58 protein-coding genes (2 of these 58 running past the window's edge) are annotated in these 55,223 nt (G+C 69.5%); 31 read left to right on the top strand and 27 right to left on the bottom strand.

Going from position 1 to position 55,223, the window contains the following annotated elements:
• Nucleotides 1-571, bottom strand: the 5' portion of a protein-coding gene (locus tag BMY74_RS27890) for a pirin family protein (RefSeq protein WP_089921335.1). The gene continues 371 nt to the left of window position 1, outside the view; only the first 571 of its 942 coding nucleotides appear in the window; it begins with the start codon at nucleotides 569-571; the stop codon falls past the left edge of the window.
• A gap of 33 nt (nucleotides 572-604) precedes the next feature.
• Between BMY74_RS27890 and zapE the strand changes: the two genes are divergently transcribed.
• A complete protein-coding gene (gene zapE / locus BMY74_RS27885) occupies nucleotides 605-1,543 on the top strand; it encodes a cell division protein ZapE (RefSeq protein ID WP_177229954.1) in 939 nt (312 codons plus the stop codon).
• A 64-nt stretch (nucleotides 1,544-1,607) separates the two neighbouring features.
• A complete protein-coding gene (locus BMY74_RS27880; RefSeq protein ID WP_089921498.1) occupies nucleotides 1,608-2,381 on the top strand; it encodes an ion transporter in 774 nt (257 codons plus the stop codon).
• Between the two features lie 67 nt (nucleotides 2,382-2,448).
• Here the strand turns inward: BMY74_RS27880 and BMY74_RS27875 are convergent, their stop codons facing one another.
• Nucleotides 2,449-4,272, bottom strand: a complete 1,824-nt coding sequence (locus BMY74_RS27875) for a hypothetical protein (protein ID WP_245786396.1) — start codon at nucleotides 4,270-4,272, stop codon at nucleotides 2,449-2,451.
• A 517-nt stretch (nucleotides 4,273-4,789) separates the two neighbouring features.
• Between BMY74_RS27875 and BMY74_RS27870 the strand changes: the two genes are divergently transcribed.
• Both BMY74_RS27870 and BMY74_RS27865 read left to right on the top strand, forming a co-directional pair.
• The gene (locus tag BMY74_RS27870) at nucleotides 4,790-5,644 is read left to right on the top strand and encodes a geranyl diphosphate 2-C-methyltransferase (RefSeq protein ID WP_089921328.1); all 855 of its coding nucleotides are present in this window, start codon (nucleotides 4,790-4,792) and stop codon (nucleotides 5,642-5,644) included.
• Nucleotides 5,644-6,708: a family 2 encapsulin nanocompartment cargo protein terpene cyclase gene (locus BMY74_RS27865; RefSeq protein WP_089921325.1), complete on the top strand. Its 1,065-nt coding sequence runs from the start codon at nucleotides 5,644-5,646 to the stop codon at nucleotides 6,706-6,708. Before BMY74_RS27870 ends, BMY74_RS27865 begins: the two co-directional genes overlap by 1 nt.
• A gap of 42 nt (nucleotides 6,709-6,750) precedes the next feature.
• Here BMY74_RS27865 and BMY74_RS27860 read toward each other — a convergent pair whose 3' ends face one another.
• The 7 genes from BMY74_RS27860 to BMY74_RS27830 are packed head-to-tail and all read right to left on the bottom strand — an operon-like array spanning nucleotide 6,751 to nucleotide 15,488.
• Complete coding sequence (locus BMY74_RS27860) at nucleotides 6,751-9,045, bottom strand: ATP-binding cassette domain-containing protein (protein ID WP_089921323.1); 2,295 nt, start codon at nucleotides 9,043-9,045, stop codon at nucleotides 6,751-6,753.
• 51 nt (nucleotides 9,046-9,096) lie between these two features.
• On the bottom strand, nucleotides 9,097-9,981 hold the full coding sequence (locus BMY74_RS27855; RefSeq protein WP_089921321.1) for an alpha/beta hydrolase: 885 nt from the start codon (nucleotides 9,979-9,981) through the stop codon (nucleotides 9,097-9,099).
• Entirely contained in the window at nucleotides 9,978-10,796 is an 819-nt protein-coding gene (locus BMY74_RS27850) for a carbohydrate ABC transporter permease (RefSeq protein ID WP_089921319.1), read from the bottom strand. The genes BMY74_RS27855 and BMY74_RS27850 overlap by 4 nt, the downstream gene beginning before the upstream one ends.
• Complete coding sequence (locus tag BMY74_RS27845) at nucleotides 10,786-11,673, bottom strand: carbohydrate ABC transporter permease (RefSeq protein WP_245786395.1); 888 nt, start codon at nucleotides 11,671-11,673, stop codon at nucleotides 10,786-10,788. Before BMY74_RS27845 ends, BMY74_RS27850 begins: the two co-directional genes overlap by 11 nt.
• Nucleotides 11,670-12,863 carry an ABC transporter substrate-binding protein gene (locus BMY74_RS27840; RefSeq protein ID WP_089921315.1) on the bottom strand — a complete coding sequence of 398 codons (1,194 nt, stop codon included), beginning with the start codon at nucleotides 12,861-12,863 and terminating at the stop codon, nucleotides 11,670-11,672. The genes BMY74_RS27845 and BMY74_RS27840 overlap by 4 nt, the downstream gene beginning before the upstream one ends.
• A gap of 16 nt (nucleotides 12,864-12,879) precedes the next feature.
• A complete protein-coding gene (locus BMY74_RS27835; RefSeq protein WP_245786394.1) occupies nucleotides 12,880-14,475 on the bottom strand; it encodes an FAD-dependent oxidoreductase in 1,596 nt (531 codons plus the stop codon).
• Between the two features lie 14 nt (nucleotides 14,476-14,489).
• Nucleotides 14,490-15,488, bottom strand: a complete 999-nt coding sequence (locus tag BMY74_RS27830) for a LacI family DNA-binding transcriptional regulator (RefSeq protein ID WP_089921496.1) — start codon at nucleotides 15,486-15,488, stop codon at nucleotides 14,490-14,492.
• 135 nt (nucleotides 15,489-15,623) lie between these two features.
• On the opposite strand from BMY74_RS27830, the gene BMY74_RS27825 reads away from it, so the two are divergent.
• From BMY74_RS27825 to BMY74_RS27820, 3 genes are all read left to right on the top strand, one after another.
• Entirely contained in the window at nucleotides 15,624-17,402 is a 1,779-nt protein-coding gene (locus BMY74_RS27825) for a hypothetical protein (RefSeq protein ID WP_089921311.1), read from the top strand.
• 157 nt (nucleotides 17,403-17,559) lie between these two features.
• On the top strand, nucleotides 17,560-17,736 hold the full coding sequence (locus BMY74_RS45240) for a hypothetical protein (RefSeq protein ID WP_177229953.1): 177 nt from the start codon (nucleotides 17,560-17,562) through the stop codon (nucleotides 17,734-17,736).
• A 79-nt stretch (nucleotides 17,737-17,815) separates the two neighbouring features.
• Nucleotides 17,816-18,670 (top strand): mechanosensitive ion channel family protein, encoded by an 855-nt coding sequence (locus BMY74_RS27820; RefSeq protein ID WP_089921309.1) that lies wholly within the window; start codon nucleotides 17,816-17,818, stop codon nucleotides 18,668-18,670.
• Nucleotides 18,671-18,716: 46 nt separating this feature from the next.
• Here the strand turns inward: BMY74_RS27820 and BMY74_RS27815 are convergent, their stop codons facing one another.
• Entirely contained in the window at nucleotides 18,717-19,073 is a 357-nt protein-coding gene (locus BMY74_RS27815) for a DUF6401 family natural product biosynthesis protein (RefSeq protein ID WP_089921495.1), read from the bottom strand.
• Nucleotides 19,074-19,196: 123 nt separating this feature from the next.
• Between BMY74_RS27815 and BMY74_RS27810 the strand changes: the two genes are divergently transcribed.
• The 4 genes from BMY74_RS27810 to BMY74_RS27795 are packed head-to-tail and all read left to right on the top strand — an operon-like array spanning nucleotide 19,197 to nucleotide 20,784.
• Nucleotides 19,197-19,532 carry a hypothetical protein gene (locus BMY74_RS27810; protein ID WP_089921307.1) on the top strand — a complete coding sequence of 112 codons (336 nt, stop codon included), beginning with the start codon at nucleotides 19,197-19,199 and terminating at the stop codon, nucleotides 19,530-19,532.
• 57 nt (nucleotides 19,533-19,589) lie between these two features.
• Entirely contained in the window at nucleotides 19,590-19,778 is a 189-nt protein-coding gene (locus BMY74_RS27805; protein WP_089921306.1) for a DUF3072 domain-containing protein, read from the top strand.
• A 43-nt stretch (nucleotides 19,779-19,821) separates the two neighbouring features.
• Entirely contained in the window at nucleotides 19,822-20,280 is a 459-nt protein-coding gene (locus tag BMY74_RS27800; protein ID WP_089921305.1) for a general stress protein, read from the top strand.
• A 3-nt stretch (nucleotides 20,281-20,283) separates the two neighbouring features.
• A complete protein-coding gene (locus BMY74_RS27795; protein WP_089921304.1) occupies nucleotides 20,284-20,784 on the top strand; it encodes an MSMEG_6728 family protein in 501 nt (166 codons plus the stop codon).
• Here the strand turns inward: BMY74_RS27795 and BMY74_RS27790 are convergent.
• A complete protein-coding gene (locus BMY74_RS27790; protein WP_089921303.1) occupies nucleotides 20,718-21,635 on the bottom strand; it encodes a sensor histidine kinase in 918 nt (305 codons plus the stop codon). The two genes, BMY74_RS27795 and BMY74_RS27790, sit on opposite strands and share 67 nt — an antisense overlap.
• Nucleotides 21,636-21,803: 168 nt before the next feature.
• Between BMY74_RS27790 and BMY74_RS45235 the strand changes: the two genes are divergently transcribed.
• Nucleotides 21,804-22,166, top strand: coding sequence for an STAS domain-containing protein (locus BMY74_RS45235; protein ID WP_177229952.1), 363 nt, complete (start codon nucleotides 21,804-21,806; stop codon nucleotides 22,164-22,166).
• Nucleotides 22,167-22,264: 98 nt separating this feature from the next.
• On the opposite strand, the gene BMY74_RS27780 is transcribed toward BMY74_RS45235, so the two are convergent.
• The 5 genes from BMY74_RS27780 to BMY74_RS44345 are packed head-to-tail and all read right to left on the bottom strand — an operon-like array spanning nucleotide 22,265 to nucleotide 24,915.
• Nucleotides 22,265-22,636, bottom strand: a complete 372-nt coding sequence (locus BMY74_RS27780; RefSeq protein ID WP_089921299.1) for a VOC family protein — start codon at nucleotides 22,634-22,636, stop codon at nucleotides 22,265-22,267.
• 22 nt (nucleotides 22,637-22,658) lie between these two features.
• Nucleotides 22,659-23,054, bottom strand: a complete 396-nt coding sequence (locus BMY74_RS27775; protein ID WP_089921297.1) for a hypothetical protein — start codon at nucleotides 23,052-23,054, stop codon at nucleotides 22,659-22,661.
• An 11-nt stretch (nucleotides 23,055-23,065) separates the two neighbouring features.
• Nucleotides 23,066-23,488 (bottom strand): hypothetical protein, encoded by a 423-nt coding sequence (locus BMY74_RS27770; protein WP_089921294.1) that lies wholly within the window; start codon nucleotides 23,486-23,488, stop codon nucleotides 23,066-23,068.
• 39 nt (nucleotides 23,489-23,527) lie between these two features.
• Nucleotides 23,528-24,061 carry a DUF305 domain-containing protein gene (locus tag BMY74_RS27765; RefSeq protein WP_143091726.1) on the bottom strand — a complete coding sequence of 178 codons (534 nt, stop codon included), beginning with the start codon at nucleotides 24,059-24,061 and terminating at the stop codon, nucleotides 23,528-23,530.
• Nucleotides 24,061-24,915, bottom strand: a complete 855-nt coding sequence (locus BMY74_RS44345) for a lytic polysaccharide monooxygenase auxiliary activity family 9 protein (protein ID WP_143091725.1) — start codon at nucleotides 24,913-24,915, stop codon at nucleotides 24,061-24,063. The genes BMY74_RS27765 and BMY74_RS44345 overlap by 1 nt, the downstream gene beginning before the upstream one ends.
• Nucleotides 24,916-25,132: 217 nt before the next feature.
• Here BMY74_RS44345 and BMY74_RS27755 point away from each other — a divergent pair, with 217 nt between their 5' ends.
• Together BMY74_RS27755 and BMY74_RS27750 are read left to right on the top strand one after the other, a co-directional pair.
• Nucleotides 25,133-25,459, top strand: a complete 327-nt coding sequence (locus tag BMY74_RS27755; RefSeq protein WP_177229961.1) for a VOC family protein — start codon at nucleotides 25,133-25,135, stop codon at nucleotides 25,457-25,459.
• 24 nt (nucleotides 25,460-25,483) lie between these two features.
• Nucleotides 25,484-25,729 carry a DUF2630 family protein gene (locus tag BMY74_RS27750; RefSeq protein WP_089921290.1) on the top strand — a complete coding sequence of 82 codons (246 nt, stop codon included), beginning with the start codon at nucleotides 25,484-25,486 and terminating at the stop codon, nucleotides 25,727-25,729.
• Between the two features lies 1 nt (nucleotide 25,730).
• On the opposite strand, the gene BMY74_RS27745 is transcribed toward BMY74_RS27750, so the two are convergent.
• Together BMY74_RS27745 and BMY74_RS46315 are read right to left on the bottom strand one after the other, a co-directional pair.
• Nucleotides 25,731-26,156 carry a GtrA family protein gene (locus BMY74_RS27745; RefSeq protein ID WP_089921493.1) on the bottom strand — a complete coding sequence of 142 codons (426 nt, stop codon included), beginning with the start codon at nucleotides 26,154-26,156 and terminating at the stop codon, nucleotides 25,731-25,733.
• A gap of 141 nt (nucleotides 26,157-26,297) precedes the next feature.
• Nucleotides 26,298-27,218, bottom strand: a complete 921-nt coding sequence (locus tag BMY74_RS46315; RefSeq protein ID WP_245786392.1) for an AraC family transcriptional regulator — start codon at nucleotides 27,216-27,218, stop codon at nucleotides 26,298-26,300.
• 70 nt (nucleotides 27,219-27,288) lie between these two features.
• Here BMY74_RS46315 and BMY74_RS27735 point away from each other — a divergent pair, with 70 nt between their 5' ends.
• The 4 genes from BMY74_RS27735 to BMY74_RS27720 all read left to right on the top strand — a co-directional run bounded on the left by BMY74_RS27735 (nucleotide 27,289) and on the right by BMY74_RS27720 (nucleotide 33,762).
• The gene (locus BMY74_RS27735; protein ID WP_089921284.1) at nucleotides 27,289-27,873 is read left to right on the top strand and encodes a class I SAM-dependent methyltransferase; all 585 of its coding nucleotides are present in this window, start codon (nucleotides 27,289-27,291) and stop codon (nucleotides 27,871-27,873) included.
• A gap of 125 nt (nucleotides 27,874-27,998) precedes the next feature.
• Nucleotides 27,999-29,969 (top strand): WD40 repeat domain-containing serine/threonine protein kinase, encoded by a 1,971-nt coding sequence (locus BMY74_RS27730; RefSeq protein WP_177229951.1) that lies wholly within the window; start codon nucleotides 27,999-28,001, stop codon nucleotides 29,967-29,969.
• Nucleotides 29,970-30,399: 430 nt separating this feature from the next.
• Entirely contained in the window at nucleotides 30,400-32,013 is a 1,614-nt protein-coding gene (locus BMY74_RS27725) for a purine-cytosine permease family protein (RefSeq protein WP_089921282.1), read from the top strand.
• A 51-nt stretch (nucleotides 32,014-32,064) separates the two neighbouring features.
• Entirely contained in the window at nucleotides 32,065-33,762 is a 1,698-nt protein-coding gene (locus BMY74_RS27720; RefSeq protein ID WP_089921279.1) for a cation:proton antiporter, read from the top strand.
• On the opposite strand, the gene BMY74_RS27715 is transcribed toward BMY74_RS27720, so the two are convergent.
• On the bottom strand, nucleotides 33,763-34,524 hold the full coding sequence (locus tag BMY74_RS27715; protein ID WP_089921277.1) for a GntR family transcriptional regulator: 762 nt from the start codon (nucleotides 34,522-34,524) through the stop codon (nucleotides 33,763-33,765).
• A 199-nt stretch (nucleotides 34,525-34,723) separates the two neighbouring features.
• Here BMY74_RS27715 and BMY74_RS27710 point away from each other — a divergent pair, with 199 nt between their 5' ends.
• From BMY74_RS27710 to BMY74_RS27685, 6 genes are all read left to right on the top strand, one after another.
• Nucleotides 34,724-35,962 (top strand): extracellular solute-binding protein, encoded by a 1,239-nt coding sequence (locus BMY74_RS27710; protein ID WP_218159769.1) that lies wholly within the window; start codon nucleotides 34,724-34,726, stop codon nucleotides 35,960-35,962.
• Complete coding sequence (locus tag BMY74_RS27705; protein ID WP_089921274.1) at nucleotides 35,959-36,903, top strand: carbohydrate ABC transporter permease; 945 nt, start codon at nucleotides 35,959-35,961, stop codon at nucleotides 36,901-36,903. The genes BMY74_RS27710 and BMY74_RS27705 overlap by 4 nt, the downstream gene beginning before the upstream one ends.
• Nucleotides 36,900-37,721, top strand: coding sequence for a carbohydrate ABC transporter permease (locus BMY74_RS27700; protein WP_089921272.1), 822 nt, complete (start codon nucleotides 36,900-36,902; stop codon nucleotides 37,719-37,721). The genes BMY74_RS27705 and BMY74_RS27700 overlap by 4 nt, the downstream gene beginning before the upstream one ends.
• Complete coding sequence (locus BMY74_RS27695; protein WP_089921269.1) at nucleotides 37,718-39,121, top strand: beta-N-acetylhexosaminidase; 1,404 nt, start codon at nucleotides 37,718-37,720, stop codon at nucleotides 39,119-39,121. Before BMY74_RS27700 ends, BMY74_RS27695 begins: the two co-directional genes overlap by 4 nt.
• Nucleotides 39,106-40,473, top strand: coding sequence for a cellulose binding domain-containing protein (locus BMY74_RS27690; protein ID WP_177229950.1), 1,368 nt, complete (start codon nucleotides 39,106-39,108; stop codon nucleotides 40,471-40,473). Before BMY74_RS27695 ends, BMY74_RS27690 begins: the two co-directional genes overlap by 16 nt.
• 63 nt (nucleotides 40,474-40,536) lie before the next feature.
• Complete coding sequence (locus BMY74_RS27685; protein WP_089921265.1) at nucleotides 40,537-41,244, top strand: type 1 glutamine amidotransferase domain-containing protein; 708 nt, start codon at nucleotides 40,537-40,539, stop codon at nucleotides 41,242-41,244.
• A gap of 2 nt (nucleotides 41,245-41,246) precedes the next feature.
• Here the strand turns inward: BMY74_RS27685 and BMY74_RS27680 are convergent, their stop codons facing one another.
• The 3 genes from BMY74_RS27680 to kstR form a co-directional block, all read right to left on the bottom strand.
• A complete protein-coding gene (locus BMY74_RS27680) occupies nucleotides 41,247-41,648 on the bottom strand; it encodes a hypothetical protein (RefSeq protein WP_089921262.1) in 402 nt (133 codons plus the stop codon).
• Nucleotides 41,649-41,837: 189 nt separating this feature from the next.
• Complete coding sequence (locus BMY74_RS27675) at nucleotides 41,838-42,980, bottom strand: LLM class flavin-dependent oxidoreductase (protein ID WP_089921260.1); 1,143 nt, start codon at nucleotides 42,978-42,980, stop codon at nucleotides 41,838-41,840.
• Between the two features lie 107 nt (nucleotides 42,981-43,087).
• The gene (kstR, locus tag BMY74_RS27670; RefSeq protein ID WP_245786411.1) at nucleotides 43,088-43,663 is read right to left on the bottom strand and encodes a cholesterol catabolism transcriptional regulator KstR; all 576 of its coding nucleotides are present in this window, start codon (nucleotides 43,661-43,663) and stop codon (nucleotides 43,088-43,090) included.
• Nucleotides 43,664-43,823: 160 nt separating this feature from the next.
• Between kstR and BMY74_RS27665 the strand changes: the two genes are divergently transcribed.
• The 6 genes from BMY74_RS27665 to BMY74_RS27640 are packed head-to-tail and all read left to right on the top strand — an operon-like array spanning nucleotide 43,824 to nucleotide 50,197.
• Nucleotides 43,824-45,725, top strand: a complete 1,902-nt coding sequence (locus tag BMY74_RS27665; protein WP_089921258.1) for an acyl-CoA dehydrogenase family protein — start codon at nucleotides 43,824-43,826, stop codon at nucleotides 45,723-45,725.
• The gene (locus BMY74_RS27660) at nucleotides 45,725-46,687 is read left to right on the top strand and encodes an acyl-CoA dehydrogenase family protein (RefSeq protein ID WP_089921255.1); all 963 of its coding nucleotides are present in this window, start codon (nucleotides 45,725-45,727) and stop codon (nucleotides 46,685-46,687) included. Before BMY74_RS27665 ends, BMY74_RS27660 begins: the two co-directional genes overlap by 1 nt.
• Nucleotides 46,677-47,804 (top strand): acyl-CoA dehydrogenase family protein, encoded by a 1,128-nt coding sequence (locus BMY74_RS27655; RefSeq protein ID WP_089921253.1) that lies wholly within the window; start codon nucleotides 46,677-46,679, stop codon nucleotides 47,802-47,804. Before BMY74_RS27660 ends, BMY74_RS27655 begins: the two co-directional genes overlap by 11 nt.
• Nucleotides 47,804-48,688 (top strand): bifunctional MaoC family dehydratase N-terminal/OB-fold nucleic acid binding domain-containing protein, encoded by an 885-nt coding sequence (locus BMY74_RS27650; RefSeq protein WP_089921489.1) that lies wholly within the window; start codon nucleotides 47,804-47,806, stop codon nucleotides 48,686-48,688. Before BMY74_RS27655 ends, BMY74_RS27650 begins: the two co-directional genes overlap by 1 nt.
• Nucleotides 48,675-49,058 (top strand): MaoC family dehydratase, encoded by a 384-nt coding sequence (locus BMY74_RS27645; RefSeq protein ID WP_089921250.1) that lies wholly within the window; start codon nucleotides 48,675-48,677, stop codon nucleotides 49,056-49,058. The genes BMY74_RS27650 and BMY74_RS27645 overlap by 14 nt, the downstream gene beginning before the upstream one ends.
• Entirely contained in the window at nucleotides 49,055-50,197 is a 1,143-nt protein-coding gene (locus BMY74_RS27640; RefSeq protein ID WP_089921247.1) for a lipid-transfer protein, read from the top strand. Before BMY74_RS27645 ends, BMY74_RS27640 begins: the two co-directional genes overlap by 4 nt.
• Here the strand turns inward: BMY74_RS27640 and BMY74_RS27635 are convergent.
• The 5 genes from BMY74_RS27635 to BMY74_RS27615 are packed head-to-tail and all read right to left on the bottom strand — an operon-like array spanning nucleotide 50,177 to nucleotide 54,916.
• Complete coding sequence (locus BMY74_RS27635) at nucleotides 50,177-51,010, bottom strand: MaoC/PaaZ C-terminal domain-containing protein (protein ID WP_089921245.1); 834 nt, start codon at nucleotides 51,008-51,010, stop codon at nucleotides 50,177-50,179. The two genes, BMY74_RS27640 and BMY74_RS27635, sit on opposite strands and share 21 nt — an antisense overlap.
• Before the next feature lie 10 nt (nucleotides 51,011-51,020).
• Entirely contained in the window at nucleotides 51,021-51,983 is a 963-nt protein-coding gene (locus tag BMY74_RS27630; protein WP_089921243.1) for a ferredoxin--NADP reductase, read from the bottom strand.
• A complete protein-coding gene (locus tag BMY74_RS27625) occupies nucleotides 51,976-52,215 on the bottom strand; it encodes a hypothetical protein (protein ID WP_425434863.1) in 240 nt (79 codons plus the stop codon). The genes BMY74_RS27630 and BMY74_RS27625 overlap by 8 nt, the downstream gene beginning before the upstream one ends.
• Complete coding sequence (locus tag BMY74_RS27620; protein ID WP_089921241.1) at nucleotides 52,212-53,348, bottom strand: 3-ketosteroid-9-alpha-monooxygenase, oxygenase component; 1,137 nt, start codon at nucleotides 53,346-53,348, stop codon at nucleotides 52,212-52,214. The genes BMY74_RS27625 and BMY74_RS27620 overlap by 4 nt, the downstream gene beginning before the upstream one ends.
• The gene (locus BMY74_RS27615; RefSeq protein WP_089921239.1) at nucleotides 53,345-54,916 is read right to left on the bottom strand and encodes an FAD-dependent oxidoreductase; all 1,572 of its coding nucleotides are present in this window, start codon (nucleotides 54,914-54,916) and stop codon (nucleotides 53,345-53,347) included. Before BMY74_RS27615 ends, BMY74_RS27620 begins: the two co-directional genes overlap by 4 nt.
• Before the next feature lie 132 nt (nucleotides 54,917-55,048).
• Here BMY74_RS27615 and BMY74_RS27610 point away from each other — a divergent pair, with 132 nt between their 5' ends.
• Nucleotides 55,049-55,223: the 5' end (the start) of an FAD-binding protein gene (locus tag BMY74_RS27610; protein WP_089921236.1), read on the top strand. It continues 1,283 nt past the right edge of the window; 175 of the gene's 1,458 nt are visible here — the first part of the coding sequence; the start codon lies at nucleotides 55,049-55,051; its stop codon lies beyond the right edge, outside the window.

Raw genomic sequence — 55,223 nt, 5'->3', positions numbered from 1 at the left:
CCGCGGGCAGCACGACCTCGGCGCCGAGCAGCGGGGTGAAGGTGCGCACCGGGGAGGTCGAGCCGGCCAGCGTGCCGAGGAAGACGCGGACCGCACAGCCCGAGACGGAGACCGTCGGCGGGACGTGGTGCTGGAAGTCGCGCGGCGCGTCGCGGTGGGCGTCGGGCAGGGCCAGCCAGAGTTGGACGCCGTGCAGGACGGACGACGACGGCGTCGAGACCTCGGAGTGGCAGATGCCGCTGCCGCCGGTCATGAGGTTCAGTTCGCCGGGGCGGACGTAGGCGTGGACGCCGAGGCTGTCGCGGTGTTCGATCTCGCCGGTGAAGAGCCAGCTGACGGTCTGCAGGCCCGTGTGGGGGTGCGGGGCCACGTCCATGTTGACGTCGTCGGGGCCGTAGTGGTCGCAGAAGCACCACGCGCCGATGAGTGAGCGCTCTTTCTGCGGCAGGGTTCGGCGCACCGACATCGCACGCGGGCCGCCCAGGGGGACGTCTCGCGGGGTCAGGACTTCCACGCCTCCCGGGGTGGAGGTGCACGTCACTTCTGCGGGCTCGGCCTCGACATTGCTCACGGGGTCGATCGTAAGCTGGCGCCGGGGGTAACAGTGGATCTTCGCGCGCAGGTGTCGGGCAGCGGGTACGAGCTCGACGGCGCACAGCTGCACGTCATCGCCAGGCTCGAGGAGCTGGCCGGTCGGCGCAGGGGCGTCTACCTGCACGGACCGGTGGGACGGGGGAAGAGCTTCCTGGCGGACGCGCTGTTCGACGCGGTGCCGGGGCCCAAGAAGCGGGTGCACTTCCACGCCTTCTTCCGGGAGCTGCACCGGCGGATCTCCGCACGGCTGCACGAGCCCGGGGCCGTCGCGAAGGCGGTCGGGGAGCTGGTCGGGCGGACGGAGGTGCTCGCGTTCGACGAGCTGCACGTGCACGACGTCGGTGACGCCATCTTGATGACGAGGCTCTTGGAGGTGCTCCAAGAGCGGCATGTCATGATCATCGCCACCTCGAACTACCCGCCGGACGGCCTGCTGCCGGATCCGCTGTACCACGACCACTTCCTGCCGGGCATCGCGCTCGTCAAGCAGCTCATGGAGGTCGTCCACCTCGACGGCCCGACGGACTACCGGCACCTGCGCGGCGCACCGAGGTCCCGGTTCGAGACCGGCGAGATCACCACGCACGCCGCACCGCCGGCGACACCCGTCACGCTCGACGTCAACGGCCGCGCGATCACCGCACTGGGCATTGACAACGACAAGGTCTGGTTCGACTTCGGCGACCTGTGCGAGAAGCCGACCTCGACGCAGGACTACCTGGTGCTCGCCGACCGCTTCGACGACTGGGTGATCACGGGCGTCCCGCGTCTCGCCACGAAGCACCGCGAGGCCCAGCAGAGGTTCGCGAACGTCGTGGACGTGCTGGTGGACGCCGACGTCAGGCTGACACTGGTGAGTGACCACCCGCTCAGCGACATCGTCGGTGGTGAGGCGCTTGACCTCGCCCGCACCGCCAGCCGGTTGGAGCTGATCAACACGACCGGGTGAACAGTTGGACCGGCTCCAACGCCGATAGGGAGCACAACCCCTGTCGTAGGAGCAGCAAGTGAAGATGGTGCGCGCCCGCGTCGGCGAGCTCGTGGAGAGCAACCGGTTCCAGATGTTCATCGTCGGCGTGATCGTGATCAACGCGATCACCCTGGGCGCCGAGACGTCGACCGTCCTGCACGCGGAGTTCGGGCCGGTGCTGACGACGATCGACCACCTGGCGCTGGCGATCTTCACGCTGGAGCTGGCGGCGAGGCTGTACGCGTTCGGCTGGCGGTTCTTCAAGGACCCGTGGAACGTCTTCGACTTCGTGATCGTCGCCATCGCCCTGATCCCGACGGCGGGGCCGCTGTCGGTGTTGCGCAGCCTCAGGATCCTGCGTGCGCTGAGGCTCGTCGCGATGGTGCCGAGCATGCGCCGGGTCGTCACGGCGCTGGTGCGGTCGATCCCGGGTCTGGTGTCGCTGTCCGGGTTGCTGGTGCTGCTCGTCTACGTCGGCGGCGTGATCGCGAGCAACCTGTTCGGCGACACCGGCGACCCGCGCTTCACCGGTCTCGGCCCGACGCTGCTGACGCTGTTCCAGATCACCACGGGCGACGGCTGGTCGGACGTCATGCGCGACCTGATGGAGCAGAAGCCCCTCGCGTGGATCTTCTTCCTGATCTACCTGATGGTCGGCTCGTTCACGATGCTGAACCTGTTCATCGCCGTGGTGTGCAGTGCGATGCAGGAGGAGATCACGCTGCCCGCACCCCGTTCCGCGGGCCACGACGACCTGGTGTTGCAGGAGGTCCGTGCGCTCAGGGAAGAGGTGCGGGCGATGCGGCAGACGGCCTGAGCGGAGCCAGGGGTCCCGGCCGGTGACGCCGCCGTGCACCGGCCGGGACCCCTGCAACCCCCGCCTTCTACGGGGTGACCGGGATGTTCCTGAGGAACAACGACTTCGCGGAATCTGTCTTCGCCGTGTCGACGCCGTGACCGCCCGAGTAGTCGCGCTGCTCGTTCTTCGCCCAGTCCGCGATGGCCGTGCCACCGACGTCCAGGTGCCTGTAGGAGCCGCCGTTCCAGCCGAACTGGTAGATCCGCGACTTCTCGCTGTAGAACGGGTCGAACGAGCCGCCGGTCGAGAGCTGCTTCGTCATGGCGTTGTTGAAGAAGACGTTGCGCGGCCCCGACGCGCCCGACCACTTCACGGCCTTCTTGCCCGCGCCCCACCAGATCGGGAACCAGTTCGAGTCGTCGGGCCCGCCACCGCCCTCCTCACCGCAGTTCGCGCGGCAGTTGCCGGAGCGGTGGGCGTAGGAGACGCGGACTGTGTTGTTCTCGAACAGGTTGTTGCGCTCCCAGCCGCCGTGCAGGTTCAGGTCGGAGTCGAAGTCGTTGCCGATCACGACGTTGCCCGAGGCCGACCACTGGAACGTGAAGTGCCGCAGGTTGCGAGAGGTGTTGCCGGCGTAGAGCGAGTCCCACACCCGCGAGCCGCGGAAGTAGCCGTTGCCGCCCTTGCCCTTGTTCCACGAGCCGTCGAGCCGGTTGTCGACGATCTGGAGGTTCTTCGCCTCCTCGGTGACGATCGGGTGCGACCCCGTCATCTCCGCACGGATTCCGCGCACCCACGAGTTCGCCGCCCACTTGAAGATGATGCCGTGCATCTCGTCCGCGGGCGCCATGTTGCCGTAGTTGTTCACGGCCTCGGCGGCGTCGAGGCCCGGCATCGCCTGCGTGAAGCCGAAGTTCTCGAACCCGACGCCGAGGACCGGGTCCACCAGCGGCGAGACCTTCGAGTCGTAGGTCGTGCCGTCGATCGCCGGTGAACCGTCCGAGGTGGAGTTGACGGGGACGTCGAACTCCAGCGGCTTGTCGAGGGTGACCGTCGTGCCCGACACCGACGCGACGGTGAAGATCTGCTGCCGCATGTGCATGTTCAGCAGCGGGTGCGGCGTTCCCGTCGCGAACTGCTGGTCGTAGAACTTGACCGAGTTCGCGGCGCGGACGTTCACGAACATGCCGGCCTTGATCGTGCTCGCGGACGCGACCTTGATCGCGCGGTCACCGGCCTTCGCGGCGGCGCTCACCTTCGTGCCGGCCTTCCAGTGCACGTTGACCGTGCCCTCGAAGATGTCCTTGCGGTTCTCCGGAGCGCGCGAGTGGTCGCTCGCGTAGCTCGGGTGCACGCCGCGCGACTGGACCCGGAACAGGCCGCGGCCCGGCCACAGCCAGCCGCCCTTGCCCTGCCCGAACGTCATGCCGTCCTCGTCCCAGTCCGACCCGTCGGGCGTGAGCGCGTCGTAGCGGGTGTTCGCGTCGGGCGTGTAGACGACCTTGGTCGCGGTCGCGCCGGCACCTCTGATGACCAGGTAGTCGGCGTCGACGTGGATCTCCTTGGACACCCTGAGCTCACCCGCGGGCAAGGTGATGAGGCTGAGCTTGGTGTAGCTCGCGCTGGGGGAGCACTGCGTCCTGATGGAGTCGATCGCGGCCTGCAACCCCGCCGTGTCGTCGACCCCGTCGTTCGGGCGCACGCTGAACTGCGAGGCGAGCTCCGCCGCCGTGATCTGGCAGGCGGCGCTCGGGTTCAGTTCGTCGTTCCCCGGCAGAACACCATTGCCGCGATATCCGGCTTTCGACCAGTCGTAGAGGCCGGAAACAGGTCCGCGGCGGTTCGCCGGCGAGACGTCGAGGCCTGTCAACGCGGGTGCGGCGACCGCGGTGGCAGTGGGAACGACCAAAGAAACGATTAACAACATGGACAGCAGGGGAGGAGAGGTTTTCGTCATCGACAACCCTCGTTCGGCAGGGCGGGGCCATTTCTTTGTAGCTGATGGTTTAGATGGGTGTCAAATATTCACATTCCTGAAATAGGTAATTCTGCAACGCTTTTCAATGACGGCTGACGACCGCGGTGGCCGGTCTTCGGGGCAGCTCACGCGTCTGAATCGTGCGAGCTGAACGGGCCCTGTCCGTGCCGGGCGGTCGTCGGGGAGCCTTCGGGCCCCCGGACCGGGATTTCTCCCAGGTCGCGTGGAATGAAGGCTCCTCAAGTCATCCGGTCGGGCGTGGAGAACCCACGAAAGTGGGGATGTGGATCGGCTTGCACGGGTTAAGGGGCCCACTCCGAGGAGGCGTTCGCGGTACCCGTTCGTGGCCGAACCAAGCCTGAACGGCGGATCGCTAGGTGGGCCATCAGGTGCAAAGGTCATTTCCTGTTCGGCAGTGAGCGTTCAACGAACAGGAGCCACTCAGGTCATGGCGAGCCCCACTGTGAAGCCGGTTCTGCGCACCGACTACCAGCGTTCCGTCGCGGACTACTGGAACAAGGAGAAGGACCCGGTCAACATCAAGCTCGGCGAGGTGGACGGGCTCTACCACCACCACTACGGGCTGGGCCAGTACGACCCGGCGGTGCTGGAGGCGCCCGCCGACGTGCGCGACCAGGTGATGATCGCCGAGATGCACCGGCTGGAGACGGCGCAGGCCGAGGTGCTGCTCGACGCGTTCGGCGACCTCCCCGCCAACCCCCACCTGATGGACGGCGGCTCCGGCCGCGGCGGCACGAGCTTCATGGCCAACGCCCGCTTCGGCGCCCGCGTCGACGGCGTCAGCATCTCCGAGGAGCAGGTGGCGTTCGCCAACGGCCAGGCGGTCGAGCGCGGTGTCGCCGACCAGGTCCGGTTCCACTTCAAGAACATGCTCGACACCGGCTTCGAGACCGGCTCGTTCAACGGCATCTGGACCAACGAGACCACGATGTACGTGGACCTCCAGCAGCTGTACGGCGAGTTCGCGCGGCTCATCGCGCCGGGTGGCCGGTACGTCTGCATCACCGGCTGTTCGAACGACCTGACGGGCCTGCGGTCGCGCGCGGTCAGCCAGATCGACCAGCACTACATCTGCAACATCCACCCGCGCAGCGAGTACTTCAGGGCGTTGGCGGACAACGGTTTCGTGCCGATCAGCGTCGTCGACCTGACGCCCGACACCATCCCGTACTGGGAGCTGCGCGCCCAGTCGTCGGTCGCGACCGGCGTCGAGGACCCGTTCCTGACGGCCTACAAGGAAGGTTCGTTCCACTACCTGCTGATCGTCGCGGACAGGATCTGATGAGGGACCTCCTCACCGGGCCGTCCGGGCTGGGCACCTCCGCTGCCCGGCTCGGGCGGCCCGAGGCCGTCGCGCCGCCGGCCGAACCCGGGTATGCCGAACGCCCGTGGGGCGACGGCACCGCGCCGCCGCTGTACGTGCCGGTGCTCGAACGGGAGGACGCCCTGCTCGCCGCCGCCGTGGACGAGCGCCTCGTCGCGTGGGCGGACGACTGCGGATTCGAGGAGCCGGAACGGTTCCTGGGCGGCATGTTCGGCCGCCTCGCCGTGCTGACGCACGTCGACACCGACGACGTCGACCAGCTGCTGATCGCGGCCCGGCTGAACGCGGCCTGGTGGGCCGCCGACGACCTCTACGCGGACGACACCGAGATGGGAGCCGTCCCGGCCGAGCTGCCGCCGCGCCTCGCGCTGGCGATGGCCGCGATGGACCCGGTCGCGCCCGCGGCCGAGTTCACGGAGGACCTGGAGGAGCGGATCGCGTCCGACCCGGTGCTCGTGGGCCTCCGGTCGGGCATCGCGCACCTCACCTCGCGCAGCACTCCGACCGTCGTGCAACGCGTCTGCTACTCGACTTTCGCGATGTTCGTGTCGTGGGGCGCGTACGCGGCCTGGCGGCACACCGGTGACTACCCGCCCGCGTGGCAGTACCTGGCGACCCGGCAGCACGACACCTTCTACACGTCGATGACGCTCATCGACGCCGTCGGCGGCTACGAACTGCCCGCGCCGCTGTACTACGACCCGCGCGTGCGGCAGCTGCTGACGGCCGCGGGCACGGCGTCGGTGATCGTGAACGACCTGGTGTCGGTGGAGAAGGACGCCGCCGACGAGAAGCCGGTCTGCAACATGGTGCTGCAGATCGCGGCGGACCGGGAGTGCTCGATCGCCGAGGCCACCGCGCGGACCGTGGAGCTGCACAACCAGCTGGTGCGCGACTTCGAGGCGGGGCACAAGGCGTTGCTCGCCGTGCCCTCGGTGGAGTTGCACCGGTTCCTGAAGGGCACGAAGGCCTGGATGGGTGGTGGCTTCGAATGGCACACCACCCACCCGCGATACAAGTGATCGACTGTGGGAAACGCGGCCAGGGCCGCGTTTCCTGCTTTTTCAGCCCTTCACGTACGTCTTCAGGTGCTGCGCGGTCAGCGTCTCGCTCGACGCGATCAGGTCGTGCGGCGTGCCGGTGAACACGACCTTGCCGCCGTCCGACCCGGCGCCGGGGCCCATGTCGATGATCCAGTCGGCGTGGGCCATCACGGCCTGGTGGTGCTCGATGACGACGACGGTGTTCCCGTTGTCCACCAACCGGTCCAGCAGTCCGAGCAGCTGGTCGACGTCCGCGAGGTGCAGGCCCGTCGTCGGCTCGTCGAGCACGTAGACCGAGCCCTTGTCGGTCATGTTGATCGCGAGCTTGAGGCGCTGGCGCTCACCGCCGGACAGCGTGTTGAGCGGCTGGCCGAGCCCGAGGTAGCCGAGGCCGACGTCGACGAGCCTGCCCAGGATCGCCTTCGTGGGGCCGTCGGTGAAGAACTCGGCGGCTTCGGCGATGGGCATGGCCAGCACCTCGGCGATGTTCTTGCCGTTGAGCTTGTACCCCAGCACCTTCGGCGTGTAGCGCTTGCCGTCGCACTCCTCGCACACCGTGGCGACGCCGGCCATCATGGCGAGGTCGGTGTAGATCAGGCCGATGCCCTTGCAGTTCGGGCAGGCGCCGTCGGAGTTCGCGCTGAAGAGCGAGTCCTTGACGTTGTTGGCCTTGGCGAACGACTTGCGGATCGAGTCGAGCATGCCGGTGTAGGTGGCCGGGTTCGAGCGCTTCGAACCGCGGATGGGGGACTGGTCGACCTTGACCACCTCGGGCAGCGACCCGAGCGAGCCGTGGATCAGCGACGACTTGCCGGAGCCCGCCACGCCGGTGACGACGGTGAGCACGCCGAGCGGTACGTCGACGCTGACGTTCTTGAGGTTGTGCAGCTTGGCGCCCTTGACGCTGATCTGGCCCTTGGGCGTGCGGACCTGGTCGCGCAGGCCGACCTTGTGGTCGAGGTGGTCACCGGTGAGCGTGCCGGACCTGCGCAGGCCCGCCAGGTCACCGGCGTAGCAGAGCTCGCCGCCGTTGACGCCCGCGCCGGGCCCGAGGTCGACGACGTGGTCGGCGATCGCGATGGCCTCGGGCTTGTGCTCGACGACGAGCACGGTGTTGCCCTTGTCCCGCAACATCAGCAGCAGGTTGTTCATCCGCTCGATGTCGTGCGGGTGCAGGCCGGTGGTCGGCTCGTCGAACACGTAGGTTACGTCGGACAGTGCGGATCCCAGGTGCCGCACCATCTTCACCCGCTGCGCCTCACCGCCGGACAGCGTGCCGGACTCGCGGTCGAGGCTGAGGTAGCCGAGGCCGATCTCGACGAGCGAGTCGAGGGTGCCGAGCAGGTTCGCGAGCAGCGGTGCGACCTCGGAGTTGGTGACCTTGCGCAGGAACTCGGCCAGGTCGCTGATCTGCATCGCGCACAGCTGGGCGATGTTCTTGCCCTTGATCTTGCAGTCGAGCGCGGCCTTGTTCAGCCGGGTGCCCTCGCAGGAGTTGCACGTCGTGAACGTCATCGCGCGATCCATCCACGCCCGCACGTGCGGCTGGACGGTGTCGCGCTCCTTGCCCGCGTAGATCCGGTGGAACTTGACCAGCAGGCCCTCGTACTTGAAGTTGAACTTGTCCCGCTTGAGCATCTCCGCCGGGGCGTGGAGGAAGAGCTCCCACTCCTTCTTGGTGAAGTTCTTGAGCTTCTTGTCCATGTCGAAGAACTCCGACATGTTGTAGGTCTGCCAGTACTGCGAGCGCGGGTGGAAGTTCGGGATCGTGATGGCGCCCTCGTTGAGCGACTTCTCGACGTCGTACATCTCGTTCATGTCGAGCCCGCGGGCGCTGCCCATGCCCTCGCACTCGGGGCACATGCCCTCGGTCGAGTTGAAGCTGAACGCCGCGGACGTGCCGATGTGCGGCTTGCCGAGGCGGCTGAACACGATCCGCAGCATCGTGTAGGCGTCGGTCGCGGTGCCGACGGTCGACCGCGAGTTGGAGCCCATCCGCTCCTGGTCGACGATGATGGCGGCGCTGAGGTTGCGCAGCTCGTCGACGTCCGGCCGGCCCAGGTTCGGCATCATGGCCTGCAGGAACGCGGTGTAGGTCTCGTTGATGAGCCGCTGCGACTCGGCGGCGATGGTGCCGAACACGAGTGACGACTTCCCCGAGCCGGACACACCGGTGAACACGGTGAGGCGGCGCTTGGGGATGTCCAGCGAGACGTTTCGCAGGTTGTTCTCCCGCGCGCCCCGCACCTCGATCACGTCGTGGCTGTCGGCGGCGAACGTGTCAGGTCCTGGTTGTGCTTTGCGATCACGGCCCATCGCACGAGGGTCCCGTGCGCTGATCGAATGACGCTTGAGCCGCGATAGGGCCTAATGCAGCAGGCGGCGCAGCCATTCGATTCGCGCCGACCTGGCACGCCGCGACAGCGCGGCGTCCGGAACGAGCTGGTCGAAGCCGTGACAACCGCCCGGCCAGACGTGCAGTTCGGCGTCCCCGCCGGCACGCCAGATCCGGGAGGCGTACTCGACGGCCTCGTCGCGGAACACGTCCACCGAGCCGACGTCCACGTAGGTGGGAGGCAGGCCGGACAGGTGTGTGGCCCGTGCGGGAGCGGCGTACGGGGACACGTCCGGTCCTCCGCGCGACTCGCCGAGCAGCGCGGTCCAGCCGGTGAGGTTCGACGACCGCACCCAGGTGGTACCGCTGAGGAACTGGTGGCTGGAAGGCGTTTCGCACCGGTCGTCGAGCATGGGGCACATCAGCAGCTGGCCCCGGACGGACGGTCCGCCGCGGTCGCGGGCCATCAGCGTCACCGCCGCCGCCAGCCCGCCACCCGCGGACGTGCCCGCGACGACCGGGGAGCCGAAGGCGCGGTGCACCCACTCCAGCGTCCGGTAGCAGTCCTGCACGGGCGCCGGGTGCGGGTGTTCGGGCGCCAGCCGGTATTCGGGCGAGACCAGCGTAACGCCCGCCTCCGACACCCACTCGGCGAGTACGTGCAGGTCGGAGCGCCGGGTGCCCGCGACCATCCCGCCGCCGTGCACGTGCAGGACGGGCGGCCCTGACGAGCCCGCCGGACGCAGCACGAGCACGGGCACACCGTCCGCGTCCTCCTCGGTGAACGTCACCGTGCCGCCGCGGGTCAGTTCGGCGTCGGTGACGACCCGGCCGGCCGCCCGCCTCGCCGGGATGCCGGCCGCGGTCAGCGGGGGCCGGGAGAGGTCCACCGCCGCCGCGATCTCGGGATCGATCACCCCTTCACGCCCGTGTGCGCCAGACCCTCGATGAACTGCCGCTGCGCCAGCACGAACACGATCAGGATCGGCACGGCGGTCATCGTCGCCGCCGCCAGCTGGACGTTCCACATCGGACCGCCGTAGATGTCGACGAACTGCGTCAACGCCTGCGGCAGCGTAAACATGTCCGGAGTGGACAGGTACACGATCGGCTCCAGGTAGAGGTTCCACGAGTGCAGGAACGTGAAGATCGCTACCGCGCCCAGCGCCGGACGGGACAGCGGCAGGGCGATCCGGTAGAAGATGCCCGCACGTCCCAGGCCGTCCATGCGGGCGGCCTCCTCCAGTTCCGGCGGCAGCGCGATGAAGAACTGGCGCATGATGAAGATCGCCAGCACGCACGGTGCGCCGAAGATCGGCACGATGATCAACGGCCAGTGCGTGTTCGTCAGGCCCAGCGACTGGAACATCTGGAACAGCGGCACGATCGTCACCTCGCTCGGGATGAGCAGGCCGGTCAGCACCACCACGAACAGCACGTTCTGGCCGGGGAACCGGATGCGCGCGAACGCGTAGCCCGCGAGCGCCGCGACGGCCATCGTGCCGATCGTGACGACCACCGCGATGTAGAGGCTGTTCCAGTACTGCTGCCCGAACGGCTGCATCCTGAACACCGTCTCGTAGGTGGAGAACGTCCACTCGGACGGCAGCAGCGACTCGGAGAAGATCTCGCTGATCGGCTTCATCGACGAGGTGACCATCCACCACGTCGGGAACACGAACGGCACGCACAGCAGGCACAACAGGCCGTACAGCCAGACCTTACGACTCATGGAGCACCCACTTCCGGCGCATCTGCCACTGCAGCAGCGTCAGCGCGGCGACGATGACGAAGAGCAGCACCGAGATCGTCGCGCCGTAGCCGAAGTGGTGGAACTGGAACGCCTGCTGGTACAGGTAGTAGATCAACACGGTCGTGGACGTGCCCGGACCGCCCTGGGTGAGCACCGCGATCTGCGCGAACACCTGCAGCGAGCCGACGATCGTGATGATCGACGTGAGCAGGATCGTCGGGCTGATCAACGGGATCGTGATCCGCCGGAACCGGGTCCACGCCCCGGCACCGTCGATCTTCGCCGCCTCGTACAGCGGGGCCGGAACCCCCTGCAGCGCGGCGAGGAACAGCACCATGTTCAGGCCGACGTTCTTGATGACCTGCACGACGATCACCGACACCATGGCCGTGGTGTCGCCGCGCAGCCAGTTCGGGCCGTCGATGCCGAAGAACCCGAGCAGCCCGTTCACGCTGCCCTCGGGCTGGAGCATGAGCTGCCAGACCAGGGTCCAGGCCACCAGCGACACCAGCACGGGGGAGAAGAACAACGTGCGGAACAACGTGGTGCCGCGCAGCTTCTGGTTGAGCAGCACCGCGAGCAGCAGCGCCAGCGACAGGTTCAGCACCACCAGCCCGGCGGCGAACCAGGCCGTGGCGACGAGCGAGTCGCGCAGCTTCTCGTCGCCCAGCAGTTGCTGGTAGTTCTCGATGCCGATGAACTCGAACGTGCCGCCGAGCACGTTCCACTCGTTGAGGCTGTACCAGCCGACCATGCCCAACGGGATGAGCACGAACGCGAGGCTGCCGAGCAGAGCAGGCGCGACGAACAGGTACCCGACCAGGTTGTCGCGCCTGCGATACGTCCAGAACGTCACGAGCGCTCCAGCAACGGCTTGATCTTCGCGCACACGCCGTCGAGCACCTGCGAGACGTTCGCGTCCGGCTTCCACAACGGGTCGAGGGCCGCGCGGATCGTCTGGTTCAGCTCCTCCTGGCCCTGGTGGCTCGGCTTCACCACACCCTTGCTGATGCCGTCGATCACGACCGACTGCAGCTGCTCCGGCTTGATCAGCGGGTTGCTCTTGGCCAGGGTGTCGGCGTTGAGCAGCGACTGGCGCACCGGCGGGAAGAACTGGGCGAGCTTCGCGGAGTTGGCCGCGTTGGTGAAGAAGCCGAGGAAGTCCGCGGCGGCCTCGGCGTTCTTCGAGCGCTTGAGCACGCCGACGCCGGCCTGGCCGATCACCGCGTAGTCGCCCTTGGGACCCTGGGGCAGCGGCAGCAGCGTCCAGCCGAACTTGGCGTCCTTGAGCGCACCGGCCCGCGAGATCTGGCTGACGGCCATGGCCGCGTCCCCCGCGAAGAAGTCGACCGTCGTGCCGGGGCCGGGGATCGCCTTGTCCGTGAAGATCGCCTTGTGGACGAACGTCATGGCGTCCTTCATCTCCTGGCTCGAGAACCCGCACTGCCTGCCGTCCTCGCTCCACGCGCTGGCGCCCCAGCCCCGCCAGATCGCCGACAGCACGGCCCAGTTCTGGTACTTGAAGTCCGGCAGCACGAGGTTCTTGCCGGCCGACGCCGCCACGGCCTGCTCCCAGGTCGCCGGCAGGTCCTTCACCAGGTCGGTGTTGACGAACAGCCCGAACGGCGAGGTGGAGAACGGGTAGGCGTACAGCTCGCCGTCCTTCTCCCACAGCTTGGTCGCGGACGGCACGAGCTCGTCGGCCTTCTCGACCTTGGCCTTGATCGGGGCGAGGGCACCGGACGAGACGAAGTCCGGCGCCGACTCCTCCAGGATCCACGCCAGGTCAGGGGCGTTGCCGCCGGCGATCTGGGTGGTGAGGGTGGTGGTGTAGCCGTCGGCCGGGATCGAGTCGAACTTGATCTCGGTGACGTCCGGGTGCGACGCCTTGTACTCGGACGCGATCTCGTTGAGCAGCTTGAGATGCGCCTCATTGGCGGTCCACACGGTCATGCGCAGCGTCTTGGGGCCGGACTGCGCGGACGATCCACTGCACGCCGTCAGGGCGACGAGGGCGGTGCAGATCAACGCTAGAAGCCTGGACATCGTTGTCTCCCTAGGCCTAGTAACCGGACACGTCCGGCCAGCGGAGCTCGACCCCGTCGCGGTCCAGCCGGTGCTGGAAGTCCGCGAGCAGGGCGGGGGTGTTGCGCACCGCGCGAGGGGTGACTCGGTGCGCCAGGCAGAAGTCCGCGAGCGCGCCCGCGACCTCGCCGACGTTCCACTCGACCGGGTGCAGCCGGTGGGAACCGTTGGTGATGTGGGTGGTGCCGATGTTCTTGCCCGCGGGGAGCAGGTTCTCGACGCGCTGGGGGATGAGCGCGCCGAGCGGGATCTCGAACGGGCAGCTCGCGACGTCGAGGTAGTTGTCGCCACCGGTCGAGGGGTGCAGGTCGATGCGGTACATGCCGACACCCACGGCGTCGGCGTGCTGCACGGCGCCCTTGTCACCGCGCACGGCGAGCGACAGGTCCTGCTCGACGATCGTGTACTCGGTCCTCATCCGCCGCGACTCGCGGATGTAGGGCGCCTGGGCCAGCCCGTCCGCGCTGCCCGTGACGTCGCCGCGCAACCGCAGGCCGGGGAAGCCCGTGCCGCCGTCCGGGCGCGGTGCCTCGGTCTGCAGCCAGTACAGAACCGACTTCGAGAGCTCACGGGCCGCCGCGATGTGCGCTTGCGCGTCCGGGACGTCGATGACCGGCGACTCGAAGTAGTCGATCATCGGCCAGTTGACCAGGCAGATGTCGCTGTCGTAGGCGCCCTCGACGAAGTTGCGGCGCGCGGCGATGCGGCGGAACGTCCACAGGTTGCTGTCGCCCGCGCTGAGCCGCTGGTCGGACAGCACGCTCAACGGGTCGTCGTCCGGGTTCGGGGTGAACGTGCGCTCGGCGATGTTGAGCGTGCGCGGGTCGGGGGAGCGGAACGACAGCATCCGGTCGCCCCAGTAGTCCGGCTGGTACTCGCGCCAGAAGTCGTAGCGCGCGGGCTTGTCGATCGTGTGGTCGCCGTCGACGTGGTCGATCGCGAAGCACACCGACATCGCCTGCATGTTCGCGGGCTGGGCGGTTTCCGGTGCGCTGGGCTCACCGGTGTCCAGTGTGGACTCGAAACCCGTCACGTACTCGGTGCCGGACAACGGCAGCAGCTCGCCGGTCTCGGTGGCGTCGAGGATGTACGGCGCGGCCAGCTCGACCTCGGAGCCGTGGTGCTCGACGGTGACCGACACGATCCGGTCGCCATCGGTGCGCGCGGAGACCGGCCTGGCGGGCTGCAGGACGGTGAGCCTGCCGCTGCCGCGGTACGGCGCGAGCATCTCGTCGATCACGGCCACGGCGACGCGGGGCTCGTGGCACAGGCGGCTGACGTTGCCCGCGCCGGGGTTGAGCTCGCGCCACGCCCGCGCCCTCGGGGTCAGCGGGTAGTTGCGGCGGTAGTGGTCGCGGATGCCGTCGCGCAACGCCCGGTAGCTGGCCGTGACGCCGAAGCGCTCGACCCAGCTGTGCTCGTCCGGCGGCACGGCCTGGCTGGTGAGCTGCCCGCCGAGCCATTCGAACTCCTCGGTGAGCACCACCCGGCGGCCGGCGCGCAGCAGCGCGAGGGCCGCGGCGACGCCGCCGAGTCCGCCGCCCACGACGACGACATCTGTGTTGTGCGACAACAGGTTCCTCCAGATCAACGGCGGGGCGCGCCGAGGGTGGTGCCTTCGACGAACTCGCAGGCCAGCAGCTCCCGCGGGGTGGTGCCTCGCTCCAGCACCTCGGTCAGCGCCTGCACCGCCCGCCGCCCCATCTCGCGGCGGGGGATGCGGAAGCCGGTGAGCGCCACGTCGTCCGGCGCGGGCCGGGTGGCGGCGCCGAGCATGAGCACGGACAGGTCGCCGGGGACCGACAGGCCGCGCTCGCGGGCGGCGAGCACGAGCGCGGCACCGTCCGAAACCTCTTCGGAGAGCACGGCCGTGATGCCCGCGTCCCTCAGCCGCTCGAGCCCGGCGAACGGCAGGTGCGTTCCCCGAACCCCGTGCGCCGCAACGGCTTGCTTGAAACCGCGCAGCCTGTCGGCCGACGACTCCGCACCCGTTCCGGCGCCCACGTAGGCGAACTCGCGGTGGCCCAGCGCGACCGCGCGGTCCACCAGGTCCCGCACGGCCGAGACGTAGTCGGCGCCGACGTGCGGCACCGGGCCGCCCGCGTCGTCGCGCCGGCCGATCGACACGAACGGGATGCCCTCGCTCACGAGTTGGGCCAGGTCGTCGCGGTCGACGGAACGACCGAGCAGCAAGCACCCGTCGGCCAGCCGGATCCTGCTGTCGTCGCTGAAGATCCGCCGCTTCCCACCCGCCTTGGCGCTCGTGAACAGCAGCAGGTCGCACCCGACCTCCTCCGCCTGCTCCTCGATGCCCTCGAGGAACGGCTGGTAGAAGTCGGCGCGGGTGCTCGGGAAGACGGCCTCGTAGGTGAAGACGCCGAGGATGCGGTTGCGCTGGTCGTGCAGTCTGCGGGCGATCGGGTTCGCGACGTAGCCCGTCCTGCGGATGACCTCCAGCACCCGCGCACGGGTCTCCGGCGCGATCCGGACGCCACCGTCGGTCCGGTTGTTGAGCACCAGCGACACCGTGGCCTGGCTGACGCCGGCCATCCGGGCGATGTCCTGCTGGGTGAGCCTCTTGGCCATGACCACCTGCCAATTCGAATTGGCACGGAGTCTGCGACAGCACCCGTGCCGCCGTCAACCCTGTAATAATTCGAATTAGCATCTTGACGGGCCGCCACCGCGGGAGCGAGGGTGCTCCGCCAAGGAGGTAGGCCCGTGAACGCATTCAGCCGTCGCAGCCTGATCACCGGTGCGACCGCGGCAGGACTGCTCGCCGCGCTGCCCACCGGAGCGCTCGCCCTGCCGGCGCCCCCGCCCGTCACCCCGGACCGCCGCGCCTTCGCGCCTGACGAGCAACGGTTCGCGTCGTACCTGACGGCCGTCGCACCGATGGTCGCCGACATGGACTCGACCGGCTTCTTCGGCGGTGGCTGGTGGCGCAACCCGAACGCGTCGTACAACGCCCGCGTCCAGGAGCACGTCTACACGCTGGCCTGGTTCGCGACGCAGTCCCGCGCGTGGAACCCGTACCGCGGCGACGCCGGGGTGGTCGCCGCCCTGGACGCCGGGCTCGGCCACTACCTGGGTCTCCAGCACGCCGACGGCTCCTGGCCCGAGTACTCGCGCGACCAGCACTCGCTGGCCGCGACCGGGTTCGCGATGGGCTACCTGAGCAAGACCAACGCGCTGCTCCGGCGCGCCGGCACGCTGCCGTCGCGGCGGGCGCAGATCTCCGCGGCGCTGCGCAGGGCGATGACGTGGTTCCTCGACGGCTCCAACGGCGTGGTCTGGCAGTCGCCCCTCACCTGGGCGAACCAGACGACGTCCGGACTCGCCGGTGCCGCGCTCGCGTTGCGGCAGGACCCGGACGCGCAACTGAGCCGCCGGCTGACCGAGGCGTTCGCCCGCCTGGCGCAGGTGGGCCAGAGCCCCGCCGGCTTCTTCCACGAGGAGTCCGGCGCGGACACCAACTACAACTTCGAGGTCATGCTGCCGGAGCTCGCCGACGCGTGGCGGCAGTCGGGCGACCCGAACCTCGTCGCGATGACGAGGAAGTACACCGACTGGCTCGGCTACAACCTGCTGCGCGAGCCCGACGGTTCCGGCTGGTTCGCGAACATCGCCACGAACTCGCGCACGTCGTCCCGGTTCTACGCCGACGTGCGGCCCGACCCCGAACGGACCGCGCTCAACGCCCAGTTCGTCTCCGAGGTGCCGGACCTCGCCGCGTTCGTGTCGAGTCGCGAGGACCTGGCCGCCGCGCGCACCGCCTGGGCCGCCTCGCCGGCGCCGGTGCCCGCGCTGGTCAAGCAGGACACGTCACCGCGGATCCTCGCGCACGCGATCTACGGCGAGCGCTACCCGAGCCGTGCGCAACGGACGGCGGCGATCGCGCGGTTGCCTTACAAGCGCGCGCACTTCACCGAACGCCGCAGCGACCAGGGGCAGGACTTCCTGTTCGTCCGCCGGCCGCAGTGGTACGTCGGCGGCTACTTCGGCACGCGGCGCGCGACCTCGTTGGCGCGCACCGGTTTGACGTTCCTGTGGCACCCGGTGGCGGGGACGCTCGTGCAGTCGGTGAACAACAACAACCACGCGTGCTGGGGCACGGTGTTCCCCGGTCAGGTGGTCGACTCGAACGGGCCGCAGCAGGCGGAGTTCCTCGGGGGAGAGCCCTACCGGTTCCGCTACCGCACGGCGTCCGGCTCGGTGGTGACCGAGGTGACCGTCGGCGACCGGATCGTGCGCTCGGTGCGCGCGCAGTCCGCCGCGACCGAGCAGATCCCCTTGGTGGTAAGGGATTCCGACACGCTCGCACTGGACTCGCGCGGCTTGACGCTCACCCGCGGCAGGACGGTGGTCCGGTTCGACTGGGGGCGGCCGCTCGAGCCGCGGCTCCGGACGGCGTCGTCGATCACCTACCCCGGCCGCCGGATGGAGATCCTCACCGTGCCGCACGACGGGGACCTCACGCTCGTGGTCACGGCGCGTTAGTCCACAGAGGACGGACGGTTTCACTCTTATGTCGCAACGGCGGCACGCATGTTCTCGCAGGTCGCGGGGTATTCGATGATCCCAAACCCCAGGTCCCCCGTCCGGGTGGAATGACCGGACGCGTGCGGCCTCCGCGCGGTCGTGAGGAGTGGTTGTCATGGCACACCTGCGTCGTCTCGTCGACGTTCGAACCGGTGACGAGTTCGATCAGCCTGTTCCCTTCGGCCTCGTCTACCCGGTGTGCAACGCGGACGGTTCCGCGCCACCCAGCCAGCGCGGCCGCACGTGGGAGCACCTGGTCGCCTGCGACCGCGAGCTGCGACAGGTCTCGTGAAATCCGTGTGAAGGGACACTCGATCGGGTACTGCCTGATCGGGTGACCCGGCCGGGCGCCCGTGCGAAGGGAGCTCGACATGGACTTCGGACAAGGGCTGACCGACGCCTGGCGGGCGGTCGCCACGTTCGTGCCGAAGCTCGCGGCGTTCCTGCTGATCCTGCTGGTCGGCTGGTTCGTCGCGAAGGCGGTGGCGAAGCTGGTCGACAAGGTGCTCGAACGGGTCGGGTTCGACCGGCTCGTCGAGCGCGGCGGCATCCGCCAGATGCTCGCCCACAGCAAGTACGACGCCTCTGACCTCATCGCGAAGCTCGTCTACTACGCGCTGCTGCTCATCACGCTGCAGATCGCGTTCGGCGTCTGGGGCCCGAACCCGGTCTCGGACCTGCTGACCGGCATCGTCGCGTGGCTGCCGAGGGCCGCGGTCGCGATCATCATCGTCGTCGTGGCGGGCGCGGTCGCCAACGCCGTGAGGGACTTCATCGGCGGTGCGCTCGGCGGTCTCTCCTACGGCCGGGTGCTCGCCAACATCGCGTCGATCTTCATCTGGGCGCTCGGCATCATCGCCGCGCTGAACCAGATCGGTGTCGCCACCACGGTCACCACCCCGGTGCTGATCGCCGTGCTCGCGACAGTCGGCGGCATCCTCGTCGTCGGCGTGGGCGGTGGCCTCGTCCGGCCGATGCAGCAGCGCTGGGAGCGCTGGCTCGGACGCGCGGAGCAGGAGCTGCCGCAAGCACAGGCCCAGGCGCAGGCGTACCAGCGCGGCCGTGAGGACGCCTCGCGGGTCGGTGCCGGACCGGTCGCGCAGGAGCCGGCCACCGTGCAGGAGCCGGTGACCGCGCCGGTGCCGGTGGCGAGCCAGACGCCGACCGGCCCGCAGGTACCTGCGGACGACCCGGTGCTCGGCACGCGGAGGCCAGAGGAACGCTGAACCCCTGTTTCACGACGAGGCGCATCCCACGGGGTGCGCCTCGTTCTCATGTGAGCTCAGGAAGTGCGTGCACGTCGTCGGTCAGCGGCTTCACGTCGTGCAGGTGCGCCAGCCGGCACACCGCCATGAGCCGGACGCCGAGCCACGACGTCGGCGTCCAGTCGCCGTCCACGACGTCCTCCAGCAGACCGCGCCCGTACGCCGCCAGGAGCACGACCGCGCCCACCGTGCCGGCGCCCTCGACGCCCAGCAGCAGGATGTCGCGCACCGCCGCGGCGTGCTGGTCCACCTCGGCGGCGAGCGCCGGGGTCACCGCGAGCGCCGCCCACCCGGCCATCCCGATCCGGCCGGACAGCTCGGAGATCCACTGCCGCGCGTTCTTCTCGCGCCAGGTCGCACGCATGCCCGTCACCGTAGCCGGGGCCGGTGAAGTGCCGGTTTCGGGGCGCTCGAACCGGGTACTCGGGCCCGAATGCGTCAAGCAGTCGGCGCTGACACCCCTCGGCTGTGAAGGCGGGAGCTGACCGTGACCACCGAACTCGACCCCGCGTCGTTGCAACACCTGCGCACCACCGCGGTGCAGAAGCTCGACAACGCCGTCTGCACCGCGCTCGCCAACGTCGAGGGTGATGCCGCGCGCAGAGGTATCAAGGAGGCGCTGGCGGCGTGCACGGAAGCGGGTGCCGTCGTGTCTCCGCAGGTCCTGGGGTGTGTCACGGCCGCGGACGAGCACCTGCGCTACAACGAGCGGATGGAGGCGCGGATGCTGCTGACCGTCGCCCACCGCCTGCTGTCCCGCGTGCGGCCGCCGATGGTCGTGCCCGGTCCGTCCACTCCGGGGGACGTCGTCCTCGGCCGATGATTGGCCCGCCGTCACCCCGGGTATCTCGAACGGGCGTTCGAGTGAAAGGGGACGGATGTGAACCGCACGCCGGAGAAGGACCCGCAGGACTGGACGACGGGCGACGAGCCCATGACCGGTCCGCAGGAGTCGTACCTGAGCACCCTCGCCCAGGAAGCGGGCGAGGAGGTGCCGGCCGAGCTCACCAAGGTCGAGGCGTCCCAGCTGATCGACCGGCTCCAGGAGAAGACGGGCCGCGGCACCTGATCGAGTTCCGTTTGCTCTGCGTGATCGCGGGTAGCCGGACGAAGTGGACATCAAGCACGAAGAAGTGACCCAGACCGAGTCGTCGCTGCTGGCCAGCTTCCCGGACTACCTCGGTGCCCAGCAGCTCGTGGACCGGATGTCGGACGACGGCTTCCCGGTCGAGAGCGTGCGGATCATCGGCGACGGTGTCCGGACGGTCGAGCAGGTGACGGGGCGTTTGACGCGGGGCCGCGCCGCACTGGCGGGCGCGGCCAGCGGCGCCTGGTTCGGTGTGTTCATCGGGCTGCTGTTCGGGCTCTTCACGACGGGTACCGCCTGGGTGTGGTTCGTGCTCATCAGCCTCGTGGTCGGTGCCTTCTGGGGCGCCGTCTTCGGGTTCGTCGCGCACTGGAGCACGCGTGGCCGCCGTGACTTCGCGAGCGTCATGACGCTGCAGGCGAAGCGCTACGAGGTGCACGTCGACCGGGCGCGGGCCGCCGAGGCAGCGAAGTACGTGCTCTGACCCATGCAGACCTTCTTACCGTACCCGGACTTCGCCGCTTCAGCCCGCGTGCTGGACCGGAGCCGGCTCGGCAAGCAACGGGTCGAGACCATCCAGGTCCAGCGCGGGCTGGTGGTGCCCGGCTACGGCTGGCGCCACCACCCCGCCGTCAAGATGTGGACGGGCCACGAGGAAGCGCTCGTGCGGTACGGCCTCGACGTCTGCGCGGAATGGCGTCTGCTGGGGTTCACCGACTCGTGCGAGGCGACGATGCGCGCCGACCTCGCCCGCGCCAGGGGCATCACGGTCGTGCGCACGCAGGACGAACTGGCCGCCGCGGGGGAGCTCCCCGGCTGGCTGGGTGATCAGGACCTGCACCTCAGCCACCAGTCCGCGCTGGTGCGCAAGGACCCCGAGCACTACCGCCGGTTCTTCCCGGACGTGCCGGACGACCTGCCCTACGTCTGGCCGCCGACGCTCACCCGCACGGTGAACCCGTCGGCCTCGCGTCCCATGGACACGTAGTCGCACGTGCGGTGCAGGATCCACAGCCCGAGCCCGGCGGACAGCGTCTCGGTGGTCGGCACCAGACCCGCCAGCGGGTCGGACGGCCCCTGGCCGCGATCGGTCACCGCCACCAGCACCCGCGCGCCGTCCGCCCACAGCCGGAACCGGACCGGCGCGACGCCGTGCGTGAGCCCGTTCGTGACGACCTCGCTGGCCGCGTAGACGACGTCGTGCGCCTCGTCCTCGGACAGGTCCATCCCGTCGATGGCCGCTCCCACGGCCTCGCGCACCGCGCCCGCGGTCGGGTCGACGAGCTCCACTCGCGGAACGCCCCGCTCGAGCACGTCCGGAACCGGCGCCGACGCGGCCAGGCCCTCGCGGTAACCGGGGTTGACCTCGTGCGTACCGGGCGAGGTGGCGATGTTCGGGTGCGTGCGGACCACGTCGGCCAGCACCTCGGCCGGGGTCGTCCTGGTGTCGTACGGGCACAGCCCCCACACCGGGAACTCGGCGTACGCCTGGTTCACCGCGGCCTCGTACCGCGCCCACCAGTCCCAGCACGCGCCCACGCCGGGATGCGGCACGTCCCCGACGACGCGCATCTGCCGCGCGCCGTCCTCGGTGTGCTCGCGGAAGAGGTCGCGGAAGGCCACGATCGACTCGGACGGCCGGGAGTACTGGTTCGCACTCGGCCGGTACAGCACGGCGGCGTCGCCCAGCGCGGCGCGCAGCAGTGCGGTGTTCCACTCCGAGCACGCGACCACCGACGGCTCCCCTGCGCGCAGGCCGTCCTCGAGGAACGGGACGGCGTGAGCGAGGAAGTCGTCGTCGGAGCCGTAAAAGGCGGTCTCGTGGAAGAAACCGGTCACGACAACGCATGCTACGCGCGCTTTCCCCAGGCCATCCCCGGGAACCGGCACTTCGCGAACGTTCGGGACCGTCGCGCCGCGCCGACCGGTGCACTGCGCTACGGTCGTCGAGGGTTGAACAGCCAGCCCTTCTGGCGGCCGATCGTGCCGTCAGCTGGAGGATGCCGCGTGCCCACCGACGGTCGAGTTCCCTTCCACACCGCCCGCGAGAGCGTGGGCGCCGCCGTCCTCGTGCACATCGCCGGCGAGATAGACCATTCCACAGCCCCTGAGCTGGCCGAATGCCTCGGCGAGGCGGTCAGGGCCGTCACCGCCCCCGCACCCGTCGTGGTCGACCTGACCGCGGTGCGGTTCCTCGGTGCCCAGGGCATCGGCCTGCTGCTCGACCACCAGGACCACTGCCTGAGCCGGGGCAGCGAGTTCGTGGTGGTCGCGAACACGGCGGCGGTGCTGCGGCCGCTGCGGGCCCTGGAGCTCACGACCATGTTGGGCGTCCGGCCGTCGGTGCCGGACGCGATGGCGCGTCTCTAGTGGTGTGGCGCAGGAGGCTGCCGGGGGGAACGCGCGGTCAGACCGGTGCCGCGAGGCGCCCTGCTGGGTGCGCATCACCTCGTGAAGCTCCTGCGCCACTAGCCGCGTTCGGACGCGCTGCGCAGCACGCAGAACTCGTTGCCCTCGGGATCGGCCAGGACCGCCCAGCCGGTCCCGTCGGGGTTGCGGTGGTCGCCGACGAACGTCGCGCCGAGCCCGAGCAGCCGCTCGACCTCCTCGTCGCGCGTCGTGTCCGGGCGCAGGCAGAGGTGCAGGCGGTTCTTGACGGTCTTGGGTTCCGGCACCTGGTTGAAGAACAGCACCGGGCCCTCGGCCATCAGCACCTCGGTCTCGTGGTCGCCCGGCTTGTCGTCGGGGTGCATCGGGCGACCCGTCACCCTGCTCCAGAACAGGGCCAGCTCGTAGGCGTTCGCGCAGTCGATCGCGACGTTCTGCAGCACCGATGTCATGCGCGCCAGCGTATTCGGCCCGCTAGAGCATCGGAGGCATCAGCCGGTAGCTCTCGGAGTAGTAGTCGCCGGTGCGCGTGCGGGAGCCCTCGTGGTCGTCCGCGTCGTACTCGGGCGCGTTCTTGATCTGCTCCTTGGTGCGGTCGACGTGGACCTTGCGTTCGGCGTGGTCCACGTGGCGCACGGTGCCGACCGGGAGCACGACCTTGCGGCCGAAGATCCACGGTCCGGTGTCGACCATCAGGCAGTCGTGGGGCACCTTCGCGTTGTCCTCGTCGACCTTGCCGATGCCGCCGTCGGTGGCCTCGACCTCGTAACCGATCAGGCCGGTGTCGGGACGGTCGTCGAGGTCCTGCCGCGGTTCCCCGGTCCAGGAGGGGTCGCGCCAGACCCACGGGATGAACGGGATCGGTTGCACGTCCGCCTCCTTCAGTCGTTGCGGGTGACGCCGTCGACGACGAGCGACAGGCCGATGCCGAGCATCCAGACGTCCTTGGCGAGGCCGATGCCCTGCTCGGTCGGCCAGATGCTGCCTTCCCGTCGCATGCCGGGCGTCTTGGCGTAGAGGCCGAGCAGTGCGCCGGCGAACCCGGTGAGGACGGCGCCCGCGACGGCCGCCGGCACGACGGGCAGCAGCAGCGCCGCACCCGTCGCGATCTCGCCGGCGGCCAGCAGCTTGGCGAACCTGCGGGCGTCGATCCCGCGCAGCACCGGGTACGTGCTCGACGCCCAGCCGTGCAGCTGTTCGGCCGTCTCCTGGTCGGCGCCGCGCTTGCCGAGTCCTGAGTGGAGCACGAACGCACCGGTGACGACGCGGGCGGGCAGTTGCCGCAGCAACGAGCGGCTGACCATGTCCTGACCTCCTCGGTGGCTGGGGCCACCGAGTACCCGCTAGACCTTGCCGAGGAACGTCTTCATCATCGCGATCTGGGCGGTGCGGGACTTGTCGATCCGGTCGGCCAGGGCCTTGACCTCCTGGTTCGCGCCGCTGCCCGTCTCCCACCGCGCCATCTGGACGGCGTCGTCCTGGTGGGCGATCATCACGTTGAGCAGGCGCTGGTCGAACTCCGCGCCGCGCAGCGCGGACAGGCGCCCTACCTCCTCGGGATCGGACTCCCGCATGCCGCCGTGACCCGCGTGGGAGTCCGGCGGTGCCGTCAGGGGCTCGCCCCACGACGTCAGCCAGTTCCTCATCGTCTCGGCCTCGGTCGCCTGGGTCTGCTCGATCGCGGCCGCCAGCATGCGCAGGTCCTCGTTCCGCGCGCGGTCCTTCGCGAGGGCGACCATCTCCACCCCCTGCTGGTGGTGGGGGAGCATCATCTGCAGGAACATCACGTCCAGCGGATCACCGCGCAACACGGCGTCCGGCTGCGTGGTGGCGCAGCCGGACACCATGAAGGCGAGCACCAGCAAGAAGAACCGCATCAGAGGCGTCGCCACAGGGCGGGCGTGTTCGGCGGTTCCCAGCCGGCGAGGGCGGTGTGCGCGAGCTGGCACTCGTAGTTCACGCCGCCGTAGGTGACGCGGTTGCCGACCGAGTACGTCGTGCCCGCGGCCCACGTGCCACCGGCCGGCGGGGGAGTCGTCGTGGTGGTCGTGGTCGGCGGGGGCGTGGTGGTCGTCGTGGTCGGGGGCGGCGTGCTGCCGCCGCCGAAGTCGACGTCCGAGCACGTGTAGAACGCCTCGTTGCTGCCGACCACGCGCTGCCAGATCGAGTAGATGATGTGACGGCCCGAGCGGCCCGGCAGGTTGAGCGTCCAGTTCGTGAACGTGGACGGGTTCTGGTTGTTGAACGTCTGCAGGTGCACGAGGTCCGACCAGCGCAGCGGCATGGTCGGGTTCCAGCCGTCCCTGGTGATGTAGAACTCGAAGTTGCTGTTCGAGTGCGGTGCCGACGCGTGGTAGGTCACGGTCAGCGGCCCGGCCGAGACGCGCTTGGCGGGCCAGTCGGCGCGCTGCAGGTCGAGCCCGCGGTACTTGTCGCGGCCCGCGCTGCACAGCTTGCCGTCGGGGATGAGCTGGCGGTGGCGCCCGCCCGCTTCGAGCAGCGACACCTCGTTCCAGTCGTAGTAGGCCTGCGTGCCACCCGCGGCCACAGCCGCCTTGCACGCGTCGGACTTCGGGGTCTCCGGACCCTCGTTCTTGCACGTGTACACCCGGCTCGCCGGATCGGACATCGTGCCGTGGGCGATCGCGGGCGTCGTGGGGACGAGGAACGCGACGACCACCGCGGCGGTGGACGTGAGGCTCGCTAGGGCAAGCCGAGTGCGTGTCTTCACTGCGCCTCCTGGCAGGCGGAGGTGGCGACCGCTTCCGCAGGGGGAGGTGGTCGCGTGACGTGTCGGCGGCCCTGTTCACAAGCGTAAACAAGTGGTTGAACCATTTCATGCGACCAATCGGACGAATCACCCGCCGTACCGATGAGTGCCGGTCGCGCGGCCGGTCCACCCCGGCAGGACGAACGGAAGGTGGACGGGTGTGGACCTGCACAGCGTGATGTGTGTGAGCGACCTGGCGAAGGCGCTGGAGTGGTACGGGGTGTTCTTCGGTCGCACGGCGGACGAGGTCATCGGCGAGGAACACCTGTGGCGGGTGGGGGAGAACGCGTACGTCGTCCTCGACGCCCGCGACGTGCGGGCGGCGCGCGTGGGCGGCTCGATGCTCACGTTCGGGGTTGCGATGAGCGAGTTCGACGGGGCGTTGGATCGGCTCGCGGCGCACGGCGTGGGTCACGGGCCCGTCGAGACGTACTCGAACGGCGTGCGGCACGTCGAGGTGCTCGACCCGGACGGCAACAGCCTCTCGCTGGCCGCGCTGCCGTGAGGGGATGGCCGTAGAGTCGGGCAGATGAGTGACGAGAACGTGCTGGGCCGCATCGGCGAACTGGTCGAAGAGGAGCACAAGCTCCGTCAGCAGCTCGCCTCCGGCGAGATCTCCACGGAAGAGGAGCACGCCCGCCTGCGGTCGCTCGAGGAGGCCCTCGACCAGTGCTGGGACCTGTTGCGGCGCCGCCGGTCGGCGCGGTCGCAGGGCGAGGACGCCGAGGACGTGCCGGCGCGTTCGGTCGGCGAGGTCGAGGGCTACCTGCAGTAGGTCAGGCCTTGGTGTCGCGGAAGACGACCCACCGCATGACGCTGTACATGAACGCGGCCTCGCACGCGCCCGCGGCGATCCGCGACAGGTGGTACTGCAGGCCGAGTTCGGTCAGCGCGCTGCCGACGCCGAGGATGAACGCCAGGTAGTTGATCGTGATGGCGACGGCGTAGAGCCCCGCCTGCGGGCCGACGGGCGCGTGCGAGCGGAAGTTCAGCGCCCGGTTGAGGACGAAGCTCAGTCCGAAGGCGAGCACGTAGGCGATCGTGAACGCGAGCGGCACCGGCAGGCCCAGACCGCTGCGGAACGCCGTGAGCAGCAGCAGGTCGACGCCGAACGTGAACCCGTTGATCAGTGCGAACCCGAGGAAGCTCGGCGCGACCACGCGGGACAGGCGCCCCGGCAGCCACCCCACCACGACCTCCATCAGGTCGTGGAACCTCGCGCCGAGGTCTCTTCCGTTGTCGCTCAAGGTGGGCGTCCCGCCGGTCATGGTCACGACAGTGCCACGGTCGGCAGGGACGAAAACGACGAAAGACCTGGTGGGCTCCAGGCCGTTCGCAGGAGTTCAGCGGGTGTTCAGGTGGTTGAACCTCCGCCAACGGGTGGGGCTCATCCCGTGCAGCTTGCCGAACGTCCGCGCGAAGTAGCCGGCGTCGGTGATGCCGACCCGCCGGCCGATGTCGCCGACCGGCAGGTCCGTCACGGCGAGCAGGCGGCGCGCCTGGACCATCCTGCGTTCGGTGATCCACTCCTGCACCGTGCGGCCGGTCCGCCTGCGCACCGTCGAGGTCAGGTGGCCGGGGGAGATGCTGACCGCGGCGGCGACCTCGCGCAGCGACAGCGGTTCGGCGTAGCGCCGCTCGATCACGTCGAACACCTCGGCCAGCAGCGGTTCCGCGTTCTCGCGCAGGTCGCCGACGACGTCCGCGGCCATCCTCGACACCCCGACCAGCAGCAGCGTGAGGTGCGCGGACACGGCCTCGCGGTAGCCGTCGCGGCGGTGCTGGAGCTCGTCGTGCAGCGCCTCGATGCGCGAGGTCCACCCCGGCCGTTGCTTCGGCGGGACCTTGAGCCGCAACGCCCCGGTGGCGCCGCCGTGGACGAACGGGAACAGCAGCGGGTGGGTGCGCCACGCGAGGTGCGTGCCCGGCGTGTCCCTGCCGAGCGCGTCCGCGGTGAAGAAGACGCCCCAGCCGTGCGCGCCGAGCAGGTCGTCGCTGCGGGTCCTGCCCATCACGTCGCCGGGCGCGATGACGAACAGGTCGCCCGCCTCGACCTCCCTGGCCCGCCTGCCGTGCCGGACCACGCCGCCCGCCGTGCCGAAGTAGGCGATGCCGGGGAAGTCGTGCGAGTGGGCCTCGTGCGCACCGTCGAAGTCCGCGCCGTGGCCCAGCCGGAGCGCCACGACGGGCATTTCGCCGGGGGCGGGCCGCCAGGCGTACCGGGCGGGCTCGTCGCCCTGCAGGGCCGTTCGCTGGGTTCGCACCGTCAAATCGTCCCATTCGAAGCGTGGATCGACACAGAAATCCAGGCTTTGCCGAGGACACAATCGGTTCATGACCGAAAAATCGTCCCAGGAGCGCGACTACCTGCCCGGCATGGGCAAGCACTACCTGATGCCGTTCTACGACGTGCTGCACCGCGTCTCCGGTCTCGCCGCCGTGCACGACGACATGGTCGGGCTGGCCGGTCTCCGTGCCGGACAGCGCGTGCTCGACGTCGGCTGCGGCACCGGGAACCTGTTGCGGGCGGCGGGGAAGCGGCACCGGGACGTCGAGCTGACCGGGGTGGATCCCGACCTGAAGATGCTGGCGCGCGCGGAGGGCAAGCTGCGCAGGGCGGGACTGCCGGCGAGGCTCGACAGGGGGTTCGCGCAGGAGCTCGCGTTCGCCGACGACTCGTTCGACGCGGTCTTCTCCAGCCTGATGCTGCACCACCTCGACGGCCCGTCGAAGGGGGAGATGCTGGCGGAGGTCCGGCGGGTCCTGAAACCGGGAGGGGTGCTCGTGCTCGCCGACATCGCGCACCACGGTCACGTCACCGAGGGGATCGCCGCGGCGGGGTTCACCCTGGAGCCGACCCGGACCCGGAAGCTGCGGATGTTCGGCGAGGTCGGGATCGAGGTCGCGAAGGTCCACTAGGGACAGGTCCATTGTCGACCGATTGAGCGGGCACGATGTTGCTTTGCTACCAAGCGAATTGAATTCGTCAACGAACTTGCCGAAGCCGTGCGGGTGAGAGCGCGCTCCCCTCTATGCTGCGCGCCGTGACAGATGCGACGGGAAGTCTGGTGGCGCAGCGCTACCGGCTCGTTCAGGTGATCGGCACCGGCGGCATGGGCCGGGTGTGGCTCGGCCGTGACGAGGTCATCGGCCGTGAGGTGGCCATCAAGGAGCTGCTGCTGCCCGCCGGGCTCGACGCGCAGCAGCGGGCGTTGCTGTGCCAGCGCGCCATGCGCGAGGCGCAGCTCGCCGGCCAGCTCAACCACCCCGGCATCGTCACCGTGCACGACGTCGTCGAGTACAACGGCACCCCGATGATCGTCATGGAGTTCGTCCGCGGCGGGTCGCTGTCCGACGCGATCAAGGCCCAGGGCGCGCTGCCCCCGGACCAGGTCGCCTACGTCGCCACGTCGATGCTGAGCGCGCTGCGCGTGGCGCACCAGGCCGGCATCGTGCACCGCGATCTCAAGCCCGCCAACGTGTTGCTGTCCGGCGACCGCGTGGTGATCACCGACTTCGGCATCGCCCGGCTCACCGGCGACGTCCCGCTCACCACGGACGGCTCGATCGTCGGCACCCCGGCCTACATGGCGCCCGAGCAGGGCACCGGCGCGCCGATCACGCCCGCGACAGACCTGTGGTCGCTCGGCGCCACCCTGTACGCCGCCGTCGAGGGCAGGCCGCCGTACCAGGGCCAGGACTTCATGACGACCCTGTCGATGCTGCTCACCCAGGACCCGCCGCCCCCGCAGCGCGCGGGGCACCTCGCGTCGCTGCTGGGCGCGTTGCTGCGCAAGAACCCCGCCGAACGCGCCACCGTCGACCAGGCCCTCGCGATGCTGGCCGGCGCACCCGTCGTGCTGCCGGTGGTGGCCAAGCCCGGCGTCCGCAGGCGCACGGCACTGCTCGCGGGCGTCGGCGCCGTCGTGGCCGTCGGCGGCGGCACGGCCTGGTGGCTCAGCTCGAAGAACGACACCAGCGGTGACGGGGCCCAGCTGCCGTCCACCGGTGACAACAAGGCGGCGGCGAACAAGGAGGGCGGCTCCGAGCAGTCGACCACGTCGTCGGTGGCCGAGCCGGGAAGCCCGGAGGAGTTCACCGAGCACGTCCAGCTGGTCGACCACAAGGCGTCGGTGTCGTCGGTCGCGTGGAGCCCGGACGGCAAGATCCTCGCCAGCGCCGAGGACGGCCTGGGCGACGGCGGCGCGCTCGTCCGCATCTGGGACACGACGACGAACAAGCTCATCGGCACCGTCCAGAACCCGGACGGCCCCGGCGGCGCCTCGGCGTGCGCGGTCGCGATCAGCCCGGACGGCAAGGTCCTCGCCGCGGGCGGCAACCGCACCGGCGACTTCACCACGTACCTGTGGAACATCGCCGACCGCTCGATGATCGGCGGCCTCGACGACAGCCGGTCCATCATGAAGACCCTGTGCTTCCACCCGGACGGCAAGACCCTCGTCGGCGTCACCCACACCGGTCGCCTGCTGGTCTGGGACGTCGCGACCCGCAAGGTCAAGATCGGCCTGACCGAGGCCCGCGGCAGCAGCGAGCTGTCGTTCACCCCGGACGGCAAGCTGCTGGCCTACGCGGGCACCAAGTACCAGGAGATCAGGATCGTCGACCCGGCCACCGGCAAGACGGTCAAGACCATCAACGACTCCACCGGCGACGGCGGCTCGTTCTCGCCCGACGGCAAGACCCTGGCCGTTGTCGACGGCGACGGCGAGAACAGCATGCAGCTCTGGGACGTGGAGTCCGGGCAGAGCAAGGCGGTCTTCCCGCGCGCCGACGACGACCTCACGCTGTCGAGCGCCCTTTTCCACCCCGACGGCAAGACGGTCGCGGCGTGGGGTCAGGGCAACTTCGTCCAGCTGTGGGACGTGAAGTCGAAGAAGATCCGCGCCACCGTGATCGGTTCGGGCGGGCAGATCCAGACGGTGGCGTTCTCGCCCGACGGCAAGCGGATCGCGGCGGGCGGCGACGACAAGACCGTGCGGATCTGGAAGATCTAGCGGCGTGACGCGGAACTAGGGCGTGTGTCGAAGTCCGATCCGCGACAGCCGGGCCCGAGGCGGCCCCTGGCGGCACGGCCGAAACGCCCACGTACAACACCGGTACGCGGCCGTCCCGGCCGCACCACCAGGAACCACCTCAAGCGCGACTCTCATCGAACCGGACTTCGACACACGCCCTAGAGGCCTTCGAGCTCGAACACGTCGATCCCGTGGCGTTCCAGCGTGTCCGCGAACGCCTCGATCACGTGTGCTCGGCGGGCACCTGGTGGTCGGTCAGCAGGACGACGACCTTGCGCGCCCAGTCGTCGTCGAGCCTGCGCTGCTTCGCGAAGGTCACAAGGTCGTCCACAGCTGGTGAACATAGCGTCATCGTCCCGACACAAACGGCGTTATCGCAGGAAACGACGGCTTCGTAGCGTCGAACTCCATGACCCTTGAAGAGGTTGTGGAGCGCTCGCCGGCCCCCGCGGCGTCCAAGGAGACGCTCGAGGACTACACGCTGAGGTTCGCCCCGCGGACGTACCGGCGCTGGACACCCGCGGTGGTCGGGGCGTCCGCGCTGGGCGGCATCGCCTACATGGCGGACTTCTCGATCGGTGCGGGCATCGCCCTCACCCACGGCACCGGGAACGCGTTGCTGGCCATCGGGTTCGCCGCGATCGTCATCTTCGTGACCGGCTTCCCGCTGGCCTACTACGCGGCCCGGTACAACATCGACCTCGACCTGATCACGCGTGGATCGGGCTTCGGCTACTACGGCTCGGTGATCACCAGCGTGATCTTCGCGAGCTTCACGTTCATCTTCTTCGCGCTCGAGGGCTCGATCATGGCCCAGGGTCTGCGGTACGCGCTGGGACTGCCGCTGTGGCTCGGCTACCTCGTGTCGACGCTGGTGATCATCCCGTTGGTGATCTACGGGATGAAGGTGCTGGCGAAGCTGCAGAGCTGGACGAACCCGTTGTGGCTGCTGCTGATGGTGGCGCCGCTGCTGTTCCTGGTGATCGCGGAGCCGTCGTCGGTGAGCCGCTGGCTCGCGTACGGTGACAGCGGGGTGAACCTCGCGGCGGTCATGCTCGGCGCGGGCGTCTGCCTGTCGTTGATGGCGCAGATCGGCGAGCAGATCGACTACCTGCGGTTCATGCCGCCGCGCACCGCGCAGAACCGCCGCGCGTGGTGGACGTCGATGGTCCTCGCCGGGCCGGGGTGGGTCGTGTTCGGCGCGCTGAAGCAGGCGATCGGCGCGTTCATGGCGATCTACGTGCTCGACGCCGTCGGCAAGATCGCGGCGGTGGAGCCGATCGAGCAGTTCACCGGCGTGTTCCGGCAGTTCATGCCGGCGTGGCTGGTCGTGCCGCTGGCCCTGGTGCTCGTGGTGCTGAGCCAGGTGAAGATCAACGTCACGAACGCCTACTCGGGGTCGCTGGCGTGGACGAACTCCTTCACCCGCGTGACGAGGCACTACCCAGGACGACTCGTGTTCGTGCTGGTCAACCTCGCGATCGCGCTCGTGCTGATGGAAGCGAACATGTTCAGCTTCCTCAACAACCTGCTGAGCTTCTACTCCAACTGCGCGATGGCGTGGGTCGTCACGGTCGCCGCGGACATCGCCATCAACAAGTACCTGCTCAAGCTGTCGCCCAAGCAGCCGGAGTTCCGCCGCGGCATGCTGTTCGCCGTCAACCCGGTGGGCGTCGGGTCGTTCCTCGCCTCGTCGATCCTGTCCATCTCGGTCTACTTCGGACTGTTCGGCGCGGCGATCCAGCCGTACTCGCCGCTGGTCGCGGTCGGGATCCCGATCGTGCTGACGCCGCTGCTCGCGATCGTCACGCGCGGCCGGTTCTACCTGCGCCGCACCGACGACGGCATCGCCGAGCCGATCCTCGACGAGGACGGCAACCCGAGCGGCACGCGGTACGACTGCGTGGTGTGCGGCGAGTCCTACGAGCGGCCGGACGTGGTGGCGAGCGCGCAGGGCGGCGAGATCTGCTCGTTGTGCCTGAGCACCGACCGTGAGGGGCGCCACGTGCTGCCGGCGACCTGACCGGCGTGGCTGCGCGGGCGAGGTCCGTCCTGATCAGACAGACTGCGGGTCATGCAGGAATGGGCCTTGCTCGCGGTCGCGGCCGTGCTGATCATCGTGGCGGTCTCCTACTTCGCCCCCAGGCTCGGCGTGGCGGCACCCGTGCTGCTCGTGCTCGTCGGCATGGGCTGCAGCCAGATGCCGGGAGCGCCGCACCTGGTCGTGGAGCCCGAGTGGATCCTGACGATCGTGCTGCCGCCGATCCTGTACTCGGCGGCGGTGAACGTGCCGGTCGTCGACTTCCGCCGCGACTTCAGGTCCATCGGCGCGCTGTCGGTGCTGCTCGTGGCCGTGTCCGCGTTCGGCACCGGCCTGCTGATCTGGTGGCTGCTGCCCGAGATCGGCTTCGCGGCCGCACTGGCGCTGGGCGCGGTGATCAGCCCGCCGGACGCCGTGGCCGCCACGTCGATCGGCAAGAAGCTCGGCCTGCCGCCCAGGCTCGTCACGATCCTGGAGGGTGAGGGCCTGGTCAACGACGCGACGGCGCTCGTGCTGCTGCGCACGGCCGTCGTCGCGATCACCGCGAGCGTGTCGTTCGGCAGCGCCCTGGGCGACTTCGCGTACGCCGTGGCCGTGGGCGTGGCGATCGGTGCCGCGGTCGGCATCGTGTCGGTGTGGACGCGGTCGCGGATCCAGGGGCAGCCGGTGCTGACCACCGCGATCTCGTACGTGGTGCCGTTCCTCGCGTTCATCCCGGCCGAGGAGGTGCACGCGTCCGGCGTGATCGCCGTCGTCGTGGCGGGCCTGATCACCGGTCACCAGAGCGCGCGCAAGTTCACCGCGCACGACCGCATCTCCGAACGCACCAACTGGCGCACCATCCAGCTGCTGCTGGAGAACGGCGTATTCCTGCTGGTGGGCTTCGAGCTCACCTCGGTCGTCGGCGCCGTGGCGGACGAGGGCCTGGCGCGCACGCTGGTGATCGGCGTCCTGGCCACGCTGGCACTGGTCGTGCTGCGGGTAGCGTTCATGATCCCGGTGATAGCCCTGCTGCGCCGCCAGCAACGCCGCGCGGACGCGTTCACCGGCAAGCTCGACGCCTTCGCGGACAGGTTCACCGCCCGTGGCCCCCGGCCCGGCGAGGAGAAGCGCTACGAACGCGGAATCCGGATGCTGCAACGCAAACAGGCCGACGTGGCCTTCTACGCGAGCGAGGGCCTGAGCTGGCGCGGCGGCGCGGTGCTCGCCTGGTCGGGCATGCGTGGGGTGGTGACGGTGGCGGCCGCCCAGACCCTGCCCGAGGACCTGCCGCACCGCGACGAGCTGATCCTGATCGCCTTCACGGTCGCGATCCTCACCCTGGTCGTGCAGGGCGGCTCGCTGCCGCTGGTGATCAGGTGGCTGGGCATCCGCGGCAACGACGAGGAGCACGAGCGCCGCGAGTACGCCCGCCTGGCGAGCGAGCTCGTGACGGCGAGCCGGACGTTGCTGGAAAGCGACGCGCTGTGCCGCGAGAACGGCGAGCCGTTCGACGAGCACCTGCTGGAGCAGACGCTCGAACGGGTCGTCGCCATGAGCGAGAACATCGAGAAGAAGCTGAGCGAGGAGGCCTCGGACCTGGAGCTGCGCCAACGCCTCGAACTGCAGCGGATGATGGCGGACGCGCAGCAGAACGCCCTGCTGGACGCACGGGCCGGCGGCACCTACGCCTCGCACACCCTGGAGAAGGCGCAGAACTTCATCGACAGCCAGAGCGCCCGGTTCCTGTGATCAGAACGGGTCGCCGCCGACCTTCGCCCGCACGTCCACGGTGCTGCGCGGCGACGCCCCGAGCGTCAGCCGCGACACGATCTTGTACCGGTCCCCGCGGTAGATCGAGTGCACGTACTCGACCTGCCGCCCCTGCGCGTCCGTCGTCAGCCGCTCGAACAGCAGAGCCGGTGCCAGCTCGGGAACTCCGAGCAGCGCGGCCTCGGACTCGTTGACCACGGTGGGCTCTATCGACTGCACCGCCTCGGACACGTGCACGCCGTGCTCGCGCAGCCGTTCGTAGAAGTCGCCGGATTCCATGTCGTGCAACCTCAGTCCGGGCGCGACGGAGGCGGGGACGTGCAGGTACTCCAGCGCCATCGGCTCGTCGTCGACCAGCCGCAGCCGTGCGATGTAGTGGATGTCGGCGGCGGGGGAGAGGTGCAGGCGGCGGCCGACCCGTGCACCGGCCGGGATGCGGGCGTGTTCGAGCACGCGGGACGACCACGTGCCCGAGGCCTGGGGCAGGGACATGGAACCGGTGCCCGAGACCATCTCCTGCGTGATCTTGGCGCGGGCCACGAAGGTGCCGCGGCCGTGCTGGCGGACCAGCAGGCCGGTGTTGACCAGTTCCTCCACGGCCGAGCGGACGGTCGGGCGCGACACGGAAAGCCGTTGGCACAGCACGCGTTCGGCGGGGATCGGGGCGCCTGCCGGGTGGGTCTCGATGAGTTCCAGCAGGTAGTCGCGGACCTGCTCGCGCTTGAGGATCGCTTCGGCCATGCCCCTCCGCTCGGTCGGCGGCCAGTATGGCATACCACTGGTAAGTAACCAGTCCGAGCGAGCGTGTGGCCAGCCTGGTGAAGATCGAGACCACTTGCGCGCGTCCAAGCAGGGGATTGACCTGACAAGTGGTCTATGCCACTTTCTATCCACTCCATCGGACCTGACCAATTGGTCACATCCCAGCGAGAGGTGAGTCGTGTCGCGCTCCGCTGCCTTACTCGTCCTGGCCCTCACGTTGTCCGCCTGCGGGACGTCCGCCGGTGGGGGAGGTGAGAAGCAGGAGATCACCGTGTGGCTCATGAAGGACACGGCCACCGAGGAGTTCGTGTCGAAGTTCGAGAGCGAGTTCGAGAAAGAGCACTCGAACCTCGACGTGAAGATCCAGATCCAGGAGTGGAACGGCATCACGCAGAAGGTGACCAGCGCTCTGGCCAGCACCGACCCGCCCGACGTGATCGAGGTCGGCAACACCCAGGTCGCGCAGTACGTGGCCAGCAAGGGCGTCACGGACCTCTCGGACAAGAAGGCCGAGCTGAAGGGGGACGACTGGATCCCCGGTCTGTCCGAACCCGGTGCCGTCGACGGCAAGCAGTTCGGCGTGCCGTTCTACGCGGCCAACAGGGTCGTGATCTACCGCAAGGACCTGTTCGAGGCCGCGCAGGTCACGCCGCCCAAGACGCGTGAGGAGTGGCTCGCCGCCACCGCCGAGCTCGACCAGGGCGAGCAGCAGGGCATCTACCTGCCCGGGCAGAACTGGTACACGCTGTCCGGGTTCGTCTGGGACGAGGGCGGCGACCTCGCGAAGCAGGACGGCGGCCGCTGGAAGGGCTCGCTGAACACGCCGGAGGCGTTGGCAGGCATGGACTTCTACAAGAAGCTCCAGGCACTCGGCGACGGGCCGAAGGACTCCGACGAGGCCAAGCCGCAGCAGACCGACGTCGTCGCGGGCGGCAAGGTCGCGCAGTTCATCGCGGTGCCCGGTGCGGCGAAGCTCGTGGAGAAGGCCAACCCGGAACTCGCGGGCAAGATCGGCTTCTTCCCGATCCCCGGCAAGACCGCGGACAAGCCCGGCGCGGTGTTCACCGGCGGCTCCGACCTGATCATCCCGCTGGCCTCCAGCAGGCAGGAGGGCGCGTACGAGGTCGTCAAGGCGCTCGCCGGCGAGAAGTGGCAGGTCGAGCTCGCGAAGGCGATGAACTACGTGCCGAACCGCAAGTCGCTCGCGGCCTCGGTGGGCGGCGACCCCGGCACGGCGGCCATGGCGCAGGGCGCGGCCAACGGGCACGCCACCCCGAACTCGCCGAACTGGGGCGCGGTCGAGGCCCGCAACCCGATCAAGGAGTTCCAGACCGCGGTCCTGACCGGCACCGATCCGAAGACGGCCGCCGCGAAGGCCGACGAAGTGATCACCCAAGCGCTGAACTCCGGCAAATGACGATCCTCGCCGAGAGGCCGGTGCAGGCCACTGCACCGGCCCCGCCGAAGCGCCGCAGGCGGCCGGTGCTGCCGTACCTGCTGATCGCTCCGACGCTCCTCACCACCGCGTACCTGCTGTTCTACCCGCTGGTGCGCAACGTGGTCATCTCGCTGCAGGAGTACGGGCTGCCGCAGCTCGTGCGCGGCGACGCGAAGTTCGTGGGGTTCGCGAACTACGCGAAGGTGCTGTCCGACCCCGAGTTCTGGTCCGTGGTCAAGCGGACGCTGTGGTTCACCGCGATCAACGTCGTGCTGATCATGGTGCTGTCGACCCTGGTCGCACTGCTGCTCGTGCGGCTCGGCCGGTGGCTGCGGCTGCTGGTGATGGGCGGGCTCGTGCTCACCTGGGCGACGCCGATCATCGCGGCCACCACGGTGTTCCAGTGGCTCTTCCAGTCCCGGCTCGGCATCGTGAACTGGGCGCTCGTGTCGCTGGGCTTCGAGGAGTACCGCGACTACACCTGGTTCGCGGACGGCGACGCGACGTTCGGCATCCTCGTCACGCTGATCGTCTGGCAGTCCGTGCCGTTCGCCGCGCTGTCGCTGTACGCGGCGATGATCACCGTGCCGCAGGAGCTGTACGAGTCCGCGCGCATCGACGGCGCCGGCGCGTGGCGGGTGTTCACCACCATCACCTTTCCCATGCTGCGCGCGATGTTCGGGCTCATCACGTGTCTGGAGGTGATCTGGGTCGTCAAGGCGTTCGTGCAGATCTGGGTGATCAGCCAGGGCGGTCCCGGCCAGGCCACGACGACGCTGCCGGTCTACGCCTTCCAGGTCGCGCAGTCGTTGCAGCGCTACGACCTCGGCGCCGCGGTGTCGATGCTCATGGTGCTGCTGCTCGTGCTCGCTCTGCTCGCGTACTTCCGCCAGCTCTACCGGCAGGAGCAGGATTCATGATCGGCCGGATCTCGCGCACCACGGCGGCGCTCGTCATCTTCGTGATCTCCGTCTTCCCCGTCTACTGGATGGTGCTCACGGCCTTCAAGCCCACCAAGGACATCCAGAGCGCGACACCGACGTTCCTGCCGATCCCGATCACGTTCGACCACTTCGGCACGGCGATCGCCGCGAAGGGGTTCTTCTCCTTCTGGCGCAACAGCCTCCTGGTCGCGGGCGGTGCGGTGCTGCTGGCGTTGCTGGTCGCCCTGCTGGCGTCGTTCGCGATCGCGCGCCTGCGGTGGAAGGGGCGCAGGGCGTTCGTGCTCATGGTGTTCATCGCCCAGATGACGCCGTGGGAGGCCTTGCTCATCCCGATCTACGTGATCGCGCGCGACACCGGCATGCTCGACACGCTGTGGATCCTCACGCTGGTCTACTTCATGATGACGCTGCCGTTCACCATCGTGACACTGCGCGGGTTCCTCGCCGCCATCCCGGTCGACCTGGAGGAGGCGGCGCAGGTCGATGGCTGCACGCGCGGCCAGGCGTTCCGCAAGGTCGTGTTCCCGCTGCTCGCGCCCGGCCTGCTGGCGACCTCGCTGTTCGGGTTCATCACCGCGTGGAACGAGTTCGCCTTCGCCAACGTGCTGATCATCAAGGACCAGGACGACCGCACGCTGCCGGTCTGGCTGTCCTCGTTCAACAACACCTTCGGCACCGACTGGGGGGCCACCATGGCCGCGTCGACGCTGTTCATGCTGCCCGTGCTGCTGATCTTCATCGTGCTGCAGGGCCGGGTCACCACCGGCATCGTCGGAGGGGCGGTGAAGGGGTGATCGTCCCGCTCCCGACGAGGATCGTGCGCCGCAGCAAGGGGTTCACGTTCGACAGCGACACGAGCGTCCGGGTCACATCGGGTGCCGAGCCGGTCGCGCGGCTCCTCCGCTCACTGCTCCGGCCCGCCACGGGTCTCCCGTTGCCGATCAACGACCACGGCCAGGTCCTGATCGCGCTCGACGCCAAGCTCGTCGGGCTCGGCGCCGAGGGGTACGCGCTGACCGTCAACGAGCACGGCGTCATGCTGCGCGCGGCGACGAAAGAAGGCCTGGCGCACGGCATCCAGACGATCAGGCAGCTCCTGCCCGTGGAGGCGCTGAGGTCGTCCCGGGTGTCCGGTGTGGACTGGACACTGCCCGGCGTCGACATCCGCGACGTGCCCAGGTTGCCGTGGCGCGGGTTCATGCTCGACGTCGCCCGGCACTTCCAGCCGGTGCCCGTGGTCCGCCGGTTCATCGACCTGATGGCGTTGCACAAGCTCAACGTCCTGCACCTGCACCTGACCGACGACCAGGGCTGGCGCATGCCGGTGCCCGCGCACCCGCTGCTGACGTCGGTCGGCGGCTGGCGCGCCGAGACCAACGGCGACGGCGTCCCGCACGGCGGCACGTACACCCGCGGCGAGCTGGAAGGCCTGGTGGCCCACGCGGCCGAACGCGGTGTCCGGATCATGCCGGAGATCGAGATGCCCGGTCACGCCCGCGCCGCGCTGGCCGCCTATCCGGACCTCGGCGTCGCGCCGGAAGCACTGCCCGTCTGGACCCGCTGGGGCATCAGCGACGCGGCGTTCGGCCTGCACGCCCTGGGTTTCGTCCGCGAGGTGCTGGACGAGGTGCTGGACGTGTTCCCCGGCGAGCACGTCCACCTCGGTGGCGACGAGTGCCTGCTGCCGGAGGACGTGCACGGCCGGTTCCTCCGCCAGGTGAGCGAGTACGTGCTCGACCAGGGCCGCGTCCCGGCCGCCTGGGAACCGACCGGCGATCCGCGCTCGGTCGTGATGCCGTGGAAGGACGAGACCCAGGCCGCCAAGGCGCTGGAACGGGGCCAGCCGGTCGTCATGACCCCGCACACCTCCACCTACCTCGACTACCCGCGCTCGGACGACCCGCGTGAACCACCCGGCCAGCCCGGGTACGTCGTCACCAGCCGCGACGTCTACCACGTGCCGCTGCCCGACGGCGTGCTCGGCGCGCAGTGCCAGCTGTGGACCGAGCACGTCCGTGCGAAGGACCACCTGGAGTACCTCGCGTTTCCCCGACTAGCAGCGCTGGCCGACACCCTCTGGTCCCAGCGCCCCGAGTGGGAGGGCTTCACCACCAGGATGCGCCTCCACTCGTCCCGGCTCGCCGCCCTGTCCATCCCTGCCGAAATGAGGAGAGAACGTTGCGAGCACTCCTAGCCGCGTCCTGCGCGGCGCTGGCGGTGGCCGCACTGGCCGTCGCACCGAACGCGTTCGCCGCCGACGCGATCACCGCCCAGTACCGGACCAGCGCGTCCGGTGCGACCACCGACCAGGTCGAACCGTGGTTCAAGCTGGTCAACTCCGGCACGACGAGCGTGCCGCTGTCCGAGGTGAAGATCCGCTACTACTTCAAGAGCGAGACCCCGGACGTGGGCTACCGGTTCGCCTGCTCGTGGGCCGTGCGCGGCTGCGGCAACGTGACCGGCCAGTTCGGCACGCTCACCGGCGGTCCGGCCGACCGATACCTGGAGGTCGGCTTCACCTCCGGCGCCGGCACGCTGAACCCCGGCGCCGACTCCGGCGACCTCCAGCTGCGCTTCTACCGCACCAACTGGGGCTCGATCACCCAGACCGACGACTACTCGTTCCGCGCCGACAGCAGCTACTCGGCGTCGAACAAGGTCGCGGTGTACCGCGGCAGCACGCTGCTGTGGGGCACCCCGCCCGGCGGCACCCCGCCCACGACCACGACGACCAGCTCCACGCCGCCGAACCCCAACGGCCCCAAGATGTTCGACGACTTCGCGTACAACAACTCGAGCGACTCGCGGATCAGCCAGCGCGGCTGGACCGTCCGTTCGGGCGCGGGCGGCCCCGGTGTCCCCGGCGCCGAGTGGGACGCCTCGCGCGTCACGTTCCCGACCGTCGACGGCCAGAAGGTCCTGCGCCTCGACTCGTGGAACAACGGCTCGGCGGCGAAGCAGACGGAGCTGTTCCACCAGCGCAAGTTCTTCGAGGGCACCTACGCGGCGCGCGTGAAGTTCAGCGACGCGCCCGTCTTCGGTCCGGACGGTGACCACGTCGTGCAGACGTTCTTCACCATCACCCCGCTCGACGCACCGATGGCCCCGAACTACGGGGAGATCGACTTCGAGTACCTGCCGAACGGCGGCTGGGGCGAGCAGGGCAACATCATGTACGAGACCACCTGGGAGACCTACCAGAACGAGCCCTGGGTCGCGGACAACATCCACAACGAGCAGCGCCAGAGCTACAACGGCTGGCACGACCTCGTGTTCCAGGTCGCGAACGGCCGCGTGAAGTACTACATCGACGGCAACCTCGTCGCCGACCACGGCGACAAGTACTACCCCGAGACGCCGATGTCGATCAACTTCAACCTGTGGTTCATCTCGGGCGGTCTGCAGGGCAGCAGCGCCGAGCGCGCCTACCAGCAGGACGTCGACTACGTGTACTTCGCCAAGGACCAGGTGCTGAGCCCGGCGCAGGTGAAGACGGCGGTGCAGGACTACCGCACCGCGGGCGTCACGCACGTCGACAACGTGTGATCCCCGGCGGGCCGGCCGGTGCCGGCCGGCCCGCCTCACCTCCCGTTTGGCAGGATCGTGCGGGTGCGCGTGCTGATGCCCCTGCCCGACCGCGACTTCGACGTCACCGAGGTGGCCGTGCCGTGGCGCCTGTTGACCGACGCGGGCCACGAGGTCGTCTTCGCGACCGAACGGGGTGGCCCGGCGCAGGCGGACCCCCTGCTGCTCACCGGTGTCCTCTTCGGACAGCTCGGCGCCGAGGAGGAACCGAAGCGGTTCCACGCCCAGCTCCTGGAGTCGGCGGCCTACCGCGCGCCGATCGCGTGGGAGGCGGTCGATCCCACCGGGTACGACGGACTGGTCCTGCCGGGCGGCCATGCACCGGGCATGCGCCAGTACCTGGGCTCACCGTCGTTGCAGGGCAAGGTGGCCGCGTTCTGGGCGCTGGACCGCCCCGTCGGCGCCATCTGCCACGGACCGCTCGTGCTGGCGCGGGCGGGCGTGCTCGCCGGTCGCCGCACCACCTGTCTGCCGAAGTACATGGAGCGCTCGGCCTTCTACCTCACGGCGTGGCGGCGCGGGCGGTACTACCGCACCTACCCGGCCTACGTGCAGGACGAGGTGGTGGCGTCCGGGGCGGTGTTCGAACGCGGCCCCGTCGAACTGACCCGCCGCGGCACGGCGACAGACGACGCGCCGGCGTTCGTGGTGCGCGACGAGAACTACGTGTCGGCCCGCTGGCCGGGCGACGCGTACCTGTTCGCCAGGACGTTCGCCGGCCTGCTGGGCTGAGCTCAGGCGGCGGTGACGGTCTCGCAGCTGACCGGCTGACCGGGCTGCCCGGTCGCGCTCGCCAGCTCCTTCACGCCGTCGAGCAGGATGCGGCACGACAGCACCTGGTCGCCCTTCGGCGTGGCGGAGACCTGTGCCTTCTCGCCCGCGTTGATGATGACCTCGACCGTCCACGGCAGCGGGTTCTCGGCGGTGACGGTCTGCGGCGTCTCCTTGCGGTTGCGGTCGGGCGACTTCGCGTACGTGAGGTCCACGAGCGTCTGCGCGGGTTCGGCCGACAATTCGTAGGTGATCGCCCAGGCCTTGCCCGTCAGGGTCGTCCACCCTCCGAGGTGGTTCACCAGGGCGACGGTTCCGCCGCCGACGACGGCCAGCACGGCCACCACGACCAGAAGCGTCTTCATAGGACAGACGGTAGTGGTGGCCGTGTGCACCGGCATCGTTCGGCGGAGTGACTCGCGGGTCATACCGCGGAACTAGGCGTGTGTCGACGTCCGTGCCGCGGAAGTTCGTCCGGTGACAGGCGTGGGTGAGAGGCCTGGAGGCGGTGCCGTTTCCGAGGCCCTCGCCCGCTACCGCCTCCCGACGGGACTTCAGGACGCGGTCTGCGTCTTCTCCACCTCGCTCGCCGCGTCCGCCGTGGTGCGCCCGTGCACGGCCGGGCGGCCGCCGTACGGGTCCTCGGCACTCCACAACGTGGTGGGTGCGGCGGCGCGCACCACGGGGATGACCTCGCTCGCCAGGCGTTCGAGCATGTGCAGCTGCTGCTCGTGGGGGATCATCGTGGGCAGGCTGAACGACTGCAGGGCGTGTCCGAACCCCTCGTGGAACCAGAGGATCTTCTCCGCGATCTGCTGCGGGCTGCCGACCAGCACCGGTCCCCGTTCGATCGCGTCGTCGATGGTCGCGAACGTCATCTCGTTGCCGGGCGTGTGGTTGCCGGGCAGGTTGAAGAACTCGACGATCTTCTCGTAGGTCGGGCCGAACGCCTCGCGGGCCTCCTGGGTCGTGTCGGCGAGGTAGAGGAACCCGGCACCCGCCGCCACGTACGCGAACCGCGGGTCGTGACCGTGTTCGGCGTACTTGGCGCGGTAGTGGTCGATGAGGACGGTGTAGTTGTCCCTGGGCTGGATCGCGTTGGCGGAGAAGAGCGGGTCGCCCCACTTGGCGGCGAGCTCGGCCGAGGTGAGGGTGGTCGCGGGGCCGTGCCAGATCCGGGGCGCTCCGGCGAACGGGCGCGGCAGGCTCGTCACGCCGTTCAGCGGGCCGCGGAAGCGGCCCTGCCAGGTGACGTCCTCCTCGCGCCACAGCCGGCGGAGCAGTTCGTACTTCTCCTGCAACGACTCCCACTGGTCGCCGTCCTCGATGCCGAACATCGGCAGCTGTTGTTGCTGGTTGCCCTTGCCCACGACGAGCTCCAGGCGGCCGCGGGACAGCTGGTCGACCGTCGCGTAGTCCTCGGCGACCCGCAACGGGTCGTGGATCGACAGCACGGACACGCCGGTCTGGATCCGGACGCGGCTCGTGGTCGCCGCGATGGCCCCGAGCAGGACGGAGACGCCGCTGCTCAGGAACGGTCCCGCGTGCCGCTCGCCGAGTGCCACGGCGTCGTAGCCGAACTCCTCGGCATACCGGGCGGACGTGAGGGCCTGGGCGTAGCGCTCGTCGGCGCGGACCTGCCGCCCGGTGACCGGGTTGGTGAGGTTCGGCAGGATGTCGAGGACCTGGAACTTCATCTGGTGACTCCGCGGTGAGGACGGATCGCGCCGTCCGCGGCGCTCACCCCGGGGGAACTCCGCGGGGACGGCCCGTGTTCCCCGCGCTCAGCCGTCCCGCATCGTGGTCACTTGAGCAGCAGGCGCACCGTCAGCTCGAGGCGGTTCGCGACGTCCGTGGCCGTGGCGCGGCGGGTCACCCAGGCGACCAGGTTCGACAGCCACACGTCGCTGATCACGCGGGCGATGGCCTTCTGCTCGTCCGTGGCCGGTTCGTCGCTCATCGCCTTGGTGAACATGGACTCCATCAGCAGCGAGACCCTGTCGATCTCGGCGCCCGCGGAGGCGTCGGCGAAGGTGAACGCGCGCGTCATCGCCTCGGTGAGGTGCGGGTTGCGCTGCAGGCCGCGGGTGATGCGGCCGAGGACGAACAGCACGCGCTCGTACGGCGACTCGCCGGGAACGGTGGTGCGGTCCATCTTCTCCTGGGCGCGCTCCAGCTCCACGGCGAGGCTAGACACGAGCAGGTGGACCTTCGAGGGGAAGTAGCGGTACAACGTGCCCAGCGCGACGTCCGCGCGGTCGGCCACGGCGCGCATCTGGACCGCGTCGAACCCGCCCTTGGACGCCAGCGCGATGGTCGCGTCGACGATCCGCTTGCGACGCTCGCGCTGCGCGGCGGAGCTGAGCTCGTCGCCCGCCATGAGCGCGTCCGTGCGCGACTTCGAAGGTGACACGGAGATGATCCTCCTGAAACGTGTTGCAGCTGCCTCCGCATCATACTCGATCGGTTTCCCGGCCATGATCTGTTGCTCGAAATAGAACACGTTCTATAAACTTCTTCACATCCTGTGAGGAGGCCGCATGCCGATCGCCACGACCGGGGAAGGGCGAGCGCTGCGCGACAGCGTGGACGCCGCCAAGGGTGAGTGGGCCGATCTCGTCCGGGTCGGGTTCTTCGAGGTGACGCGCGAGGGCGGCACGGTCGCCGATCTCGCGGTGATGCTGGAGCGCGCGGCCGAGAACCTGGTGCCGGGGCCGTTGCTGCCGACGGCGCTGGTGTCGGTGCTGTTGCCCGATTTCGAGGGGATCGCCGGGTTCGGGTTCTCGTCGCGGCACGTGGTCGGCGCCGCCGAGGCGACGCACCTGTTGCTCGGACCGGACAGGTGGTCGCTGGTCGCGGCGGACCAGGTCTCGGTGACGCCGCTCGAGGCCGTGGACCACACGCGTTCACTCGGGTCGGTCGTGGTCGACGGACCTGGAGAGGCCGTCGCGGACCCGACGGACCTCGCGATCACGTTGATGGCGGCCGAGGCGAGCGGGGTGGCGGCGTGGTGCCTGAACACCGCTGTCGAGTACGCGAAGCAGCGTCAGCAGTTCGGGCGTGTCATCGGGTCGTTCCAGGCGGTGAAGCACCTGTGCGTGGAGATGCTGTGCCGGGCGGAGCAGGCGTCGTCGGTCGCGTGGGACGCGGCGCGATCCTTCGGCGAGGACGAACACCCGCTGGCCGCCGCGGTGGCGGGCGCCGTCGCGTTCGACGCGGCGGTCCGCAACGCCAAGGACTGCATCCAGGTCCTGGGCGGCATCGGGTTCACCTGGGAGCACGACGCGCACCGCTACCTGCGGCGGGCGTTGGCGTTGCAGCAACTCGCGGGAGGCGTGGCCCTCTGGCGCCGAAGGGTGGCGGAACTGGCGCTGGCGGGTGAACGCCGTTCACTGGCCGTCCGGGTCGAGTCCGATCCGGACGTGCGGGCGTTCGCCGAGGAGATCGCGGGACTGGATCCGGCCGATCAGCGGGAACGACTGGCGGACAGCGGGTTCCTGGTTCCGCACTGGCCGGCGCCGTACGGGCGGGACGCCGATCCCGCGCGGCAGATGGTGATCGACAACGAGTTCGCGCGCGCAGGGGTGCGCAGACCGGACCTGGTCATCGGCGGCTGGGCCGGGCCGACGATCCTGCACCACGGCACGCCCGAGCAGCAGGAGCGGTTCGTGCCGCCGACGTTGAGCGGCGAGCTGACCTGGTGCCAGCTGTTCAGCGAACCGGAGGCCGGGTCGGACCTGGCGTCGTTGCGCACCAGGGCCGTGCGCGTGGACGGCGGCTGGAAGCTCACCGGGCAGAAGGTGTGGACGTCGCTCGCGCACCAGGCCGACTGGGCGATCTGCCTGGCCCGCACGGACTCAGGTGTGCCGAAGCACAAGGGCATCACGTACTTCCTGGTCGACATGCGGTCGCCGGGGGTCGACGTGCGGCCGTTGCGGGAGATCACCGGCGACGCGCGGTTCAACGAGGTGTTCCTCGACGACGTGTTCGTGCCGGACGACTGCGTGGTCGGCGCCGTGAACGACGGCTGGCGCCTGGCCCGCACGACGCTCGCCAACGAGCGCGTCGCGATGGGGTCGTCGCTGGGCGAGCCGCTGGAGCAGGTCCTGAAGTCCCCGGCGGCTCACGACCACGCCGAACGGCTGGGTGCGTTGGTGGCGCAGGGACTCGCGGTGTCGGTGCTGGACCTGCGGGCGAGCCTGCGGGTGCTGAGCGGGCAGGGGCCGGGCGCGGAGTCGAGCGTGCGCAAGCTCGTCGGGGTGCGGCAGCGGCAGGAGGTCGCCGAGTTCGCGGTCGAGCTGCTCGGGCCGGACGGTGCCGTGGACAGCGGCGAGATGTACGAGTTCTTGCTGTCGCGGTGCCTGAGCATCGCGGGCGGGACGACGCAGGTGTTGATGAACCTGGCAGGCGAGCGGATTCTCGGTCTACCGAGGGAGCCTTGATGGACTTCGAGCTCGACGAGACCCAGCAGGAGATCGCCAGGCTGGCGGCCGACGTGCTGGGCAGGGAGAGCGACACCCCCTGGAAGGCGCTGGGGGAGGCGGGACTGCTGGCACTGGCCGTTCCGGAGCGGCTGGGGGGTGACGGGTTCGGCGTGCTGGAGACGGCCGTGCTGCTCACCGAGGTGGGCCGGCGGGCGGTGGACGTGCCGGCGCTGGCCACGCTCGCGCTGGGCGTGCTGCCGATCGCGCGGTACGGCACCGCTGGGCAACAGGACGCGTTGCTGCCGTTGGTGACCGAGCAGCACGGGGTGCTGACGGCGGCGCTGAGCGAGCCCGGCAGGCCACTGCCTTCCGCGCCGGGGACGAGAGCGGGTGAGGACGGGATCTTCGGCACGAAGATCAACGTGCCGTTCGCCGCCGAGGCGCAGCGAATGCTGGTGAGCACGGACGGCGGCGTGTTCGTCGTCGACCCGGCAGGCCCCGGAGTGTCCATTTCGGAGGGGACCGTGGTGTTCGAGGGCGCTCGCGGCGAGCTGCTCGACGGAGCGGCCGACGACCTCCGCCGGTTCGCCCTCGCCGGTGCCTGCGCGGTCGCCGACGGCGTCCTCGCCGGAGCGCTCGACCTCACCGTGAAGCACGTCGGCACCCGCCACCAGTTCGGCAAGCCCCTGGCCACCTTCCAGGTCGCCGCCGCGCTGGTCGCGGACGTCTACATCGCCTCCCGCACACTGCACCTCGCCGCGCTGACGGCCGCCTGGAGCCTCGACGACCACGACCTCGACACCGCCGCGTACTGGCTCGCGGCGGAGGCGTTGCCGGCCGTGCACACCTGCCACCACCTGCACGGCGGCCTCGGGCTCGACATCACCTACCCCCTGCACCGCTACTACGGCACGGCCAAGGAGCTGACGCGGTTCGTCGGCGGAGTGGAGCACCGCTTGGGGGCCATCGATGTTCATTGACCTCACGACCGAGCAGCTGAAGCTGCGCGACGAGCTGCGCGAGTACTTCGCGACCGTCATGACGCCCGCCGAACGCGAGGCGATGCTCACCGAACGGCACGGCGAGACCTACCGCGAACTGGTCCGCAGGCTCGGCCGCGACGGCAGGCTGGGCGTCGGCTGGCCGCGGGAGTACGGCGGGCTGGGGTTCGGGCCGGTCGAGCAGCAGATCTTCGTCAACGAGGCCGCGCGCGCCGACGTGCCGCTGCCGTACGTGACGCTGCAGACCGTCGGCCCGACGCTGCAGTCGTACGGGACGCAGGAGCAGAAGGACTTCTTCCTGCCGAAGATCCTCAGCGGCGACCTGCACTTCGCCATCGGCTACACCGAACCCGACGCGGGCACCGACCTGGCGGCGTTGCGCACCAAGGCCGTCCGCTCCGGCGACGGTTATGTGGTCAACGGCCAGAAGACGTTCACAACAGGCGGCCACGACGCTGATTACGTGTGGCTGGCCTGCCGCACCGGGGAGCCGGACTCGCGGCACAAGGGCATCACGATCCTCATCGTGGACACGAAGGACCCCGGCTACTCGTGGACGCCGATCATCACCTGCGACGGCGCGCACCACGTCAACGCCACCTACTACAACGACGTCCGCGTGCCCGAATCCCGCCGCGTCGGCGAGGAGGACAAGGGCTGGCGGCTGATCACCACCCAGCTCAACCACGAACGCGTGATGCTCGGCCCGTCCGGGCGCATCGGCGCGCTGGTGGAACGCGTCCACGGCTGGGCAGCGGAACGGCAGCTGCTGGACGAACCGGACGTGCGGCGGGCGCTGGCCGAGGTACGGGCCGTCCACCGCGTGAACGAACTGCTCAACTGGCAGGTCGCGAGCGGTGAGCTGGAGGTCGCGGACGCCAGCGCCACCAAGGTGTTCGCCGCCGACCGCACCCAGCGCGTCGGCCGGCTGCTGGAGGAGGTCGTCGGACGGCACGGCGCCCCGGCGGACCTGGTGCGCTGGCTCGACGTGCAGGCGCGCCGCAACCTCGTGCTGACGTTCGGCGGTGGCGTGCAGGAGATCCAGCGCGAACTGATCGCCAACATCGGGCTCGGACTACCGCGGGTGGTGCGATGATCGACATCGAGAAGGAGGCCGCCCGCATCGCCGAACAGGGCGAATGCGCACCGCGGCTGGCACGCGACCCGGTCAACCAGCCGATGATCAACAACTGGCTGGAGGCCCTCGGCGACGAGCATCCCGGCTACGACGGCGTCGCGCCGCCCGCGATGGTGCAGGTGTGGACGATGGCCGGGCTGCACGGCCAAAGGACACTCGACGACCCGCTCGGGCAGATGATGACGATCCTCGACGAGGCCGGGTACACGTCGGTGGTCGCGACCAACTCCGACCAGACCTACCACCGGTACCTCGAGGTCGGCGAGCACCTCTCCGTGACGACGAGCCTGGAGGACGTGACCGGGCCGAAGAGGACCGGGCTGGGGGAGGGGTGGTTCGTCACGACCCGGAGCACGTGGTGGGTCGGGGACGAAGCCGTGGCGGAGATGCGCTTCCGGGTGCTGAAGTTCAAACCCGCGCAGAAACCCGAACCACGACCCGAGGCGCCGAAGGCACAGGCCATCCGCCCCTCCGTCAACCGCGACACCGAGTACTTCTGGGAGGGCACCCGGCAGCACGAGCTCCGCATCCAGCGCTGCGGCGGGTGCGGCCTCCTGCGCCATCCGCCGGGTCCGATGTGTCCCGAATGCGGTGCCACCAAACCGAAGTACCTCGTTTCCGACGGCAACGGCGTGATCTACAGCTACGTCGTGCACCACCACCCGCAGGTGCCGGGCAGGCAGACCCCGTTCGTCATCGCGTTGGTCGAGCTGGACGAGGGCGTGCGCATGCTGGGCGAGTTCGACGGCGAACCCAAGATCGGGCAGCGGGTCGAGGTCGTGTTCACGAAGGTCGACGACGAGTTGACGATGCCGAGCTGGAGGCCCCGTGCGGATCGGTGATTCCCTGCCCGAGTGGCACGTCGAGGCCACGCCGACGTTCGTGATCAGCACCGCGCTGGCCACCCGCGACTTCCAGGACGTCCACCACGACCGGGATCTCGCGGTCCAGCGCGGGTCGAAGGACATCTTCATCAACATCCTCACCACGACCGGCCTCGTCCAGCGCTACGTCACGGACTGGGCGGGCCCGCGGGCGCTCGTGCGGCAGGTGAACATCCGGCTCGGCGCGCCCTGCTTCGCCTACGACACGCTGAAGTTCTTCGGCCAGGTCGTCGGACGCGAGCAGCAGGACCTGACCATCGAGGTCGTCGGCCGGACCGCGCACGGTGACCACGTCACCGGGACCGTGAAGATCGAGGTGCCCGCGTGAACGCCGCCATCGTCGGGATCGGCGCGACCGACTTCTCCAAGGACTCCGGCCGCAGCGAGCTCCAGCTCGCCGCCGAGGCCGTGAGAGCCGCGCTCGAAGACGCCGGGCTGACACCGTCCGATGTGGACGGCCTGGTCAGCTTCACCATGGACACCAACGCCGAGATAGCGGTGGCGAGGGAACTCGGCATCCCGGAACTCACGTTCTTCAGCCGGGTGCACTACGGCGGCGGGGCGGCGTGCGCTACCGTCCAGCAGGCCGCGATGGCCGTGGAGACCGGGGCGGCGGAGGTCGTCGTGTGCTACCGGGCCTTCAACGAACGGTCCGGGCACCGGTTCGGGCAGGTCCAGACGGCGGCCGCCGCCAACATCGACAACAGCTGGTCGTACCCGATGGGACTCGGCACGCCGGCCGCGATGGTCGCCATGTTCGCGCAGAGGTACATGCACGAGTACGGCGCCACGAGCGAGGACTTCGGCCGAATCGCCGTGATCGACCGCAAGCACGCCGCCACGAACCCGCACGCCTGGTTCCACGACCGGCCGATCACGCTGGACGACCACCAGTCGTCGCGCTGGATCGCCGAACCGCTGAGGCTCCTCGACTGCTGCCAGGAGAGCGACGGCGGGGTCGCGCTCGTGGTCACGTCGGCACAACGCGCCAAGGACCTGCCGAACGAGCCCGCGCACGTCAAGGCGGCGACGCAGGGCAGCAGCGCCGACCAGTTCACGATGACCAGCTACTACCGCGACGACCTGACCCGCCTCCCCGAGATGGGCGTGGTGGCGCGCGGACTGTGGGAGAGGTCGGGCATCACGCGGTCCGATGTGGACGTGGCCGTGCTCTACGACCACTTCACCCCGTTCGTGCTGGTCCAGCTCGAAGAACTGGGCTTCTGCGGCCGGGGGGAGGCCAAGGACTTCATCCGCACCGGCGCGCTCGAACTCGACGGCGACCTGCCGCTCAACCCGCACGGCGGTCAGCTCGGCGAGGCCTACCTGCACGGCATGAACGGCATCGCCGAAGGGGTGCGGCAGATCCGCGGCACCGCGGTGAACCAGGTCGCGAACGTCGGCCACGTCCTGGTCACCGCCGGCACCGGCGTCCCGACCAGCGGTCTAGTCCTCGGTCAGGCGTAGCACTGCGTCGGAGAGCACGGGACGGTCCCCGGCCGAGGTCGACACCACGAGCCGGGTACCGTCCCGCCACACCCGCGTCGTCAGCGTCTCGCCGGGGAACACCACCCCGGCGAACTTGGCCGAGAACGACGACACCTGCTCCGGCCCGTCCAGCAGCGCGTCGATGACGGCCTTGCACACCACCCCGTACGTGCACAGCCCGTGCAGGATCGGCGCGTCGAACCCGGCCCGCGCGGCGAACTCCGGATCGGCGTGCAACGGGTTCCGGTCGCCGCAAAGGCGGTACAGGTAGGCCTGCTGCGGCAGGGTCGCGGTCTCGATCAGGAAGTCCGGTTCGTGGGCGGGCACCTCCACCTTTCCGGACGGTCCGCGGTCGCCGCCGAACCCGCCTTCACCGCGGGCGAAGATGCTGGACCGGGTGGTGAACAACGCCGTCCCGTCCGGTGTCACGGCGGTCGCCTCCTGCACGATCACCGCGGCCTTGCCCTTGTCCCACACGTCGGAGATCCGCGTCCGCAGCACCGCTTCTCCGGACGCGGGCAGCGGAGAGTGCACGGCGATCTCCTGCGTGCCGTGCAACACCCGCGCGAGGTCGATGTCCACACCGGGGAACGACACGACGGGTGCCGCGGTCTCGTGGAAGCGGGGCGCCACCACGCCGAAGGTCGGCAGCACCCGCAGCCCCTGCTCGTAGACGTACCGGAGTTCCGTCGCCCCCAGCGCGAGGTGGTAGAGCAGCACGTCCGACTCGGTCCAGGAGAACTTGACCTCGGGAAGCTCCGCGCCGACGGCGACGGAAGGATCGATCGGCATCAGGCGCCCCTCACTCGTAGGTGATCTTCACGTTGTCCGTGACCGGAACCGACTGGCACGCCAGCACGATGCCCTCGGCGATGTCCTCGGAGTCGAGCACGTCGTTGTTGAGCATCTTGACCTCGCCCTCGACCAGCCGGCAGGCACAGGCGCTGCACGCGCCCTCCCGGCACGAGTAGGGCGCGTCGAGTCCCTTCTCCAGCAACAGGTCCAGCAGCTTCGTCCGGGCGGGCCACGGGAACCGGTGCCGCTCACCGTCCAGCGACACCTCGACGACGGCGTCCGGCCGGTCGTCCGCGATCGGCTCCTCCGCGCCGAACGGATCGCTGGACAGCGACACGAACTTCTCGACGTGCACGACCGGAACGTCGTGCAAGGCCTTCCGCGCGGCCTCCATGAACGGTGCCGGCCCGCACACGAACGCCTCGTCGCAGGGGCGGACGAACGCCCGCAGGCCGTGCGGCAGCCCCTGCACCGATTCGAGCCAGTGCACGACGGTCAGCCGGTCCGGGTGCGCGCGAGCCAGCTCGGAGAGCTCGCCGGCGAAGATCACCGAGGACTCGTCCCGGTTGGCGTAGAAGAGGAACACCTGTCCGGAGCCGCCGTGCAGCACGGCCCTGATGATCGACATGACCGGCGTGATCCCGCTGCCCGCGGCGAACGCGAGCAGCGACCCGTCCAGCGACGAGGGCGTGAAGACCCCGGCCGGTGCCAGCACGTCGAGTTCCATGCCGGCCCGCAGTTCCGAACACATCCACAGCGACCCGTGCCCGTCGGGCGTGCGCTTGACGGTGATCTTCAACGGCTCACCCGGCGCGCTGGACAGCGAGTAGCAGCGCGCCACCTCGCCCGCCCGCACGGTCAGGAACTGCCCGGGCTTCACCGCGAACGAAGCTCCCGACAGCACGAACGAACGCGCGTCGGCGGTCTCCTCGATCACGGCGTCGACCCGCAGCCGGTGCACCTCAGCCATCGGCGACCTCCAGCGTCCCCTCGCGCACGGCCTTCTCGATGCTGTCGCGCAACCGCAGGCAGGTCGGCACCAAGGCGGCCCGTGCACCGCACAACTCGGGACAGGTCTTGGTGTCGGAGAGCCACTGCACGCTGGTGTGCTGCGGGCTGTTCTTCTTCACCAGCACCCGGTTCCCGCAGTCGCAGCCCACGGGAACCATGCCGCCCTTCAGGAACTCGTCGCGCTCGCTCACGTCGCCTGCTCCTGGGGCTGCTGCCTGGCCAGGTTCTCGGCGACCTCCTTCTCCCACACCTCGATCGCCCTGCTCGTGTCGACCTCGAACTCGAAGCGCCGCACCATGTCGTCGCTGACGTCCTCGACGTCGACGTAGAACTGCTCGTACCAGCGCCGGAGCTGGTAGACCGGACCGTCCTCCTCGCACAGCAACGGGTTGTCGACGCGCGACTTGTTCTGCCAGATCTCGACGTCCTGCAGGAACCCGACCCCGATGCCGCGCGCGAACTTCGCCGCGATCTTGTCGGCGTGCTCGTCGTCCACGCCCGGCAGCTTCTTCACGATCGCGCCCCACTGGAGCTTGAACGACGTCGGCGAGATCGGGTAGTGGCAGTTGATCAGCACGGTCTCGATCTCGAGGCCCTTGTAGTCGTTCCACAGGTAGTCGATCATGTATGACGGCCCGTAGTACGCGGCCTCCGACCGGACTTCCACGTCACCGGTGTAGTTCGAGCCCATCGCCACGTCCGGACGGCCGCGCGTGGTCAGGTACTGCGAGGCGACGTGGCCCTCCATCACGTTCTTGAAGTAGGTCGGGAACGCGAAGTGGATGTAGAAGAAGTGGGCCATGTCGACGACGTTGTCGATGATCTCGCGGCAGTTCGCGTTGTCGATGACGACGGAGTCCCAGGTCCAGTTGCTCCACTCGGTCGAGAACGCCGCGTCGATGCGCGGGATCGTGACGTGCTCGGGCGGCGGGTTGCCCTGCGGGTCGTTCCACACGAAGAGCTGTTTGTTCTCCTCCAGCGTGATCCACGACCGGGTGCGCGCCCGCAGCGGGACCCGCTTGGCGTAGGGGATGTCGACGCAGCGGCCGTTGCCCGCCCAGCGCCAGTCGTGGAACGGGCAGGCGATGGTGTTGCCCTTGACCGTGCCCTGGGTGAGGTCGCCGCCCATGTGCCGGCAGTACCCGTCGAGCACGTTGATCTCGCCGTCCTCCGAGGCGAACACCACGAGCTTCGTGCCGAACGCCTCGACGGCGTGCGGCTTGCCGTCGCGGAAGTGGCTCGCGAGGCCGAGGCAGTGCCAGCCGCGCGCGAACCGGGCCGGCGGCGCGCCCGCGTCGATCGTCCGCACACCGTCCTGCGTCATCGCTCTCCTCCAGTGATGTCGAGGCCGGCGAGGTATCCGAACGTCATCGCCGGTCCGAGGGTGGCGCCCGCGCCCGCGTAGGTGTGGCCCATGACGGAAGCGCTGGTGTTGCCCGCCGCGTACAGGCCCTCGATCACCGAACCGTCCTCGCGCAGCACCCGCGCGGAGGCGTCGGTGCGCAGGCCGCCCTTGGTGCCGAGGTCGCCCGGCACGATCCTGACCGCGTAGAACGGTCCGGTGGTCAGCGGCGCCAGGTTGGGGTTGGGCTTGGTGCGGGGATCGCCGTAGTAGCGGTCGTACGCGCTGTCGCCGCGGTGGAAGTCGGGGTCCTCCCCGGCGACCGCGAGCGCGTTGAACCGCCGTACGGTGTCCACGAGTTCCGGCAGATCGGCCTGCTGCGCGAGTTCTTCGAGGCTGGGAGCGGTGAGGACGGAGTCCTTCCACCGCCGGGGGAGCGGACGCCGTGGCGGGATGCCGCAGAACGGGTAGCGGCCGCGGTAGGAGTGGTCGAACACCAGCCAGGTGTCGCCGGTCATCGCGTTGACCACGTCGATGTAGGGCGCCGACTCGTTGACGAACCGGCGTCCGGTCTTGTCGACCAGCACGCAGCCGGGCAGCGACCGTTCCGCCAGCAGGAAGAACGGGCCGCGCGGCAACGGGACGGACGGGCCCCACCAGGCGTCGTCCATCAGCCCCACGGCCGCGCCGGCGCGTTGACCTGCTTCGATGCCGTCTCCCGTGTTGGCCTTGGCGCCGACCGTCCACTCGGTACCGATGTTCTGGTGCTGCTTGCGCATCTGCTCGTTGTGCTCGAAGCCACCGCACGCCAGCACCACGTGCTTCGCCAGGATGAGCTTCTCGCCGACGAGCACTCCGGCGACGCGGCCGTTCTCGTGGTGCAGGTCGGTCATCGCCGTGTTGAGCCTGATCTCGACGTTCAGTGCTTTCAGGCCCGCTCGCAGTCCCGCGGTCAGCGCTTGGCCCATGGTGAGGCGGCGGCCCGGCAGGAACCGGCGGGCGAACACCTTGACCGCGGTGGCGATTCCGCGCGGGTGCCGTCCGATCAGCGTCAGCCAGCGGTAGTCGGTCTGGGTGATCACGATGCCCGCGGGCGTCGGCACGTACGGCGGTTCGAGGTCCTCGACCTCCTCGCCAAGCAGCTTCGTCCTGAACGGCAACGGCTCGACCGACCGGCCCCGCGGCTGCCCGCCGGGCGCCTCCGGGTAGTAGTCGGAGTAGTCGCGGACCCAGCGGAACTCCAGCGGTGTGTGCGCGCGGACGAACGCCAGCATGGCCGGTCCCGCGTCCAGGAACGCCTGGCGCAGCTCGGCGGGGACCTCGGGCGCGATGTGCCCCAGGTAGGTGCCGGCCCGCTCCGGTGAGTCGCTGACGCCGTTGGCGGCGACCACGGCGTTGTTCGGCACCCAGATGCCGCCACCGGACCTCGCGGTGGACCCGCCGTAGTGCGCGGCCTTCTCGATGATCAAGGTCCGCAGGCCGTGTTGAGCGGTGCAGAGCGCGGCTGTCATGCCCGCCGCGCCACTGCCGACGACGATCACGTCGTACATCGCACCTCCCGGAAGCTCAGACTAGAACAGGTTATAGTTCTGAGGCGGTTTGGCGCTATGGTGTAGGAGTTCCAGGCAAGTCGACTCACCAAGAACCTGTTTCTGGCCAAGAGCCTGTTCCAGGAGGGTTGCGTGGAGGTCACCGCGGACGTGGTCGTCATCGGCTTCGGCGCGGCCGGCGCGTGCGCCGCCGTCGAGGCCGCCGCGTCCGGTGCGTCCGTGGTGGTGCTGGACCGGTTCGGTGGCGGGGGCGCGACCGCGTTGTCCGGCGGGGTCGTCTACGCGGGTGGCGGGACGCGGCAGCAGG

Origin of the sequence: Lentzea albida, from assembly GCF_900111005.1 — a bacterium.
In the GTDB taxonomy this organism is placed as follows: domain Bacteria; phylum Actinomycetota; class Actinomycetes; order Mycobacteriales; family Pseudonocardiaceae; genus Lentzea; species Lentzea albida.
This window is presented reverse-complemented; position numbering and strand designations above follow the sequence as displayed.

What these genes read in the sequence shown, in the direction of transcription:
- BMY74_RS27715 (WP_089921277.1), bottom strand. Translation starts at nt 34,524, where the DNA reads ATGGCCGAAGCGATCCTCAAGCGCGAGCAGGTCCGCGACTACCTGCTG.
- BMY74_RS27700 (WP_089921272.1), top strand. Translation starts at nt 36,900, where the DNA reads ATGATCGGCCGGATCTCGCGCACCACGGCGGCGCTCGTCATCTTCGTG.
- kstR (WP_245786411.1), bottom strand. Translation starts at nt 43,663, where the DNA reads ATGGCGGGCGACGAGCTCAGCTCCGCCGCGCAGCGCGAGCGTCGCAAG.
- BMY74_RS27880 (WP_089921498.1), top strand. Translation starts at nt 1,608, where the DNA reads ATGGTGCGCGCCCGCGTCGGCGAGCTCGTGGAGAGCAACCGGTTCCAG.
- BMY74_RS27770 (WP_089921294.1), bottom strand. Translation starts at nt 23,488, where the DNA reads ATGGTCAGCCGCTCGTTGCTGCGGCAACTGCCCGCCCGCGTCGTCACC.
- BMY74_RS27635 (WP_089921245.1), bottom strand. Translation starts at nt 51,010, where the DNA reads ATGCCGATCGATCCTTCCGTCGCCGTCGGCGCGGAGCTTCCCGAGGTC.
- BMY74_RS27655 (WP_089921253.1), top strand. Translation starts at nt 46,677, where the DNA reads ATGTTCATTGACCTCACGACCGAGCAGCTGAAGCTGCGCGACGAGCTG.
- BMY74_RS27865 (WP_089921325.1), top strand. Translation starts at nt 5,644, where the DNA reads ATGAGGGACCTCCTCACCGGGCCGTCCGGGCTGGGCACCTCCGCTGCC.
- BMY74_RS27755 (WP_177229961.1), top strand. Translation starts at nt 25,133, where the DNA reads ATGTGTGTGAGCGACCTGGCGAAGGCGCTGGAGTGGTACGGGGTGTTC.
- BMY74_RS27840 (WP_089921315.1), bottom strand. Translation starts at nt 12,863, where the DNA reads ATGTCCAGGCTTCTAGCGTTGATCTGCACCGCCCTCGTCGCCCTGACG.
- BMY74_RS27720 (WP_089921279.1), top strand. Translation starts at nt 32,065, where the DNA reads ATGCAGGAATGGGCCTTGCTCGCGGTCGCGGCCGTGCTGATCATCGTG.
- BMY74_RS27780 (WP_089921299.1), bottom strand. Translation starts at nt 22,636, where the DNA reads ATGACATCGGTGCTGCAGAACGTCGCGATCGACTGCGCGAACGCCTAC.
- BMY74_RS27705 (WP_089921274.1), top strand. Translation starts at nt 35,959, where the DNA reads ATGACGATCCTCGCCGAGAGGCCGGTGCAGGCCACTGCACCGGCCCCG.
- BMY74_RS27830 (WP_089921496.1), bottom strand. Translation starts at nt 15,488, where the DNA reads ATGGCCAAGAGGCTCACCCAGCAGGACATCGCCCGGATGGCCGGCGTC.
- BMY74_RS27620 (WP_089921241.1), bottom strand. Translation starts at nt 53,348, where the DNA reads ATGACGCAGGACGGTGTGCGGACGATCGACGCGGGCGCGCCGCCGGCC.
- BMY74_RS27745 (WP_089921493.1), bottom strand. Translation starts at nt 26,156, where the DNA reads ATGGAGGTCGTGGTGGGGTGGCTGCCGGGGCGCCTGTCCCGCGTGGTC.
- BMY74_RS27680 (WP_089921262.1), bottom strand. Translation starts at nt 41,648, where the DNA reads ATGAAGACGCTTCTGGTCGTGGTGGCCGTGCTGGCCGTCGTCGGCGGC.
- BMY74_RS27725 (WP_089921282.1), top strand. Translation starts at nt 30,400, where the DNA reads ATGACCCTTGAAGAGGTTGTGGAGCGCTCGCCGGCCCCCGCGGCGTCC.
- BMY74_RS27870 (WP_089921328.1), top strand. Translation starts at nt 4,790, where the DNA reads ATGGCGAGCCCCACTGTGAAGCCGGTTCTGCGCACCGACTACCAGCGT.
- BMY74_RS27860 (WP_089921323.1), bottom strand. Translation starts at nt 9,045, where the DNA reads ATGGGCCGTGATCGCAAAGCACAACCAGGACCTGACACGTTCGCCGCC.
- BMY74_RS27850 (WP_089921319.1), bottom strand. Translation starts at nt 10,796, where the DNA reads ATGAGTCGTAAGGTCTGGCTGTACGGCCTGTTGTGCCTGCTGTGCGTG.
- BMY74_RS27665 (WP_089921258.1), top strand. Translation starts at nt 43,824, where the DNA reads ATGCCGATCGCCACGACCGGGGAAGGGCGAGCGCTGCGCGACAGCGTG.
- BMY74_RS27615 (WP_089921239.1), bottom strand. Translation starts at nt 54,916, where the DNA reads ATGTACGACGTGATCGTCGTCGGCAGTGGCGCGGCGGGCATGACAGCC.
- BMY74_RS27815 (WP_089921495.1), bottom strand. Translation starts at nt 19,073, where the DNA reads ATGCGTGCGACCTGGCGCGAGAAGAACGCGCGGCAGTGGATCTCCGAG.
- BMY74_RS27765 (WP_143091726.1), bottom strand. Translation starts at nt 24,061, where the DNA reads ATGCGGTTCTTCTTGCTGGTGCTCGCCTTCATGGTGTCCGGCTGCGCC.
- BMY74_RS27630 (WP_089921243.1), bottom strand. Translation starts at nt 51,983, where the DNA reads ATGGCTGAGGTGCACCGGCTGCGGGTCGACGCCGTGATCGAGGAGACC.
- BMY74_RS27820 (WP_089921309.1), top strand. Translation starts at nt 17,816, where the DNA reads ATGGACTTCGGACAAGGGCTGACCGACGCCTGGCGGGCGGTCGCCACG.
- BMY74_RS27795 (WP_089921304.1), top strand. Translation starts at nt 20,284, where the DNA reads ATGCAGACCTTCTTACCGTACCCGGACTTCGCCGCTTCAGCCCGCGTG.
- BMY74_RS27735 (WP_089921284.1), top strand. Translation starts at nt 27,289, where the DNA reads ATGACCGAAAAATCGTCCCAGGAGCGCGACTACCTGCCCGGCATGGGC.
- BMY74_RS27675 (WP_089921260.1), bottom strand. Translation starts at nt 42,980, where the DNA reads ATGAAGTTCCAGGTCCTCGACATCCTGCCGAACCTCACCAACCCGGTC.
- BMY74_RS27750 (WP_089921290.1), top strand. Translation starts at nt 25,484, where the DNA reads ATGAGTGACGAGAACGTGCTGGGCCGCATCGGCGAACTGGTCGAAGAG.
- BMY74_RS27660 (WP_089921255.1), top strand. Translation starts at nt 45,725, where the DNA reads ATGGACTTCGAGCTCGACGAGACCCAGCAGGAGATCGCCAGGCTGGCG.
- BMY74_RS45240 (WP_177229953.1), top strand. Translation starts at nt 17,560, where the DNA reads ATGGCACACCTGCGTCGTCTCGTCGACGTTCGAACCGGTGACGAGTTC.